Origin of the sequence: Domibacillus sp. (genome assembly GCF_031181085.1) — a bacterium.
In the GTDB taxonomy this organism is placed as follows: Bacteria; Bacillota; Bacilli; order Bacillales; family Domibacillaceae; genus Domibacillus.
This window is the reverse complement of sequence record NZ_JAPSLE010000013.1, coordinates 1-47,445: the sequence shown is the minus strand read 5'-3', so window position 1 is coordinate 47,445 and position 47,445 is coordinate 1. Positions and strand designations below refer to the sequence as shown.

The window sequence follows — 47,445 nt, the reverse complement described above, 5'->3', positions numbered from 1 at the left end:
AACTTCATAGTCAGGTGGCAATAGCGAAGAGGTCACACCCGTTCCCATCCCGAACACGGCCGTTAAGCTCTTCAGCGCCGATGGTAGTTGGGGGTTTCCCCCTGTGAGAGCAGGACGCCGCCTGGCAATACTGAAAAAGAGATGACCTCGTGTCATCTCTTTTTTTATATTCTTTATTCGATAAAGGAGAATTCGTAAATGAATCATTCCCGTATGCCTCTGCTTGAAGCTTTAAAAAAGCATCAGCAGAAAAAGCCTCTTTCTTTTCACGTACCCGGTCATAAAAATGGCTTGCTTGCTTCTTGGATGGAGCTTTCACTGGATGTAACCGAATTAACGGGCTTGGATGACCTTCATGCTCCAGAAGAATGTATTAAAGAAGCAGAAGACCTGCTTTCGGACTTACACAATACGGTGGAAAGCAAGTTTCTTGTGAATGGAAGTACAGTCGGCAACCTTGCCATGATTCTTGGCACCCTTTCCAAAGGCGATATTGTGTTTGTTCAGCGCAATTGCCATAAGTCTGTGTTAAACGCCTTAAAAATGGCTCAGGTCTTCCCCGTTTTTTTAACACCTGATTTTGATGAACATACGCAGACAGCAGCCCAAGTATCAAAGCAAACATTAATGGAGGCATACAAAACATATCCTGAAAGTAAAGCGGTCATTTTTACGTATCCGACGTATTATGGAATAACCGGTTCTTTTCAAGAATTGGCGGATATTGCCAGGTCTCGCGGTTCCTTGGTGCTTGTGGATGAGGCGCATGGAGCCCACTTTGGGGCTGTGGAAGGGGAAGTGCCCATGAGCGCCTTGCAGCTGGGAGGAGATATCGTTGTACAGTCTGCGCATAAAATGCTGCCTGCTATGACGATGGGTGCTTACCTTCATATTAAGTCTTCCCAAATCGATCGCACGCGCCTTCAATTTTATCTGCAGGCTCTGCAGTCAAGCAGTCCATCTTATCCAATTATGACTTCCTTGGATTATGCCCGTTTTTATGCCGCTTCCTATACGAGGATAGATCATACTTACTCTATGGCTCTAAAAAACAGAGTGATTCAGTTTCTCCAATTAAAGGGGTTCGCTTGTATATCTACAGATGATCCGTACAAACTGCTTGTAAGGGCTGAAGGACTGACAGGGTATGAGTTGCAGGCTTTGTTTGAAGAAGCAGGCATCTATATTGAACTCGCCGACCCTTATCAGATACTGCTCGTTTTTCCTCTTTTAAAAGCAGGAGAGAATCTCTTTGAAGCACAAGCCATGCAAAAACTGGGCAGCTTATCGTTTAAAACAGGAAAAACATCTCCTTCTTTTTCAGAAAATTTTCCGTCTGCTCATGTATCCACTCTCGACTTGCCTTATAATGAGCATAGTTGCTTCCAAAAAAAAGCTGTTTCCTTGAAAGACGCAGCCGGCGAAGTGGCAGCTGAAATGATTATTCCGTACCCGCCTGGTATACCGCTTGTGATGGAGGGGGAACAGATTTTAAAGGCTCACGTAGAGCAGATTGAGTGGCTGGTCAGCCAAGGAGCCCGCTTTCATGGGGGAGAAAAATTGAACGAACAGAAGCTTATGGTGTTTCGGAAGGAGAACTAATGTGCCAGGATTATTTATTACAATAGAAGGACCAGAAGGAGCAGGGAAAACGACCGTGCTACAGCGGATTGTTGAAGAGCTTGAAAAAAAGGGGTACCCGATTGTTCAAACGAGAGAACCGGGCGGCATAGCCATTGCGGAGCAAATACGTTCGGTTATTTTAAATAAAGACAATACAAAGATGGATGCACGCACAGAAGCACTTCTTTATGCAGCAGCCCGCCGCCAGCATTTGGCGGAAAAAGTCATGCCGGCCCTTCAACAAGACTTTATTGTCCTTTGTGACCGGTTTGTCGACAGTTCACTTGCGTACCAAGGCTATGCAAGAGGGCTTGGTATGGAGGAAGTGGCCTCTATTAATGCTTTTGCGATTGATGGCATGATGCCTGCCTTGACGTTATTATTTGATGTACAGCCTGAAGTCGGGCTTGCCCGTATTCATCACCATGATGGACGAGAAGTCAACCGGCTTGATCTGGAGGACCTTTCTTTTCACCAGAAAGTACGGGAAGGATATTTGAAATTGGCCGAGGCCAACCGGGAACGCATCGTAGTGATTGATGCCGAGCAGGAGCAGGAGCTCGTGTACCGAGCTGCACTTTTCGAAATTGAAAAAGTGCTTGGCTAAAAGATTTGGTATAATAGAAGAAATCCTGTAAGGGGGAAAAAATATGAAATTGATTACCGCAGTCGTACAGGACCAGGACAGCAATAAATTATCACAGGCGCTGATTAAACATCAATTCCGCGCAACGAAGCTTGCTTCAACTGGTGGCTTTTTAAGAGCAGGCAATACAACATTCATGATCGGCGTAGAAGATGACCGTGTGCAGGAAGCACTAAAGCTCATCAAAAAAAATTGCCAGTCTCGTGAACAGGTTGCTCCTCCCGTATCGCCGATGGGCGGCAATGTTGATGCGTATGTGCCGTATCCAGTAGAGGTGCCAGTAGGCGGTGCGACCGTTTTTGTTCTGCCGGTTGAACAGTTTCATCAATTTTAAAGGGTGTGAAGTTCGTGTCTAACCCGTGGAAGGAAGCAAAAGAGCGCCAGCCGATCGTCATGAGGATGATTGAAAACAGTTTACTTCGTGACCGTGTAGCGCATGCTTATTTGTTTGAAGGCGATCCTGGAACCGGAAAAAAAGAAACAGCCCTGCTGTTTGCAAAAAGTTTGTTTTGCCGGGAACCACTGGATGGGTATCAGCCGTGTGGGGCATGTATTAACTGCCGCCGCATCCAAAATGGGAATCATCCTGACCTTCACATGATTGAGCCGGATGGCTTATCGATTAAAAAAGAGCAAATTCAATTTTTACAGCAGGAATTCAAAAAAACTGCGGTTGAATCCGGCTGGAAAGTATATATTATCAATCAGGCAGACAAAATGACGGCAAGTGCGGCGAACAGCCTGCTCAAGTTTTTAGAAGAGCCTTCCGCCCGCACCGCCGCCTTTTTATTAACAGAGCAAAGCAGTCTTGTGCTGCCGACCATTTTGTCGCGTTGCCAGCAGCTGACGTTTCGTCCTATTAATTCAAGCGAGCTTAAGCAGCGCTTGATCGAAGAAGAAATTAATGTGCCGATGGCTTCCATTGTCTCCAAATTAACCAATCATTTGGATGAAGCGCTCCAGCTTGCACACGATGAGTGGTTTGCACAGGCACGACTAGTAGTGTTAAAATTATACGAAGGTCTGAAAGGCGGCAGGCTCTCGGCTATTGTTTCGCTTTCAGAAGAATTTCACTCTCATTTTAAAGAGAAACAGCAGGTCAGTCTTGCCCTTGATCTTTTTGTTCTAATTCACAGGGATTTGCTTTCCATTATGACCGGGGAAGAAAAAGGTCTTGCATTTCCCGACCGTCTTGCTTCTTTTCAGCAGGATGCCCTGCATTTGTCAGCAGAAGCGCTGGCAGACCGGATGGCATTCATTCTAGAGGCAAAACGAAAGCTCAGCCGCAATATGAACCAGCAGCTGCTAATGGAGCAGCTTTTGTTAAAGTTACAGGGGGGACACGCCTTTGTGTAATGTAGTAGGTGTACGCTTTAAACAAGCGGGTAAAATATATTATTTTGATCCAGGTGACCTCGGGATCCAAAAGGAAGACCACGTTATTGTGGAAACGGTACGCGGAGTTGAATATGGACATGTTGTTGTCGGGCCAAAAGAAATCGATGAAGATGATGTTGTTCTGCCATTGAAAAAAGTGATCCGGGCGGCGGATCAGAAAGATCGTTTGGCTGTACAGGAAAACAGTGAAGCAGCTATACAGGCATTTGAGACTTGTACGAGTAAAATTACCGAGCATAATCTAGATATGAAGCTTGTTGATGTAGAATACACCTTTGACCGTAATAAAGTGATTTTCTATTTCACAGCGGATGGGCGGGTGGATTTCCGAGAGCTCGTAAAAGATTTGGCTTCGATTTTCCGGACGCGCATTGAGCTGCGCCAAATCGGCGTTCGGGATGAAGCAAAAATGCTCGGCGGTATCGGGCCATGTGGACGGATGCTTTGCTGTTCAACATTCCTTGGTGATTTTGAGCCGGTCTCAATCAAGATGGCAAAAGATCAAAACCTCTCCCTGAATCCAGCTAAAATTTCCGGTTTATGCGGCCGATTAATGTGCTGCTTAAAGTACGAAAACGATGAGTATGAGGATGCGCGCCGTGAATTGCCGGATGTGGGCCAAAAAGTAACAACGCCAAGCGGGAACGGGCGTGTGACGGGCTTAAATATTTTAGAACGGCTCGTACAGGTGCATCTTCCGGAACTGGAACGGACGCTTGAATTCTCATCTGATGAGATCGGAAGAGAGGGAGCCGTTTCTGTGAAAGCAGGTGATTGAGACGGTGGAAAAGTTAGATAAAAAAGGTATTTTTGATTCTGTCATCCATATGGAGCTGCAAATTGGTGAATTATATCAGCAGCTTGGCGAAGTAAAGGTACAGCTTGCGGAAATACTAGAAGAAAACAATTCATTACTGATTGAAAATGATCATTTGCGCCGCCGTCTTGAAGAGTTAGATCATCAGGAGCAAAAAGTGTCAGGGCCTGTCAGCGTGCAAGCACGCGGAGCGGATATCGGTGAAGGATATGATAATCTGGCCCGCTTGTACCAAGAAGGCTTTCATATTTGCAGTGTGCATTTCGGGAGCCCGCGTAAAGATGAAGACTGTCTATTTTGCTTGTCTTTTTTAAATAAAAAATAATGTGATCGAAGCCTTCCTTTTCAAAGGAAGGTTCTTTTGTGCAAAAGGAGAAACAAGTATGGTTGAATTAAAACAAGATGAACGGCTTGATTATCTACTGGCGGAAGAGCTGCGGATTATCCAAAGCCCGTCTGTTTTTTCGTTTTCGCTGGATGCCGTCCTGCTGGCACGGTTTGCTTCCGTACCTAAAACACGCGGCGCTATTGTAGATCTTTGTTCCGGCAATGGTGTTGTGCCGCTTTTAATGTCAGCCAGAACAAAGGTGCCGATCATCGGTGTGGAAATACAGGAGCGCCTGTACGATATGGCGGTCCGCAGCGTAGCGTATAATGGCTTGGATGAGCAAATCGGGATGGTGCACGGTGATTTGAAGCAATCACCACAGCAGCTCGGAAAAGAAAAGTACACGCTGGTGACGTGTAACCCGCCTTATTTTTTAACGCCGTCTCAAAATGAAATGAATGCAAATGAGCATTTTGCCATTGCCCGTCATGAAATTATGTGCACACTCGAAGATTGTATCGTATCGGCTTCCCAGCTTTTAAAGCAGGGAGGAAAAGCCGCTTTTGTTCACCGGCCCGGCCGTCTGCTTGATATTGTCACGCTGATGAGAACATACCGGCTTGAGCCGAAGCGGATTCGCTTTGTATACCCGAAAGCAGGAAACAAAGAAGCCAACACCGTTCTTGTGGAAGGGATAAAAGATGGAGCACCGGACTTAAAGATTTTGCCGCCGCTTTTTGTGTATGATGATAAAGGCGAATATACAGATGAAGTGAGGACTCTTCTATATGGAGACGAGCCACCATTTTTACGTCGTTAAATGCAAAGATGATTCTCTGTATGCAGGATATACAAATGATCTAAACAGGCGGATAAGCGTTCATAATTCAGGAAAAGGTGCAAAGTATACGCGAGCCCGCCGGCCTGTTATCCTTATTCACAGTGAATCGTTTGAAACAAAACAAGAAGCGATGCGGGCAGAATATGCGTTTAAGCAGCTATCGCGTCCCCAAAAAATGAATTATTTGCGGAAAAGAGGTGCAAAGGATGAAATCACAGAAAAGTTTTGACCGTGAAGAAGGGCTTCTTTACCTTGTTCCGGTTCCTATTGGCAATTTAGAAGACATGACAATACGGGCTCTGCGTATCTTGAAGGAAGCCGATGTTATTGCAGCAGAAGATACCCGCAATACGAAAAAGCTGTGCAATTATTTCGAGATCGCGACACCTGTTGTCAGCTACCATGAACACAGCAGTGAAGCAGCCGGCCGCAAACTTATTGAACGCGTGCAATCCGGTGAAACCGTTGCGCTTGTGAGTGATGCCGGTACACCTTGTATTTCAGATCCAGGACATGAGCTTGTGCTGCTGGCCCTCCAAAACGAGGTGAATGTGGTGCCGCTCCCAGGAGCAAATGCTGCCATAACGGCCCTGATTGCATCAGGTATTGCGCCGCAGCCTTTTTATTTTTATGGTTTTTTGAATCGAGGAAAAAAAGAAAAAAAGAAAGAGCTTGAGAAACTGTCCGCTTGTCGCGAAACATTTATCTTATATGAATCCCCTCACCGTTTAAAAGAAACGCTGACGCTGATGGGAGAGTTTTTAGGAGCGGAACGGCAGATCGTTTTATGCCGGGAGCTGACGAAAAAGTTTGAAGAATTTTTGCGCGGCACGATCAGTGAGGCACGTGTATGGGCTGAGGAGTCCAAAATAATGGGAGAGTTTTGTCTCATCATAGAAGGAAATCCAGAGGCATCAGACCCTTTGGAAAAAACAGCATGGTGGAGTGACTTGTCCATTGAAGCGCATGTTGAACAGTATGTAACAGAGCAGAAAATGACGCCAAAAGAAGCGGTAAAGCAGGTGGCAAAAGAGCGTGGCCTGCCGAAGCGGGATGTGTACACTGCCTATCATACATAAAGTCTCTTTATTCATTCAAAACGTAAGCTGGCTGCCAAATGCAATAGGCGCCAGTTTTTTTTATTTTGTTTAACACCCTATACAATGCGTTCGATCCAGTCCCTATAAGCATATTGAGAGGCTTCAGGTAATAAGATGAATGGACATTGTGTTGGAAGGCGGGGCTGTAAAGATGAGAATCCATATAGTGAAAAGCGGAGATTTACTCTGGCGTATTGCCCGGCAATATCGAATAGATCCTGCCCTTATCGTTCGGGCTAATGATCTTGAACAGCCGGATCGGCTGGTGATTGGCCAGGCACTGGTGATTCCCGAACCTTATTTTCAGCACCTTGTTCAGCCTGGGGATACGCTTGGAAACATTGGGATTACATACGGCGTAACAGTTCAAGAAATACTGCAGCTAAACCGAATCAACAATCCTTCTGCTATTTATCCAGGACAAATACTTACGATTCCAGTGATTTATCATACCGTGATGGCCGAGGAGAGTCTTTCTGTTATCGCCAGCCGCTATGGAACAACCGTTCAATCAATCGTTCAGGTCAATCGATTAACAGCACCGTCACGTCTTTATATCGGCCAGGTTTTAAGAATTCCAGCCCAAACAAAGCCCGTCATTGATGTAAATGCTTTTACATATGCATTTGGGCAGACAGGAGCCAGAGAAGTACGTGAAGTCGCTTATGATTTAACGTATATTAGTCCGGTTGCGTATAGGATGCAGGAAGACGGCGGTCTCGAACCAATTGATGATACTCCTGCTATAGAAGCTGCCCGCTCAAATGGCGTTGTTCCTATGATGGCTATTACAAATTTTTCAAGTACGGAAGCAGGGACCGAACTTGCCCACACGATCCTTTCAAGCCCGACTTTAGTTGAAACACTGTTAACGAATGTAATAGAGATGATGAGAGAAAAGGGATACAGCGGTGTGAATATCGACTTTGAAAACGTAGCACCGGAGGATCGCCAGTTTTATAACCGATTTCTTGAAAGAGCGGTAGAACGACTGCATGCTGACGGTTATTTTGTTTCTTCTTCTCTCGCTCCAAAAACGAGCGGTGAACAGAGGGGATTGTTAGTTGAAGCGCAGGATTACCCGGCACACGGGCGCATTCTTGATTTTGTTGTGTTGATGACATATGAGTGGGGATATCGTAAAGGGCCTCCGCAGGCTATTTCACCTATTAACCAAATGAAGCGTGTTCTCGATTATGCGGTAACGGTTATTCCAAGAAATAAAATCCTGCTTGGTTTTCAAATCTACGCCCGGGATTGGCTTTTGCCTCACAGAGAAGGACAGGAAGCGGAAACATTCGATATGCAGGAAGCCATCAGGCGTGCGATTCGATATGGAGCAGAGATAAAATATGATCAGGTGAGTCAGTCACCTTATTACCGTTACGCAGACAATAATGGACGGTCTCATGAGGTTTGGTTTGAAGACGCACGCAGTGCAAAAGCAAAATTCGACCTGGTCAACACGTATAACCTTAGAGGACTCAGTTATTGGGTGCTTGGTTATCCATTTCCCCAAAACTGGGAACTTCTTGGAGATACATTTATTGTGCGGAAGAGGTAAAAATCATATATTTTTGACGATACACCATGGCGGCATAAGGGATCCCGTGTTTCTGCCGGTCATATGCGTGGGGAAATGGCTTATAAAAATACCCGGATACAAAAAACACCCGGACTTTTTCATTAGATTTTTTATCTAATGTGAAGTCCGGGTGTTTGTTTTTGCGATAACAGCAGATTACTTACCGCTTTTGAATGCTTCCTGAATTTCTTTCATAAGAATTTCAGCGCCTTCATGGCTAAGGATCAATTTGCCGTCAGCAAGCTTGATGTTATCATCAGATACTTCGCCTGTTACCTGGCAAGTCATGCTTGGCTTGTACTTTTTAAGGATAATTTTATCGTCATCCACGTAAATTTCAAGTGCATCTTTTTCAGCGATGCCCAATGTGCGGCGCAATTCAATTGGAATAACAACTCGACCGAGTTCGTCAACTTTACGTACAATTCCTGTTGATTTCATGTTAAAACTCCTCCCAAATGGATACATTTATTTTAAATAGCTTCATATAAATTTAATTCGTCAATATTCGACAAAAAATTACTGCTTGACGTAATTGTACCAAGAGTTCCCATAGACGTCAACAATAAAATGTAATTTTTCAATTAACTGTAAGAAGAGAAAACGTTAGTATATCAACGTTTTAAACAATACTCTGTAAAAGAGCTGGAAAAATATTTTCTGAATTTGTCGAAGAGTGTCGAATAAGGAAGAATATTCGACAAATAAATCAACAGAAAAAAAGGGGTTCATATTTACATTTATTCTTATATAGGGGACAATAAAAGAAGTGACTAAAAAAGCTTACGCCATATAAGTAGACGCTTTTTAAGGAGGATTTTCGAGTGAGTGAACATAAAAAAACGTTTTATTTAACAACACCTATTTACTACCCGAGCGGCAATTTGCATATCGGGCATGCGTATACAACAGTAGCAGGAGATGCCATGGCGCGCTACAAGCGTCTGCGTGGATTCGATGTTATGTATTTAACGGGAACAGACGAACACGGTCAAAAAATCCAGGAAAAAGCAGATGAAAAAGGCGTTACACCGCAGGAGTATGTCGATGAAATTGTATCCGGCATTCAAAAGCTTTGGAAAACGATGCATATCTCAAACGATGATTTTATCCGTACGACAGAAGAACGTCACAAAAAAGTGGTCGAAAAGATCTTTCAGCACCTGCTTGATCAGGGAGATATTTACCTTGGCGAATATGAAGGGTGGTATTCTGTTCCAGATGAAACTTTTTATACAGAAACACAGCTTGTTGACAAAGAACTGAATGATCAGGGAGAAGTCATCGGCGGGAAAAGCCCGGACAGCGGCCACCCGGTTCAAAAAGTACGAGAAGAGTCTTACTTTTTCAGGATGAGTAAATATGCGGACCGTTTGCTGAAATATTACGAGGAAAACCCGACGTTTATTCAGCCGGAATCACGCAAAAATGAAATGATCAATAACTTCATCAAACCAGGTCTTGAAGATTTGGCGGTATCCCGGACAACGTTTGACTGGGGCATAAAAGTACCAGGTAATCCGAAGCATGTTGTATATGTATGGATTGACGCCCTTTCAAATTATATTACCGCACTTGGCTATGGAACAGAAAACGATACGAAATACAAACAGTACTGGCCGGCTGATGTCCATTTAGTCGGAAAAGAAATTGTCCGCTTCCATACTATTTATTGGCCAATTATGCTTATGGCGCTTGACCTGCCGCTGCCAAAGAAAGTCTTTGCTCACGGCTGGCTGCTGATGAAAGACGGCAAAATGTCTAAATCAAAAGGCAATGTTGTGGATCCTGTTACGCTTATCGACCGTTATGGCCTGGATGCGCTTCGTTACTATTTACTGCGCGAAGTGCCATTTGGCTCTGATGGCGTATTTACACCAGAAGGGTTTGTTGAGCGGATCAATTACGACCTTGCCAATGACCTGGGCAATCTGCTGAACCGGACTGTAGCGATGATCAACAAATACTTTGGCGGAGAGATCCCGGCATACAGCGGCTCAGAAGGTGAGTTTGAAAAAGCGCTTATGGATGCAAACGAAAAAACGGTCCGCGAGTATGAAGAAGCGATGGAAAACATGGAGTTCTCCGTTGCGCTGACATCCCTCTGGCAGCTTATCAGCCGGACAAACAAATATATTGATGAAACACAGCCGTGGGTACTGGCGAAAGAAGAGAAAAAAGGTGAACTCGGTACAGTAATGTATCACTTAGCTGAATCACTGCGCCGTGCTGCTGTTCTGTTAACGCCATTTTTAACCGGAACACCGGAAAAGATTTTCGAACAGCTGGGATTAGCCGATGAAAGCCTTCGAGAGTGGGAAAGTCTTCAAACATTTGGAGCCATTCAAGCCGGCGTTAAAGTAGTGAAAAAAGGAGAGCCGATTTTTCCTCGCCTTGATATAGAAGAAGAAGTGAACTTTATCAAAGAAAAAATGCAAGGGCCTGCTCCTGTTGAGGAAGAAAAACCAGCGGAGGAAGACTATGCTCCTGTTGATGATGAAATCAGCATCGATGATTTTATGAAAGTGGATCTTCGGGCTGCAACAGTCATTGAGGCTTCTCCTGTTAAAAAAGCAGATAAACTGTTAAAATTGCAGCTGGATCTCGGTTTTGAAAAACGCCAGGTTGTTTCCGGAATCGCCCAATACTATAAACCGGAGGAGCTTGTTGGCCGAAAGGTTGTCGTTGTCGCTAACTTAAAGCCGGTAAAACTGCGCGGAGAACTGTCACAGGGAATGATTTTGGCCGGATCAAAAGATGGCATTTTAACCCTGGCCGAGGTGCCGGAAAACTTGCCAAATGGCGCAAAAATCAAATAATTGTTTCACGTGAAACAAAAGACGGGTGATAACATGCTGTTTGATACACACGTTCATTTAAATGCAGATCAGTTTCAAGGAGATATAGAAGAAGTAATCGGGCGCGCTCAGGAAGCGGGCGTTTATCGAATGGTTGTTGTCGGGTTTGACAGGCTGACGATCGAGCGGGCTATGGAGCTTATTGAAAAGTATGATTTTCTTTATGCTGCAGTGGGCTGGCATCCGGTTGATGCGATCGATATGACCGATGAAGACCTGGCTTGGATTGAAGAGCTGGCAGCTCATCCAAAAGTTGTCGCGATAGGAGAAATGGGTCTCGATTATCATTGGGATAAGTCACCGAAAGACATACAGAAGGATGCGTTTCGCCGCCAGATCGCTCTGGCAAAACGAGTGAAGCTGCCAATTGTCATTCATAACCGGGAAGCAACACAGGACATTGTTGATATCTTAAAAGAAGAAGGCGCGGAAGAAGTGGGCGGCATTATGCATTGTTTCAGCGGCAGTGCGGAGACAGCCCTTGAATGTGTTAAAATGAATTTTTACATTTCTCTTGGCGGTCCGGTTACGTTTAAAAATGCAAAAAAGCCGAAAGAAGTAGCCGAAGCCGTGCCGCTTGAGAAGCTGCTTATTGAAACGGACTGTCCGTACTTAGCGCCGCACCCTTACCGTGGAAAACGAAATGAACCTGCTTACGTCAAGCTCGTAGCCCAGGAGATCGCTGCACTAAAGGGAATTACGTACGAGGAAGTAGCAGCTGCAACCACTCAAAACGCCAATACATTGTTTCACCTTAAATAAGCAGGGGGCTCACACAGCCTCCGCTTTTTTACATGTTCGGGTAGCATGGACTAAATGGAAGAATGGGATGATGCGTTTCGATGTAAAGGATATAGTGATAAAAGGGCGGCAGCAAAAAAACGATTTACAGCTTTTTGTCATCATGGAGGAAAAATGAAAATAAAAGAAATTATTGTAGTGGAAGGAAAAGACGATACCGTTAAAATTAAACTGGCGGTAGATGCCGATACGATTGAAACGCGCGGATCGGCTGTGGATGACAGTGTGATCGAGCAAATTCGGCATGCCCAGGAAACACGTGGTGTTATTATTTTAACAGACCCGGATTATCCCGGACAGCGCATTCGCAGTTTAATCGATGAAAAGGTACCGGGCTGCCGTCACGCTTTTCTGCCTAAAAATGAAGCCATTGAAAAGTACGGGCGCGGTGTAGGGATTGAGCATGCGTCGGTTGAATCAATTCGCAGAGCGCTTCGTCATGCGCAGTATACAGACGAAGAAGCAGTGGAAGAAATAACGAGAGAAGATCTGGTCACAGCCGGCCTTATTGGTGGTCCAACGGCAAAATCACGCCGTGAAGCTATTGGACAAAAACTTAAAATCGGCTACGTAAACGGAAAACAGCTGCACAAACGGCTGATGATGTTTCAGATCACAGGCGAGCATTTCGCTAAAGCATTAGCGGAAGTGCTGGAGGAGGAGCAATCATGAAGGATATCGCAACACCCTCGCGGACAAAGGACATTCTGGCCCGTCATGGTTTTTCATTTAAGAAAAGCCTCGGTCAAAATTTCTTGATTGACCCAAACATATTACAGCGAATCACAGAAACAGCCGAGCTGACAAAAGAAACCGGTGTAATTGAAATTGGACCGGGAATCGGGGCCCTCACAGAGCATTTAGCCCGTTCTGCCGGAAAAGTGGTCGCATTTGAAATTGACCAGCGCCTGCTGCCTATTTTGGATGAAACGCTAGCACCGTACGATAATGTCACAGTTATTAATGAAGATGTGTTAAAAGCAGATGTAAAAGGAGTAGTAGAGCGGGAGTTTGCCGGATTTGACCGCTTAATGGTTGTCGCGAACCTTCCTTATTACGTGACAACACCGATTATTATGAAGCTGCTTGAAGATAAAATACCGGTAAACGGATTTGTGGTGATGCTGCAAAAAGAAGTAGGCGACCGTATTTCGGCCCGGCCGTCTTCAAAAGAATATGGATCGCTTTCGATTGCTGTCCAATATTATACAGAAGCCTCCATTGCGTTTATTGTCCCAAAAACAGTGTTTATGCCGCCTCCAAATGTGGATTCTGCCATTATTAAACTTGATGTGCGCAGTAAGCCGGCCGTCTCTGTAGAAGACGAAGACTTCTTTTTCCTTGTCACGCGGACATCGTTTGCCCAGCGCCGGAAAACGATTTTAAACAATCTTGTCAATGGTCTTCCGGAAGGGAAAGAAAAAAAAGAAGCGATTACCGAAGCGCTTGAGGAAGCAGGCATTGAGCCATCGAGGCGCGGTGAAACACTGTCACTGGCTGAATTTGCTGCATTGGCTAAGGCATTAGCAGACAAAGGAATAAGTCAATAAAAAACCGCTCTTTCAAAAAGAGCGGTTTTTTTTAAGAGGTTGGGAAATACTAGCGTTAGCGAAAAAAATCGTTATTTGCCGAATAAAAAATATTGACATTAGATGGACACGCTGATAAAATATTTTGTTTATTTGACTAAAACGAAAGTTTGTGCTACACTAAACATAGTGAGGTGGATGCAGATGCCGAAAACATTAGCTGACATTAAAAAAACGCTTGATTGTCATTTGGGTAAAAGATTATTGCTAAAAGCAAATGGTGGACGTCGGAAGACCGTTGAGCGTTCTGGTATTTTAACGGAGACGTATCCTGCTGTTTTTGTTGTAGAACTTGATCAGGACGAGAATTCATTTGAACGCGTTTCTTACAGTTACGCGGATATACTCACTGAGACAGTGGAACTAACATTTGAAGATACAGCGGCAGGCAGCGCAGTATAAATGACGTGCTTCTCGTAAAACAGCACATCAGAGAGCAGGCTCAAAAGATTCAATTCGAATCTTTTGAGCCTGCTCTTTTTCTTTTGTGATAAAATAAGACAATAATTTATTGTGTATAACGCAAAGTAGGTGGATTGAAATGAAATTAATGATTAAAGCGCCGGCGAAAATTAATTTAACGCTCGATGTGCTGCATAAACGGCCGGACGGTTACCACGAAGTAGAAATGATTATGACGACAGTTGATTTAGCAGACCGGCTTGAGCTGGAAAGCTTAAATAAAAATGAAATCCGAATCATTTCCCACAATCGGTTTGTGCCGGATGACAGCCGAAATCTCGCTTATCAGGCAGCCAGGCTGTTAAAGGATCGATACGGCATTAAAAAAGGTGTATCTATTCAAATCGACAAAATCATTCCGGTTGCCGCAGGGCTGGCAGGCGGCAGCAGTGATGCGGCAGCGGCACTCAAGGGGTTGAACCAGCTGTGGGACCTTGGCCTGTCACTCGATGAGCTTGCGGAGATTGGAGCAGAGATCGGTTCGGATGTTTCCTTTTGCGTCTATGGAGGCACAGCGCTTGCGACAGGGCGCGGTGAAAAAATTGAACATCTGCCGGCTCCGCCCAACTGCTGGGTTGTTTTAGCCAAGCCGACGATTGGCGTTTCAACCGGTGAAGTGTATAAGAATTTAAAATTGGACCGCATGATGCGGCCGGACACACGGGCGATGATCGAAGCCATCAAAGAAAGTAATTATGAGAAAATGTGCCGGAATATGGGTAACGTTCTGGAATCTGTCACCCTTCATGCTCATCCCGAAGTCGCTCTGATTAAAGAGCAGATGATTCGTTTCGGAGCGGATGCTGTACTGATGAGCGGCAGCGGTCCGACGGTGTTTGGCTTGATCCGTCATGATTCCCGCATGCATCGCGTGTATAATTGCCTGCGTGGATTTTGTGACCAGGTATACGCAGTGCGTATGCTTGGGGATACCGACCTGGTTGATTAAAACCGTATATTAAGATATATTGTAATTAAAATATTCGGTTTTACTCCCCAGGAGGTTTAAATAGAACGATGAAGTTTCGTCGAAGTGAACGTATTATTGATATGACATATTATTTGCTCGAACATCCGCACCAGCTTGTGTCACTGACTCTTTTTGCCAATCGGTTTGGTTCTGCCAAGTCTTCGATCAGTGAAGACTTGGCCATTATTAAAGAAACGTTTGAAAAGCGCGGTATCGGTACACTGCAAACGGTTCCGGGAGCAGCAGGCGGTGTAAAATTCTATGCCCGTGTTGATAAGGAAAGCGCAAAGGAATTTATTACCGATTTGTGCCGGCAAATTGAAAACCCGGACCGCCTTCTGCCAGGCGGCTATCTGTACATTATGGATCTGCTTGGAAATCCTGCTGTGATGAATAAGATCGGCAAGCTTCTTGCTTCCGCTTATGCAGACAAAAAAATTGATGCGGTCATGACGGTCGCTACAAAAGGGATCCCGATTGCACATGCCATTGCGGCCCATTTAAATGTGCCGGTTGTTGTCGTGCGCCGTGACAGTAAAGTAACGGAAGGGCCGACGGTCAGCATCAATTATGTCTCTGGCTCTACAAAACGTATTCAGGCGATGGTGCTTTCTAAGCGCAGTTTAAAAGAAGGATCAAAAGTGCTTTTGGTCGACGACTTTATGAAAGGCGGCGGCACCATCAATGGGATGATCAGCCTGCTGGCTGAGTTTAACGCATCTGTCGCGGGTATTGCCGTTTTAGTGGAAGCAGAATATCCGGATTGCTTGATTGAGGATTATATTTCACTCGTGAAGCTGAAGGATGTAGATGAAAAAAGCGCAGCGATCTCTATAGTAGAAGGCAACTATTTTGAAAAAAATACTGAATTTTTACAGGGGGAATCAGAATGAACATTGTAAACACAAAAAAAGCACCGGCTGCTATCGGTCCGTACGTACAAGGCGTTGTGGTTAACAACTTGTTTTACAGCTCTGGCCAAATCCCTTTAACAGCTGAAGGAACACTTGTGGAAGGAACGATTGAAGAACAGACACACCAAGTGGTTGCCAATTTAAAAGCTGTTCTGGAAGAAGCAGGCGCTTCTCTTGAAACGGTTGTGAAAGCGACTGTTTTCTTATCGGATATGAACGAGTTCGTTCCATTCAATGAAGTATATGGTGAATATTTCTCGGCGCATAAACCAGCCCGTTCGTGCGTAGAAGTCGCTCGTCTTCCGAAAGACGTGAAAGTAGAAATTGAAGTAATTGCACTTGTAAGAGCATAAACCGGCCTCGTGCCGGTTTTTCTATTTTATTTTTTTTCAAGAAAAAAGAGGGAATATTGCAACGATTATGGAATAAGTAGTTTAAGCTTTTTTAAATATGGGAAAAGGGGGTGAATATGCGTGGAAATAACAGATATAAGATTACGACGTGTTCAAACGGATGGAAGAATGAGAGCGATCGCATCAATCACATTTGACGGGGAGTTTGTTATTCATGACATTCGGGTGATTGATGGCAACAACGGCCTGTTTGTGGCTATGCCAAGTAAACGAACGCCGGAGGGAGAATTCCGCGATATTGCGCACCCCATCAATTCCGGAACCCGCGGAAAAATTCAAGATACCGTTCTTGGTGAATACCACCGTATCTGCAAATTAGAGCAGGAAGAACTGGTTGTGCTTGAAGAAGCATAAATACAATATGTTTTATCTGCGAGGCGGTCTCCGCCTTTTTCCACAAGAGCCTAGGGAATCCGATAGGCTCTTTTTTTGCGTTGTGAAAAATGTGTCAATTTCGGTCTAGCATTGAAATCAGCTGCTATTTAAGATATATTCAATAGTGGATAATTAGGTGAGGAGGCCTTTTATGACGAATATTTACGCTGTCATTCTGGCTGCAGGACAGGGAACTCGCATGAAATCGAAGTTGTACAAAGTACTGCATCCAGTCTGTGGAAAGCCAATGGTAGAACATGTTATCGATCAAATTTCAGATTTACATACAGAGCAGATTGTAACCATTGTAGGCCACGGGGCTGAGATGGTAAAAGCGCAGCTGGGCGAACGTTCTGCGTACGCACTACAGGCAGAACAGCTTGGAACAGCACATGCTGTGATCCAGGCGGAATCGATTTTAGGGGACAAAAAAGGCTGCACGCTTGTTGTATGTGGAGATACACCGCTTATTCAAACGTCGACAATGGAAGCGCTCGTGAAGCATCATGAAGAAACAGGTGCAAAAGCCACGGTTTTAACGGCTCACGCTGAAAAGCCGGATGGATATGGCCGTATTATTCGCGGTGCAGATGGTTCTGTCAGCCGGATTGTGGAACATAAAGATGCATCGGCAGAAGAACGGGCGGTAAAAGAAATTAATACAGGTACGTACTGCTTTGATAACGAATCGCTGTTTCATGCGTTGAAAAATGTATCAAATGATAACGTACAAGGTGAATACTACTTACCAGACGTGATTGAAATCTTAAAAGAAGCAGGCGAAACGATTTCAGCGTATCAAACTGAAAGCTTTGATGAAACACTAGGTGTAAATGATCGTGTAGCCCTTAGCGAAGCAGAGCGAATTATGCGTGCACGTATCAATGAAAAGCATATGCGTGCAGGTGTGACACTCATTGATCCGCAGAATACTTATATCGGGCCGGATGTTGTAATTGGCTCAGATACGGTAATTCATCCTGGCACGGTTCTTTCCGGCGATACGTCTATCGGGGAAGATTGCGTTATTGGACCAAACAGCGAAATAGCAGCGTGCCAAGTGGGGGACCGGACTATTATTCGTCAGTCAGCGGCTTTTGAAAGCCAAATTGGTTCAGATGTAGCGATTGGGCCATTCGCACATATCCGTCCAAGCTCGGCACTTGCTGATCACGTAAAAATTGGAAACTTCGTCGAAATAAAGAAAGCATCGTTTGGCGAAGGAAGCAAAGCTTCTCATTTAAGTTATATTGGCGATGCGAATGTTGGCAGTGATGTAAACATTGGCTGCGGAACCATTACGGTAAACTACGATGGGAAAAACAAATTTTTAACAACGATTGAAGATGGTGTGTTCATTGGCTGCAATTCGAATTTAATTGCGCCAGTTACAGTAAGAAAAGGCGCTTATGTAGCAGCTGGATCTACGATCACAAGTGAAGTACCAGAAGAAGCGATGGCAATTGCACGGGCCCGTCAAGTGAATAAAGAAAATTACGTTTCAAAAATATTTCCAAAATAATGAGTAAATCAGGACTGTGGAGGTCATCATGAGCAATCAGTATTTAGATCCAAACTTGAAAATCTTTTCGTTAAATTCAAATCCGGCACTTGCTCAGGAGATTGCAGAATTTATCGGAGTTGAACTTGGAAAATGTTCCGTTACCCGTTTCAGTGATGGTGAAGTACAAATTAACATTGAAGAAAGCATTCGCGGCTGCGACGTTTATATCGTTCAATCAACAAGCGGCCCGGTCAATGAACATTTGATGGAATTGCTCATTATGATTGATGCATTAAAAAGAGCGTCTGCCAAAACAATCAATGTTGTACTTCCGTACTACGGCTATGCACGCCAGGATCGTAAAGCACGTGCCCGTGAGCCGATTACAGCCAAGCTTGTGGCAAATCTTCTTGAGACAGCAGGAACAACCCGTTTAATCACATTGGATCTTCATGCGCCTCAAATTCAAGGCTTCTTCGATGTACCAATCGATCACTTAATGGGTGTGCCGATTTTAGGTGATTATTTTAAGAAAAAAGAATTCAACAAAGACGAAGTGGTCATTGTATCGCCAGATCACGGCGGTGTAACACGTGCGCGCAAGCTGGCGGACCGTCTAAAAGCACCAATTGCCATTATTGACAAACGCCGTCCTCGCCCGAACGTTGCTGAAGTGATGAACATTGTCGGAAACGTCGAAGGAAAAATTGCGATTTTAATTGATGATATTATTGATACAGCAGGTACGATTACACTTGCAGCAAACGCTATTTCAGAAAGCGGAGCGAAAGAAGTGTATGCATGCTGTACACATCCAGTGCTTTCAGGTCCGGCAATGGAACGTATTGAGAACTCAAATATTAAAGAGCTTGTTGTGACAAACTCCATTGCACTTGCTTCTGAAAAGAAAACAGACAAGGTTGTTGAATTATCCGTGGCGCCGCTTCTTGGTGAAGCAATTATCCGCGTTCATGAAGAACAATCTGTCAGCACATTATTTGATTAATAACTGCTCGAAGGCCGGTGCTATTTTAAAGCGCCGGCTTTCTTTTTTTGCCGCCATGTTTATAAGTCAGCGATTTAGGGAATAAACAGTGATGTACAGATAAAAGCGTTCGATTTATAAACAGGAGGGTGAAGGAGTTTATGACTACATTACAAGCCAAAAAACGTGAAGGATTTACAAGAGCAGCACTAACGGAGATTCGTACATCCGGTTCTTTTCCCGCTGTTGTATACGGAAAAGGAGTAGAATCAAAACCGGTTTCTGTAGAGGAAGCTGAATTTATTAAAACGATCCGTGAAGTGGGAAGAAACGGATTGATTTCATTACAAGTAGATGGAAGCCAGCATGACGTAATTCTGCAGGAATATCAGCAGGATCCGATCAAAGGATTTATCGTCCATGCAGATTTTCTCGCAGTTGACCGTTCTTCTGAAATTACATCACAAGTACGTGTTGACCTTGAAGGGGAAGCGGCTGGAGCGAAAGAAGGCGGCGTCATTCAGCAGCCATTGTTCGAATTAAACGTGACAGCAAAAGTATCCGAATTCCCTGAGAGCGTAACAGTGGACGTATCAGAACTTTCAATCGGCGATTCGATCTCAGTTGGCGATATTCGCGATAAATACGCCTTCGTCATCGAAAACGAAGATGAAGAAACGATCGTTTCCGTTCTTCCTCCACAAAAAATTGAAGAAGGAACAGAAGAAGGTGCGGATGAAGCTGCAGAAGCAGAAGAAACAGACGTACCTGCTGAAGAGGAAACAAAAGAGGCGTAATTTTTCGGACAAACAAAAACAGGCGGAGCGATCTGCCTGTTTTTTTTGCATGCAGTCATGTATACTAAGAATAACTGTGAAAATTGAGGTGCAAGAAGAATGAAATTAATCGTAGGCCTTGGCAATCCAGGTGCGAAGTATGCTGGGACGCGGCATAATATCGGTTTCGATGTGATTGATGAACTAGCAAAGCAGCTCGGCGCAGAATTAACTGAAGCAAAGCATAAAGGGCTGTATGGCGTTGCCCGTAAAGGATTAGAAAAAGTCATTTTGCTAAAGCCGCTCACTTACATGAATTTGTCGGGTGAAAGCATTGGCGAAGTGATGCGTTATTATAATATTGAAACAGATGATGTGATCGTCGTGTACGATGATCTTGACTTGCCGCAGGGAAAAATAAGGCTGCGCCAAAGAGGCAGTGCGGGCGGTCATAATGGCATCAAATCAACGATTGCTCATTTAGGCACCGATCAATTTAAACGGGTGCGGGTAGGCATTGGCCGGCCGGACGGACCAATTAAAACCGTTGACTATGTGCTGGGCAAATTCAGCAGCGAGGAACAAATCGCGATGAATGAAGCCGTTCAAAAAAGCGCAGATGCGTGCTTGTATGCAATAGATCATTCATTTATTGAAGTTATGAACGAATTTAACCAATAAGAATCAGCATAAAAAGCTTTGGGTGTATGCCCCAAAGCGTTTTTCTGTTTTGGAAAAGGGGGAACAGCAGGGATGAACCATTTACTTGATTTATTTTTAAAAAATGACGAGGCAAAATCGATTATCGATGGAATGGAAGCAGGAATGAAAGAACAGCTGGCTGCAGGCCTGTCCGGCTCATTGCGAGCTGTTTTTGCTGCTGCAGCCCACCGAAAGCTTCAAAAGCCGGTTATGATCGTCACCTATAATATGCTGCAGGCTCAAAAGCTGTATGATGATATGGTACAGTTTGTGTCGGAAGATGAAGTGTATTTATATGCGGCTAACGAGCTGATTGCAGCGGAAATCAGCGTAGCCAGCCCAGAGCTGCGCGCACAGCGTATCGAAATGCTGAATCACCTTGCGCTGAAGGGGACAGGGATTTACATTGTTCCTGTAGCGGGACTGAAAAAATTACTCCCTTCCAAAGAAATATGGAAGCGACTTCAAAAAACATTTACAACGGGAGAAGAAGTCGAGCTGGAGAGCTTGAAGCATGAGCTGGTGGAAATGGGCTATGAGCGGGCTGATATGGTATATGCACCAGGAGAATTCAGCATCCGCGGCGGTATTGTCGACCTGTATCCGCTGACCTCCGAGCATCCGGTTCGGATTGAGCTGTTTGATACAGAGATTGATTCTATTCGGACATTTGCGCCCGATACACAGCGTTCCATTGAAAATATGACCTCTATCTTAGTAGGCCCGGCAGCGGAAATGCCTGCTTCAACAGAAGACCTGGCTGCGCTTGCCGGCCGTCTGCAGGAAGCGCTGGATGCGACCATTCAAAAAATCGGCAGTGCAGAAGTAAAGCAGCAGCTGTCTTCTTATGTAGGAGGAGATATTGAAAAGCTGAAGCAGGGCATTCGGATTGATGAATTGGGTAAGTACACATCGCTTCTTTACGATCAAACGTCGGTCGTAACCTCGTATTTGTCAGAGGGCGGACTTGTTTTTTGGGATGAAATGAGCAGGATCAAAGAAATTAGCGAATCACTTGAGAAAGAAGAAGCAGAATGGTATACCGCTCTTATTGAAGAAGGCAGAGCCGTTCACGGTTTAACGCTTGCTCACACGCTTCAGGAAGCGATGCAGGCGACCGTGCAGCCGTCCGTTTATTTGTCGCTGTTTATGCGTCAGACGGCAGGCGGAAAGCCGGAAAACATCGTGAACTTTTCTGCCCGTCCTATGCAGAGTTTTCACGGGCAGATGAATGTGCTCGAAGGTGAAATGGAGCGGTGGAAAAAGTCTGGAACGACAGTACTGTTCTTAGGTGAAACAGCCGAGCGGGTCGAGAAAATCAAAACGACCCTAAATGACTACGGCATGGAAATTACGATGCTCAAAGATCAAAATGAAGTGATCGAAGGAGTTGTTCAAACGGGTCCAGGTACCCTGACGGCCGGCTTTGAGTTTCCATTGCTGAAAATTGCCGTTGTGACTGAGCAGGAGCTCTTCAACAAGAAAGCGCCAAAAAGCAAGCGGCGCCAGAAGCTTTCGAATGCAGAGCGAATCAAGAGCTATTCCGAGCTGAAGGCCGGGGACTACGTCGTTCACGTAAACCACGGAATCGGTAAGTATCTCGGAATTGAGACACTGCAAATTAATGGGATTCATAAAGATTATTTAAAAATCAAATATCAGGGCACAGATGAACTGTTTGTACCGGTCGATCAAATTGAGCTTGTTCAAAAATATGTAGGCTCGGAAGGAAAAGAGCCGAAAATTTACAAGCTTGGCGGCAGTGACTGGAAACGGGTGAAGCGAAAAGTTGAATCGTCTGTACAAGATATCGCTGATGATTTAATCAAGCTGTATGCCGAAAGGGAAGCGGCGCGTGGTTACGCTTTTTCACCGGACGGAGATATGCAGCGGGAATTTGAAGCCGCCTTTCCTTATGAAGAAACAGAAGATCAGCTGCGTTCGATTCAGGAAATTAAACGGGACATGGAGCGGGAGCAGCCGATGGATCGCCTGCTTTGCGGCGACGTTGGCTACGGCAAAACAGAAGTGGCCATTCGTGCAGCGTTTAAAGCAACCGCGGACGGCAAGCAGGTCGCGATCCTCGTTCCTACGACAATTCTTGCCCAGCAGCACTACGAAACGCTGAAAGAAAGACTTCAGGAATTTCCAGTGAATGTCGGCCTGCTCAGCCGTTTCCGTACGCGCAAGCAGCAAACGGAAACATTAAAAGGCGTCAAGGCCGGCACCGTTGATATTGTCATCGGTACACACCGTCTCCTGTCTAAAGATGTGCAATATCAGGATTTAGGCCTTTTAATTGTCGATGAAGAGCAGCGCTTCGGGGTCACCCATAAAGAAAAAATCAAACAGCTAAAAACGAACGTGGATGTGCTGACGCTGACGGCAACACCTATTCCACGGACTCTTCATATGTCGATGCTTGGTGTACGGGATTTGTCCGTTATTGAAACACCGCCGGAAAACCGTTTTCCTGTGCAAACGTATGTAGTGGAACATAACCTTGGTCTTGTCCGTGAAGCAGTCGAGCGGGAAATTGCCCGCGACGGGCAGGTATTCTATTTATATAACCGGGTGGAAGATATCGAGCGGCGAGCTGAGGAAATTTCGATGCTTGTGCCGGATGCCAAGGTTGCGTATGCTCATGGTCAAATGACAGAAACAGAACTTGAGGCAGTGATTCTTAGCTTTTTAGAAGGGGAATCTGATGTGCTGGTTACAACGACCATTATTGAAACCGGCGTTGATATTCCAAATGTGAATACGCTGATCGTGCACGATGCGGATCGGATGGGGCTGTCACAGCTCTACCAAATCCGTGGACGCGTCGGCCGTTCAAACCGGGTGGCATATTCTTACTTTATGTACCGGAAAGACAAAGTGCTGTCTGAACCGGCGGAAAAGCGCCTGCAGGCAATTAAAGAATTTACCGAACTCGGTTCCGGATTTAAAATTGCGATGCGCGACTTATCAATCCGTGGAGCAGGAAATCTGCTCGGCTCCCAGCAGCACGGATTCATTGATTCAGTCGGCTTCGATTTATATTCACAAATGCTGAAAGAAGCAATTGAACAAAAACAAGGCGGCGACAAGGAAGAAAAAGCGCCGGCCTTTGAAGTGGATGTTACGATTGATGCGTACATTCCGGATGCGTATATTACGGACAGCGCTCAGAAAATTGATATGTACAAACGGTTCCGCTCAGCAGATTCATTTGAGGAAATTGACGAGCTAAAAGAAGAAATGACAGACCGCTTTGGCGACTATCCACAGGAAGTGGCGGACTTGTTCCGGGTAGCAGAAATGAAAATTTACGCAGCCCGGACAAAGCTGGAGTCGATGAAGCAGTCGAAGGACGTTATTACTTTGTTAATGAGCGAAGAAGGTACAAGAGAAATAGATGGGTCCAAAGTATTTGCGGTTTGCAACAAATTTGGCAATATGTGTGGAATCGGCATGGAAGAACAGCGGCTAAAGATCACGATTGACCAAAGAAAAGCACCGGAGCAAGGCTGGTTTGCAGCTGTATTTGAATTGATAAAAGAACTTGAAGGCGCAAAAAAACAAATGTAATTTCATGTATAGAATGTTTCCTCTTGAAAGATAATAACGCCAAGAAATGGTTTCGATATTTTGATGGTGAAAGAGAGGCATTCGATGATGAAAGCTACAGGTATTGTTCGACGCATTGATGATCTTGGCCGTGTGGTCATTCCGAAAGAAATCCGCCGTACCCTTCGTATTCGCGAAGGAGACCCGCTTGAAATATTTGTGGATCGTGACGGCGAAGTGATTTTGAAAAAATATTCACCTTTTACCGAACTCGGTGACTTTTCCCAGGAGTATGCAGAAGCACTGCATGACAGTTTAAACTATTCAGTGCTGATCTGTGACCGTGATACAGTCATTTCGGCTGCCGGTGTTAAAAAGAAAGACTTCGTAGAACGAAAAATCGGCCCGGTAGTCGAATCGGTTATTCAGGAAAGACGCTCAGCTGAGAGCAGTGAGCAGCGCAGCGTAGAATTCGCGGATGGCCGCACGGTAGAAGCTCAATCGTATTTTATTACGCCGATTATTGCGGCTGGTGATACAATCGGAGCAGTTGCCCTGTTTTCAGAAGACCGCACGGCAGGTGAAGCGGAACAAAAAGCCGCTTTTGTCGCAGCTTCTTTTTTTGGGAAACAAATGGAACATTAACCCGGACTCCCGCCTTGGGAGGCCGGGTTTTTCTTTTCAAAGCAGAAAAAAATCAGTAAAGTAGTCACTGAGGTGGTTGCGTGAATTGGGAAAAATCATTTTTAAAAGGGGCTTTTTTATTAACAGCCGCCGCATTGTTTGTGAAAGTATTAAGCGCGGTGTACCGGGTTCCTTTTCAAAATATTGTTGGAGACACCGGCTTTTATATTTACCAGCAGGTTTATCCATTTTATGGGATTGCAGCGGGGCTTGCAGTATCTGGATTTCCAGTGGTACTATCCCGGCTGACATCAAGTACGGATGAACGAAGAGAGAGGGTCATCGTCCATACGGCCTTTATAACGATTGGGGCGATGGGCTTCGCTGCTTTTTTGCTGCTTTTTTTGGGTGCCGGCTGGATCGCCCAAGCGATGGCAGATGAAGCGTTGAAGCCGCTTATCCAGTGCAGCGCCCTGTTTTTTTTAGTTGTTCCGTATATTGCGGTTCAGCGGGGTGCATTCCAGGGAGCGGGGAACATGGTGCCGACCGCTTCTTCTCAAATGATTGAACAGTCGGTACGGGTTGCAGGAATTTTGTTCTTTTCTTTTTTTATTGTGTTTTCGGGCAGGTCGCTTTATGATGCGGGTCTTGGTGCCGTTTTTGCATCGCTTTTAGGAATGGCCGCTTCTGCCGTTGTATTGTGGAAACACAGCAGAAAGGGACAGCAGGCGATTTTATTTTTGCTTGACCGCCGGACGGCTGTTCAAGTAGCACTACATGGGACGGCTGTTTGTGTGTCTGCCCTAACGCTCGTTTTGCTTCAGCTGGCCGACTCGTTTCAAGTATACAGCGGTCTTCTTGCTGCTGACATGATAGAAACAAGCGCTAAAGCGTGGAAAGGTATTTTTGACCGCGGCCAGCCTATGCTTCAGCTCGGTGTAACCGCAGCCGTTTCTATTTCTCTTACGATTGTGCCGCTTATTTCAAGAGCGCGTAAGGAGCAAAACAAACAAGCGGAGGCTACTTTCAGCCAGCTGGCACTTCGGGTGAGTTTTGCGCTGGGGCTGGCTGCTTCAACTGGCTTAGCGGCTGTTATGGTTCCTCTTAATGTAATGCTGTTTAAAACGGCTGATGGATCAGGCTTTCTGGCCGTTTTCGGTTTATCGATCTTTTTTTATTCGATCATGGCAACGATGAACGCCGTTTTTCAAGGGAAGGGAAATGACTGGGTGCCGGCCGCTGGAACGGTGTTAACTGTTGTTGTGAAGTGGGGGGGCAATGCGCTGTTGATTCCGCTCTGTGGCCTTTACGGTGCAGCCCTTGCGACAGCAGGCTCTCTTTTAGCCGGTGTTTGCTTTTTAATCATCATGTGGAAAAGAAAGCGTGAGCCGTTTTTACCTTTCGTGTTTATGTGGAAAACCACAGCAGCGGCTTCTTTAATGGCAGGTCTTGTTTTTCTTTTTGTACATGGCATGGTTACGCCCGAATCAGGAAGACTCTGGAGTGGCGTGGCGGCTGTAAGCGGAGCACTGCTCGGCGCCTGTTTGTTTTTGGTTTTCATGGTAAAATGGAGAATATGGAATGATGACGATTTGCGTATCCTGCCGTTCGGCGAAAAATGGATCAAACGAGCAGGAATGCGGATAAGAAGGAAGTGATAGACAGTGACGAACCAAATTACGATTGTCGGTCTTGGCGCGGCGGATTTGAACCAGATGCCGCTTGGCGTTTACCGGCTTCTTAAAGAAGCAGAGGTCGTTTGGCTGCGAACGAAGGAGCACCCGGCTGTAGCAGCGTTAGAGAAAGAAGGCGTCCGCTTTCAAAGCTTTGATGCCATTTATGAAAAGCACGGCCGGTTTGAAGAAGTATACGAGGAAATCGTAGCAGCACTGCTTCAAAAAGCAGAGCAGGGACCCGTCCTTTATGCAGTTCCGGGTCACCCAATGGCCGCGGAAAGAACGGTGCAGCTTTTATTAGAACGAAAGCAGAAAGGTGAAGCAGAGGTCGTGATTGGGGGAGGACAGAGCTTTCTCGATGCTTTATTTACAAGCGTTGGAATCGATCCAGCAGATGGCTTTCAGCTGCTCGATGGGACGGCTCTAAACCGTGACGACATCCGAATTGCCGGCCACTTGATTATTGCCCAGGTATACGACGCTTTTGTTGCCTCTGATGTGAAGCTGACACTGATGGAGAAGTATCCGGATGAGCATGAAGTAACGGTCGTGACAGCGGCGGGAAGCGAGCAGGAAACGGTGCGCAAGGTGCCGCTTTACGAGCTGGATCACGGTATGGAATTAAATAACCTGACGAGCGTTTATGTACCGCCTGTCCAAAGAGAAGAAGATACGTACCGGGAATTTTCTGTCCTGCGCGGGATTATTGCGCGCCTCCGGGACCCAGAAGGCGGATGCCCTTGGGATATCAAACAGACACACGCCTCGCTGAAAAAGTACCTGCTTGAGGAAACATATGAATTGTTTGAGGCAATCGACAACGAAGATGATGAAGAAATGGCAGCTGAGCTCGGTGATGTTCTGCTTCAAGTACTTCTTCATGCACAAATCGGGGAAGACGAAGGCATGTTTACGATTGAAGACGTGATTGCATCCACATCTGCCAAAATGATTCGCCGGCACCCTCACGTGTTTGGTGATGCAACAGCTGAAACAGCTGAAGAAGTCAAAGTAAACTGGCAGGAAATCAAAGCCGCTGAAAAAGGGAACAAAGAAGAACGAATCCTGGCCGGCATTCCAAAAGGGCAGCCGGCATTGATGGAAGCATATGATCTTCAGAAAAAAGCGGCGAAAACAGGCTTTGACTGGCCGGACGCAGAAGGCGTCATTGAAAAAGTAAAAGAAGAATGGGCTGAATTTTTAGCAGAAACCAAAACAGGTCAGCCAGACCGTCTTCGGGAAGAATTTGGCGATGTTTTATTCACGTTGATCAACGCAGCGCGGTTTTGGGATATTCATCCGGAAGAAGCCCTTCAAGCAGTTAACCGTAAATTCCGGCGCCGCTTCGGGTTTGTGGAAGACAGGGTGAAAGAAAGCGGACGTCCATTTTCTGATTTTACCTTAAAAGAATTAGATGAATTTTGGGATTTGGCCAAAGGAGAGGAACGAGCATGAGACTTGATAAATTTTTAAAAGTATCCCGCATTATTAAACGGCGCACACTGGCAAAAGAAGTAGCTGACCAGGGGCGTATTCTCATTAATGGCACGGAAGGAAAAGCAAGTTCCAACGTAAGAGTGGGAGATGAGCTGACAGTTCGGCTCGGCCGCCGTGTCATGACTGTAAAAATCGAAAAGCTGCTCGATACAACGAAAAAAGAAGAAGCAGCCGGCATGTACACCGTATTAAAAGAAGAACACATTGGCGAATAAGAAAAAGCACCCGTTTCAGGCGGGTGTTTTTTTCATGAAAGCCCCTTGCTGTGCATAGGATGTCCATAAAGGGGATGGATGCAATGGATATGAAACAAGGCCATACCGTAAAAATGGACGGGCGTAAAATGATTGAGATGACAGGCGTCATTCAGGTGGAGCGATTTGACAGCACAGAATTTGTGCTTGAGACCATTATGGGAAAGCTGAAGATCCGCGGCACTGGTTTAAAAATGAAATATTTTGACACAGTGAATAAATCAGCAGCCATTGAAGGGCGCATTACTGCTTTTATGTATGTGGAAGGCGGTATGGGCAAATCATTTTTTAGACGGTCGACATGAATATTCACGTACAATTTGATACAGCTCTCACGATGGTCAGCATGGGCATTTGTTTTGGGCTGCTGCTTGAATGCTACCGCCGTATTCGTCCCAAAAAAACCGGTCTGGTATTTGTAACAGATGTATTGTTTTGGATTTTGTATGCGATCTTGCTGTTCACTTCCCTGTACAAAGTAAATGATGGTATTGTTCGGCCGTCTTTTTTCCTTTTTTGGACGGCCGGCTGCCTGATGTATGGCACATTCCTGCGACGGATTTTTCTCCCGCTCGTAGATGGTCTTTTTTTCTCGATTCGTTTTTTGTATCGAATGATTTCAGGAATCATCCGTATCTTTCTTGTTGCTCCGCTTCTTTTTGCCGTAAAATGTATCCTTTCTCTTGCCAGAATGAGTAAGTTTCTATTATCATGGTTGGTAAAGGTAGTGATCGTGCGGCCATGGACGGCTATACACCGTCCGAAAAAATAAAAGCGGAGGAACATTGATGCGCGGATTCAATAAAGAAAAAGTAGCTTCCTTAAAAAACGCCTTTGTCCTAAGTGAAGAAAGAAAATCAATGTTTAAGATGAAGCACAAACAGAAACTAATGCGCAGACTGGCAGCTTTTGGTGTAGTGGCATTGATCATTTTAGGTACGGTGTCATCTGCTTTGTTTTCACAAATGGGCAATCTAAATGAGAAGAAGGAAGAGCTAGCAAAAGCAAAACAGTCACTGGCTGAACTAAAGCAGCAGCAAAAAGAGTCGGAGGAAGAGCTAGTCCGGCTGCAGGATGATGAGTATATTGCGAAGCTTGCCAGGAAAGAATATTTTTATTCAGAAGATGGAGAAATTCTCTTTAATATTCCGGAAGATGAAGAAAAAGCCAAAGATACAGAATAGTAAAGAAAGCATGTCATGTTGACACGCTTTTTTTACGTACTATAATAATAAGTAAAGTTCGAACAATTTTAAGGAGGAACAATTTTTTTATGTCAATCGAAGTGGGCAGCAAGTTACAGGGTAAAGTAACCGGCATTACAAAATTTGGCGCATTCGTACAATTGCCGGAAGGTTCGACGGGTCTTGTTCATATTAGTGAAGTGGCGGATAATTACGTCAAGGACATCAACGACCATCTAACTGTTGGCGATGAAGTGGAAGTAAAAGTTTTGAATGTGGAGAAAGACGGTAAGATCGGCTTATCGATTCGTAAAGCAAAAGATAACCCGCCACCGCAAACGCAATATCGTCCGCGTCCACAGCGCCAGGGTGATTTCCGTCAAAAAGGACCGCGCGGCGGCCAGCCGCCTGTCGAGAACTTTGAATCGAAAATGGCCCGTTTCTTGAAAGATAGCGAAGAACGCATTTCAACGTTGAAGCGTCAAACAGACTCACGCCGAGGCGGAAGAGGCGGAAGACGCGGATAACGCTTGCTCCCTGTCGATCTCAATAAATGTGTACTAAGCATAAGCACTTATTTTTAAAGTCCCGAATACTATAATTCGGGGCTTTTTTATTTTTTATTGGGGAAAAGAGGGATTGCGTTTTGCTTATTCAACATTTATACGTTGAGCGTCGTTCTGCGGCATTAATAAAACCGTTTATTACGGCATTAAGAACGGCTACCTCCATTGAGTTTATAGTGGTTCGCCTTTTGCTGGAGGATGGGACAGAAGGCATTGGGTCTGCTGCACCAACGATGGTGATTACGGGAGACTCAATTCAAAGTATGGAAGCGGCTGTTCAAACGATCATCTCTCCCCTCCTGATAGGCAAAGAAGTGAATGATATCAGGGCGCTCTCGCAAGCGGTTCAGCAATCCTGTGTAGGAAACACGAGTGCCAAAGCAGCTGTAGAAATCGCTTTGTTTGATGCTTATGCTAAAGGAATGAACATACCGCTTTATCAAGTGTTTGGCGGTAAAACCAACGTCCTTCAAAACGATCTGACCATCAGTATCAATCAAACCAGCATGATGGTGAAGGATGCAGTCGATGCTGTTCAAGACGGGTTTACTGCATTGAAAGTAAAAGCCGGGCTGAATGCAGACGAAGATCTTAAAAGGATTACGGCTATTCGTGAAGCCGTTGGAGAAGCCATTGAAATCCGCGTGGATGCCAATCAAGGCTGGACAAAAAAAGAAGCAGTGCGCATCATTCATCGATGGCAGCATGAGGGACTGAATATTGCAGTGGTTGAGCAGCCCGTAGCAGCAGGAGATTTGGAGGCTTTAAAATATGTAACAGACCGTGTTGAAACGCCGATTATGGCAGATGAAAGTGTTTTTTCGCCTGAGCAGGCAATGGAGCTCGTGCAAAGAAAAGCGGTAGATTGGCTGAATATTAAGCTGATGAAAACAGGAGGTATTGTAAGAGCTTTGCAAATCGCAGACATTGCACAGGCAGGCGGAGTTCCCTGTATGATCGGAAGCATGATGGAAAGCAGTATTAGCGTGATGGCTGCTGCTCACTTGGCCGCTGCCCATCCAAATATTAAAAAAATCGATCTGGATGCGCCGCTGTGGCTTGAGGAAAGCCGCGTAAAAGGTTTTCCTTTTAACGGACCGGCGATTATGCTGGGTGAACAGCCGGGCATTGGCTATCACCTTTTAAAAGATGGTAAAGAAAAAGGGACATAGTATCCTCTTTAAATATCCGAAAAAAAGCAAAAAAAGACCGGCAAGCTTTTGCATGCCGATCTTTTTGCTGTATGACCCCTACGGGATTCGAACCCGTGTTACCGCCGTGAAAGGGCGGTGTCTTAACCGCTTGACCAAGGGGCCGTTATAGAAATAAAGTGTGTCTGGCTTTAACGGCCAGCTCCTCAAGTTGTAAGCAGTGAAATCTTACGTCTGTTGGAGCTGGACAATCGTTTCAGCTCTTCTTTTATAGCGGCGGAGGGGATCGAACCCCCGACCTCACGGGTATGAACCGTACGCTCTAGCCAGCTGAGCTACACCGCCAAGTTGTGGTTGTCTGTAACAGCACAAAATCTATAATAATGGCGGGGCGGAAAAAAGTCAATAATATTTCCGAAATTTTTTCATTCTAATTTTGTCGAACGATTTTTCTTGCCTATTTCCTTCGTTTGACAAAGTTTTGACAATCAATCTTTTATACTTCTCGATAACGATTAAAAGGGAGTGGTATTGTGCAAAGAGCGGAGCTGGGAATGACAGGAGAAGCGGTTCTAGGCCATGGATGGGGAAAAGGGTTTGCAGGAAAAACGGCCTTTGTTTTGCTGGATCGTGGATGGATTTTAGTGCCGGCCGGCTTTTTGTTTGGACGGGCACTGCTGCTTTCGCAGCTGTCGCCATTCGCGCTTGCCTTTTTTGCGGCCGTCTTTATGTTGAAGAAAGAAGTCGCCCCTCGGGTATTTTTAGCTATACTAGCCGGAGCACTTACGATTTCGCCTATTCAAGCATCAGTGGCTTTCACTTTATTATTTTGCTTTCTGATCGTTCATCGGGTGTTTCGATCCCTTCATAAGGGAGAAATAGCGCCTGTTCCATTCTTTGTTTTTTTTACAACACTCGCTGTGAAAAGTGTTTTTTCTTATATTATAAACGGATCCCAGTTCGTGCCTGCATATGATCTGGTGCTGGCCGCTGTAGAGGCCTCACTTGCGTTTGTGCTGTCGCTTATCTTTATGCAGTGTATGCCGTTTTTATCCCTTTCCGGACGAATTCGGACATTGAAAACGGAAGAATGGATCAGCTTGTTAATTGTTTTCGCTTCTGCCGCGACCGGTATGGCCGGCTGGGTGGTTGGGGGGCTGGAAGCCGATCATATTGCTGCCCGCTATTTAGTTACAGTGGTTTCTTTCTTATCTGGTGCCGCATTTGGATCGGCAGCGGGTGTAGTCAGCGGACTGGTCTTAAGCCTTTCGGGCGTAAATGATTTTCATGAAATGAGCATCCTGGCTTTTGCGGGTCTGCTCGGGGGGCTGTTTAAAGAGTGGAGGAGGGGCGGTGCGATTGCGGGCTTGATGACAGCTACTGTCCTTGCTGGTTTTTATGGAGAAGGCAGCCTGACCAATATGGATGCCTTATACGAATCAGCCATTGCGGCTGTCCTATTATGCTTAACGCCAAAAGCCTGGACAGACCACCTGTCAAAATTAATACCAGGCACAACCGAACATTCGATTGAGCAGCAGCGCTACCTGCGGAAAGTACGGGATGTGACAGCCAATCGGATGGAACAGTTCTCGGATTTATTTGATGCGCTTTCAAAAAGCTTTTCTCAGTCGGGCCATTTTCATGAAACCGCTGAACGGGAAGTGGACCTGTTCCTAAGCGGAATCACAGAGAAAACGTGTCAGACCTGCTTTAAGAAAGAGCAGTGCTGGGCCTATCAGTTTGATGAAACGTACAAGCTGATGAAAGATATATTGGAAGACGCCGACCAAGGGGCTGACGCGCTTTCTCCTCATTTAGCAAAAGAGCTGGAGCAATACTGCTTCCGTCCAGCCAGGGTTGAAGCAGAGATTCGCTCGCAGCTGACCTATTACCGGGCAAACAAAAAGCTGAAGCAGCAAATGAGAGAGAGCCGGACAATTGTCGCTGATCAGCTTGAAGGCGTTTCAAAAGTGATGCAGGATTTTGCCGCTGAAATGAAACGGGAAGAAGAAACACATATTTCTCAGGAAGAAAAAATCACAACAGCCATTGAATCATTTGGAATGGAAATCACGGATATCAGTGTTTTTAGTGTTCAAAAAGGTGCGATCGATATTGAGATGACACTTCCTCATTCAAAAGTGCACGGAGAGAGCGAGAAAATCATCGCACCCATTCTTTCTGACCTGCTGAACGAATATATCATTGTGGTGGACGAGCAGCAGGATGGCTCTGGTGTTCGGAGCGTGTTTCGTTCGGCTAAAGCTTTTCGCGTTGTAACAGGCCTTGCTCATGCAGCAAAAGGCGGCGGCTTAATTTCAGGGGACTCCTTTTCTGCTATTGAAATCGGGACAGGAAAATTTGCTCTGGCGATCAGCGATGGAATGGGAAATGGAGGACGGGCCCATGACGAGAGCAGCGCAACGATCAGCCTGCTGAAGCAAATTCTTCAGTCAGGTATTGAAGAAACAGTAGCTGTAAAGTCGATTAATTCCATTCTTTCTCTTCGGACGAATGATGAGGTGTTTTCAACGCTTGATTTGGCGATTATTGATTTGCAGGATGCCCGCACGGTCTTCTTGAAAGTCGGTTCCTCACCAAGCTTTATTAAACGGGGCAGCCAGGTCATCAAAGTAGAAGCCGGCAATGTGCCGATCGGTATTTTACAGCAGCTTGAAGTGGAGACGGTCCATGAACAACTGAAGTCAGGAGATTTACTGATTACGATGAGTGATGGTGTGTTTGAAGGACCTGAATTTATCGAAAACGCCGACGTATGGATGAAGAGAAAAATCAAATCTATTGAAACCAATGATCCACAGGCGTTTGCTGATTTATTAATGGATGAAGTAATGCGGGCGCAGTCCAATGAAATCCGGGATGATATGACGCTTTGTGTAGCACGTGTTGAACACAATGTACCGGAATGGGCGGCTATTCCTATTTATGACATTGAGCCGTCTGCAAAAACAAAAAAACGGTCTGGAAGACGCCGGGCTGTATAAAATTTCCCTTTTCAGTCGAATATGAAGAAAACGAGTGAAAGGCGGGCGTAATCATGAAGATGGGCACGATGAAGCAATTGCTTTTACTGACGGACGGCTGTTCGAATACAGGGGAAGATCCAGCGATGATGGCCGCTTTTGCCCGGCGGCGTGGTATTACCGTCAATGTGATTGGGATTGTCGATAGAAACGGAACGGATCCAGGACTTGCTGAGATTGAAGCGATCGCCAAAGCAGGAGGAGGAGAAAGCCGGATTGTGCAGGCATCGGCCCTGTCGGAGACCGTGGTAAATGTGACAAGGCAGGCGATGACAGGCACTATTTACAGCATTATTAACGAAGAACTGCGCGGTATTTTAAACAAAGAAGCGAACGTTGAGTCTCTGCCACCGGCTACAAGAAGCGAGATTGCCGAAAAGGTGGAGGACATTAGCGAAGAAGCGGCGCTTGAGCTGCTCGTTCTGACAGATATGAGTGCCAGTATGAAGTTAAAGCTGCCGGCAGTAAAAGAAGCGCTGTATGACCTTTCTATGTCAATGCAGTCGCGTATCGGCCCATCTTCTTTTTCGCTTTGGACATTTCCAGGGAAATATAGTGCAGCAGAAGAGCGGATTGGCTGGACCAACGATGCCGGTAAATTAGCAGAGTCATTTCCGCAGCTTCTGTCTGGAGGTATCACACCGACTGGACCGGCTATTCGCCAGGCGCTGTCTTCCTTTATGGAAATGAGCGAATACGATGAAAAATCGATATGAAGCAAGCCCTGGTGAACAGATTAAGGGAAAATGGACGGGGCATGTATGGCGAGTCGAGCGGGAAATTGGCCGCGGAGCGAATGGAATTGTTTATCTTGTAAGAGGGTCGGCTGGACGAGCTGCACTCAAATTTGCAGATTCCGCTTCTGTTGCGTCTGAGACAAATGCTTTAACAGCACTTGAGCGGGTCAGGGGAGCATCTCCCGGCCCTTTTTTCATTGAAGCGGACGATCTGGAAAAAGAGGGTGCTGTGTATCCATTTTTTTTAATGGAGTTCATTGATGGACCGATGCTTCATACATTTATAAAAGGCAAAAAAGAAGAATGGACCATTATTTTATTAATCTGGCTTCTTACCTTTTTGGAGTCCCTTCATCGGCTGGGGCATGTAATGGGTGATTTGAAGCCGGAAAATTTCATTGTTGTCAGCCAAAAAGCGATTCGGGCTGTTGATGTAGGAGGCATGACAAAGTTTGGGCGGTCTATCAAAGAGTACACAGTGCTTTATGACCGGGCGGCATGGCAGGCCGGAACAAGAAGAGCTGAACCCGCGTATGACTTGTTTGGAGCGGCAGTGCTCACGGTTTCCCTCCTTCATAACCAGGCTGTACAAAGGGCACTCGGGCATATCGACGATCTAAAAAGCATCGTTCAATCGTCTCCAGCCCTGCAGCTGATTGAGCCTGTTTTATTCAATGCGTTTGCAGGCAAATACGAGAGTGCCTCCGCTATGAAAAGAGACTTGCTTCTCTGCTTTGCGAAAACAAAAACAAGGACAAGAACAGGAAGGCAAAAAAGAAAAACCTTTTGGGCAGGAAAATGGTTCGTACTGGCAGGCGCTTTGGCCGCCATCTTGATGCTGTTTTTGTTACACTAAAAGAAAACGCAGAGAGGCGGCGCAGGAGCTGTGCATTTTTTTGAAGAAAGTATTAAGCGGTTTATCGAGAAAAAAGAAATGATAAAAAAGGGAGATCATGTAGCTGTGGCCGTTTCAGGCGGAGTGGATTCAATGGTACTTCTTTCTGTTTTGCATAAGCAGCGGAACCGGCTTGGCATTACGGTGAGTGCTATCCATGTAGATCATATGCTTCGGGGGGAGGAATCGCATGAGGATTTCCGTTTTGTAGAATCTTTTTGCCAGAAGCATGCTATTTCTTTTTTTGGCCGCCAGGCAGATGCCGGACGGAAAGCGAGTGAAAGCGGTATGGGTATTCAAGTCGCAGCCAGAGAAGTGCGTTATGCCCTTTTTCGAGAAGGAATGGAGAAGCTTGGGGCGAATAAACTGGCGACGGCCCATCACGCAGATGATCAAGCGGAAACGGTGCTTATGCAGCTGTCGCGGGGCGGCCACACACACTCTGGCATCCCGGCTGTTCGGCTTTTTGCGAGCGGCATGCTAATCCGTCCTTTGTTATGTGTAGAAAAGGAGGAAATTGCCGCCTACGCGGCGAAGCATTCTATTTCATATAGGGAAGATCCGAGCAACGCAAAAAGTACGTATACGAGAAATCGATATCGTCATCAGCTTCTTTCGTTTTTAAAAAATGAAAACCCAAAAGCTGCGGTGCACATTGGCTATTTTGCCCAAGATCAGCAGGAAGACGAACTTTTTTTACAGGCGATGGCCAAGGAAAAAATAAAGAATATGGCGGTCTGGAAACAGGAATCGGTTTCACTGCAAATTGAACCGTTTCGCGAGGTGCCTTTGCCTTTACAAAGAAGGGCGATTCATCTAATATTAAACTATCTTTATCATGGAAAAACAGCGTTTTCTTTCCTACATATTCACCATATTTTACAACTGCTTCAATCAACTGCCCCATCAGGGAAACTAAACCTTCCATCACGCCTTTCCGTACGCAAACTAAACGAACAGTGTGTCTTTGCTTACGAAGCGGATGACAGGCCGAATAACAGAACTGATTTGTTATTTGCCGAAGATCGGCTGTACAGGCAGGATGCCGGCACATTTAAGCTGGAGGAAGCCAGTGAGTGCCCGGACGGAGCAGAGTGTTTTCGTTTGAAGCCCAACACGCCTCTTCCGCTTTCGATTCGGATGCGGCAGGATGGAGATCGAATTCAGTTAAAAGGAATGAGTGGTTCGAAAAAGCTTGCACGGCTTTTAATCGATGAAAAGATTCCCCTTGCCTTTCGTGACCGCGTTCCAGTGGTAACGGATGCAGATGGTACGGTTCTTTGGATACCGGGAATCCGCAAGTCAGTTCATGAAGGTGAGGGGCCGCTGCTGTTGATTTATGAAAAGGAATGAACCAACTTTGGGAGGAAAATCTATTGCTACGTAACGATATTGAAGAAATATTAATTTCGGAAGAAGAAATACAAGAAAAAGTGAAAGAGCTCGGAGCGCAGCTCACTGAAGAGTATAACGACCGCTTTCCACTTTTCGTTTGTGTGTTAAAAGGCGCTATGCCGTTTATGTCTGATTTGGTTAAGCGGGTCGATACGCACCTTGAAATGGATTTTATGGACGTGTCAAGCTACGGATCTTCAACCGTATCGTCTGGGGAAGTGAAAATTGTTAAAGATTTAAACACTTCCGTAGAAGGCCGTGATGTCTTGATTATTGAAGACATTATCGACAGCGGATTAACATTAAGCTATCTGGCGGAGCTGTTTCATTACCGGAAAGCAAAATCTGTGAAGATTGTCACGCTTCTGGATAAACCAACCGGCCGAAAAGCGAAAATTAAAGCAGATATGATCGGCTTTACGGTACCGGATGCATTCGTTGTCGGCTACGGTCTTGATTACGCTGAACGCTACCGGAACCTGCCGTATATCGGTGTTTTAAAGCCATCTGTTTACACGGCAGCCGAAGAGGAATAAGGGAGCCGGATGAATAGGCTAAAAGAAGGTTCAAATAGTTGTAAGGCCAACTTTTTGTGTGATAACATTGCATATAGTCAGTTTTTCTCGGGAGGAGGTAAGGGATGAACAGAATTTTTCGCTACACCATATTTTACCTATTGGTTTTTCTTGTTATTATCGGCGTTGTGAGTTATTTCAATAACAACAACGCGCCAACAAACAATGTCACATACAATGAATTCCTGACATATCTTGAGCAGGATGACGTTGAAAAATTTACCATTCAGCCTGAGCGCGGTGTTTATGAAATACGCGGCCAATTAAAAGGGGCAGAGGACAATGAAATGTTTGTTGCGTATGCAACAGGCAATGACTCTACTTTAAACCGTATTAACGAAGCGTCTCAAAACACACAGGCAGAAGTTCTTCCAGCGAAAGAAACAAGCGGATGGGTGCAGTTCTTCACAACCATCATCCCATTCCTTATCATTTTTATTTTCTTTTTCTTCTTACTGAACCAAGCGCAGGGCGGCGGTGGCGGCCGTGTGATGAACTTCGGTAAAAGTAAAGCTCGTCTTTACAACGATGAAAAGAAAAAAGTCCGGTTTAACGATGTAGCCGGCGCAGATGAAGAAAAGCAGGAGCTTGTCGAGGTTGTAGAATTTTTAAAAGACCCGCGTAAGTTTTCTGAGCTTGGCGCCCGTATTCCAAAAGGGGTTCTATTAGTTGGACCTCCAGGTACCGGTAAAACTTTGCTTGCTAAAGCGGTAGCCGGAGAAGCAGGCGTACCATTCTTCTCCATCAGTGGTTCCGACTTCGTTGAAATGTTTGTCGGTGTCGGGGCTTCCCGTGTTCGTGATTTGTTTGAAAACGCGAAAAAGAATTCCCCTTGTATCATCTTTATCGATGAGATTGATGCGGTGGGACGTCAGCGTGGTGCTGGTCTTGGCGGCGGTCACGATGAGCGCGAACAAACGCTGAACCAGTTGCTTGTAGAAATGGATGGCTTCAGTGCCAACGAAGGAATCATTATGATTGCTGCAACAAACCGCGCAGACATTTTGGATCCAGCCCTTCTTCGTCCAGGCCGTTTCGACCGTCAAATTACGGTTGACCGTCCAGACGTAAACGGCCGTGAAGCAGTTCTGCGTGTACATGCGCGTAACAAACCTCTTCACGAATCAGTAGATTTAAAAGCGATTGCTCAGCGGACGCCTGGATTCTCCGGTGCGGACCTTGAAAACTTATTGAACGAAGCAGCACTTGTGGCTGCCCGTGCCGATAAAAAGAAAATTGACATGAGTGATGTGGATGAAGCGACGGATCGTGTAATTGCCGGTCCGGCGAAAAAGAGCCGTGTGATTTCCAAGAAAGAACGGAAAATCGTGGCATTCCACGAAGCTGGTCATACTGTAATCGGACTTGTTCTTGATGATGCCGATATCGTGCATAAAGTAACCATTGTCCCTCGTGGCCAGGCAGGCGGCTATGCCGTAATGCTTCCAAGAGAAGACCGCTACTTTATGACAAAACCGGAACTTTTGGATAAAATCACGGGCCTTCTTGGCGGCCGTGTAGCCGAAGATATTATTTTCGGGGAAGTGTCAACAGGAGCGCATAACGACTTCCAGCGTGCGACAGGTATTGCCCGCCGTATGGTGACGGAATTTGGTATGAGTGACAAGCTTGGACCGCTTCAGTTCGGACAGTCACAGGGACAGGTGTTCCTTGGCCGTGACTTTAACAGTGAGCAAAATTATTCTGATCGGATTGCCTATGAGATTGATACGGAAATCCAGACGATCATTAAAGAGTGTTATGAGAGAGCGAAACAAATTCTAACAGAGAACCGTGATAAGCTCGAACTTATTGCGAATACACTTTTAGAAGTTGAAACGCTTGATGCAGCACAAATTAAGCATTTATCAGATCACGGAACGCTGCCGGATCGCAATTACAGCGATAACCAAAGCAAAACCGTGAAAGACAATGCAGGCCAAGCGGGTGAAACAGCGCAAACAGCGCAAACACCGGCAACTGAAACAACTAGTCTGCCGGCTGAGCCAGCTGATCAACCAGAAGTGCGCGACGATCTTCAAAATCCACCGAACAATGGTGGACCGAAAGCATAATCATAAAGACGCCTGAAAAGCATTTCTTTCAGGCGTCTTTTCTCTTCTTTTCGGGAAGTGTATGTTATGATAAAACACGAAAATTAGACGGACAGGTGTGGTGAAGGTGATTTTTGTACTGGATGTAGGGAATACCAATACTGTGCTCGGTGTATACAAAGGGGAAACGTTAAAACATCACTGGCGCATTGAAACGAACCGGAATAAAACCGAAGATGAATACGGCATGATGATTAAAAGCCTGTTTCAGCATGATGGCCTGCAGTTTGAACAAATTGAGGGCGTGATTATTTCTTCTGTTGTTCCGCCAATTATGGCAGCACTCGAGCGCATGTGTGAAAAGTATTTCCACACAAAGCCGCTTGTCGTCGGACCAGGTGTGAAGACCGGTTTGAATATTAAATATGAAAATCCACGTGAAGTTGGAGCCGACCGGATTGTAAATGCAGTGGCCGGCATCCATGAATATGGCACGCCGATCATTATTGTTGATTTTGGAACAGCGACGACCTATTGTTATATCGATGAAAGCAGCCATTATATGGGCGGTTTGATTGCACCGGGCATTGGCATTTCTACAGAAGCCCTTTATACAAGAGCTTCTAAGCTGCCGCGTATTGAAATTGCCCGTCCGGAAACTGTAGTCGGGAAAAATACGGTTTCGGCTATGCAAGCCGGCATTTTATACGGATATGTAGGCCAGGTTGAAGGAATTGTCAGCCGAATTAAAAAGGAATATAACGCGGACCCTACTGTTATTGCCACAGGCGGTCTTGCTGGGCTGATTGCAAAGGAATGCAGCATGATTGATGTAGTGGATCCTGATTTAACGTTAAAGGGCCTTCGGTTAATTTATAAGCGAAATACCCAATAAGAGAGGAAGAGGACTGTGAGCGATTATTTAGTAAAAGCATTGGCTTTTAATGGACAGGTTCGTGCGTATGCAGTGGATACAACGAAATTGGTCGGGGAAGCGCAAAGAAGACATGCTTCATGGCCAACTGCTTCTGCAGCGCTTGGACGTACAATGACAGCAGGCGTCATGATGGGTGCGATGATGAAAGGTGAAGAAAAAATCACCTTAAAAGTTGAAGGGAATGGTGAAGCTGGCCCTATTCTTGTAGACAGCGATGCGAAAGGCAATGTACGCGGCTATATTACGCGCCCGCAAACGCATTTTGATTTAAATGAACAAGGGAAGCTGGATGTGCGCCGGGCGGTCGGCACAGAAGGAATGCTGACTGTCGTCAAAGACTTGGGCCTGCGTGAAAATTTCAGCGGCCAGACGCCAATCGTCTCTGGAGAATTGGGCGAAGATTTTACGTACTATTTCGCTGTTTCTGAACAGGTTCCTTCCTCTGTGGGGGTAGGTGTGCTTGTGAATCCAGATAATACAATTTTAGCTGCTGGCGGATTTATCGTGCAGCTGCTGCCGAATACAGATGATGCAACGGTTACGATTTTAGAGGAGCGTATCACAACGATGGAGCCGATCTCAAAACTGATCGAACGTGGATTAACGCCCGAGCAAATTTTGATTTATATCCTCGGTGAAGAAAACGTTAAGTTTTTAGAAACGATGCCAGTCCAGTTTAACTGCAAGTGTTCAAAAGAACGCTTCGGAAACGCAATCATCAGTTTGGGACGCGAGGAAATCCAGGAAATGATCAATGAAGACCATGGAGCAGAAGCACAATGCCATTTCTGTAATGAGAAATACCAATTCTCCGAAGAAGAGCTGGAGCAATTAAAGCAAGAAGTGTAAAAGTAAAAAAAACCTGCCTATAAAGGCAGGTTTTTTTATAGCTGCCCCGAACTTAAATTAAAGTAATTGACTTTTCGCTAAAAAGCTGGTAAATTCTATATAACCAATAAAAATACTCGGCATTTAACTGGAGGTAACAAATTCATGGTACGTGTGGCGAATTCAGTAGCAGATTTAGTTGGGCAAACACCTGTTGTAAAACTAAACAGTGTGGTGGGCGAAAACAGTGCAGATGTTTACGTAAAACTTGAATATATGAACCCGGGCAGCAGTGTAAAAGATCGTATTGCGCTTGCGATGATCGAATCAGCTGAGAAAAAAGGCAGCCTGCAGCCGGGCGGTACACTTATTGAACCGACAAGCGGAAACACAGGAATCGGTCTTGCAATGATCGCAGCTGCAAAGGGCTATAAAGCGATTTTAGTTATGCCTGAAACAATGAGCATGGAGCGCCGCAACCTTCTTCGCGCTTACGGTGCAGAGCTTGTGCTTACACCAGGTCCTGAAGGCATGGGCGGCGCGATCCGCAAAGCAAAAGAGCTTGCAGAAGAGCACGGATACTTCCTGCCTCAGCAATTTGAAAACGAAGCAAACCCTGAGGTTCACCGCTTAACAACAGGAAAAGAAATCACAGAGCAGTTTGATCAGCTTGACGCCTTTGTATCGGGTATCGGTACAGGCGGTACCATTACAGGAGCAGGACAAGTGATCAAAGAAAAATGGGAAAATGCCAAGGTTTTTGCAGTAGAGCCGAAAGATTCACCGGTTCTTTCAGGCGGAAAGCCAGGTCCGCATAAAATTCAAGGAATCGGTGCAGGCTTTGTACCAGCGATCCTTGATACAGAAATTTATGATGAAGTCATTCAAATTGATAACGACACAGCATTTGAAACAGCGCGCCGTGTTGCGCGCGAAGAAGGAATTCTTGGCGGGATTTCATCTGGTGCCGCCATTGCAGCTGCGATTCAAGTCGCTGAAAAGCTTGGCAAAGGCAAAAAAGTATTGGCGATTCTTCCATCAAACGGGGAGCGCTACTTGAGCACACCGCTTTATCAATTCGATTAATCGAGCTTCGGCCAGACTGCTAAACGCAGTCTGGCTTTTTTTCGTGTTAAAATAAGAAATGGAAAAGGAGCGGTGCAAAAATGAAGGCAGGAAAGTTCATTCTTAATTTTGAAGAAGCGATTCACGTAATGGGAATTTTAAATATTACACCCGATTCGTTTTCGGATGGAGGCCGTTACAGCGAGAAGGAAGCAGCCGTACAACGTGCCGTGCAAATGGTTGCAGACGGTGCACACATCATCGATATCGGCGGTGAATCCACACGTCCGGGCTATACACCGGTTTCTGTTGAAGAAGAAATCAGCAGAACGGTCCCTGTTATTGAAGCTGTATCTCGGGAAGTGGACGTCCCTATTTCTATAGATACATTTAAAGCGCGTACAGCCGAAAAAGCAGTAGAAGCAGGTGCGTCCATTATTAATGACATTTGGGGAGCGAAAAAGGAGCCGGATATTGCCGCGGTGGCGGCCCAAAAGCAGGTGCCGATTATTTTAATGCACAATCGTGAAGAAAAGAATTACACCAGCTTTATGAAGGACTGCTTAAACGACCTGGATGAAAGTATTACAGTTGCCAAAAAAGCGGGAGTAGCCGATGACCAAATTATCGTCGATCCGGGCATTGGGTTTGCCAAAACAATGGAGCAAAACATTGAAATGATGCAAAACCTTGATCAGATTGCTGCTCTTGGTTATCCCGTTTTGCTCGGCACCTCGCGTAAACGGGTAATCGACTATGTTCTGAATGTGCCTGTAGAAGAACGGATGGAAGGAACAGGCGCTACCTGCTGCTTCGGAGCGCAAAAAGGCTGCCGCATTATGCGGGTTCATGACGTTAAGCCAATTGCCAGAATGATGAAGATGATGGATGCTTTAATCGGAAAGGAGCCGGATCGTGGATAAGATATATGTTACAGGAATGGAGTTTTGGGGCTACCATGGTGTATTTCCGGAGGAAAACAGGCTTGGCCAGCGGTTTGGTGCTGATGTAACCCTGCACATTTCTTTGAAGAAAGCAGGTCAAACCGATAACCTGGAGTATTCCGTTAATTATGCAGACGTTTACCATGCATGTAAAAAAGTCATTGAAGGCGAGCCGGTCAAACTTGTTGAAACATTGGCGGAGCGAATCGCTGCCAGCATTTTAGGAGATTTTTCAGCTGTGGAGTCCTGCACGGTGAAAATTATAAAGCCGGATCCTCCTATTCCAGGTCATTACGACTTTGTTGCTGTTGAAATTACACGGGGGCGCGAAGAATGATCCACGAAGCCTATTTATCACTCGGCACCAATATGGGAAACAGAGAAGACCAGTTGAGGGAAGCTATTCGTCAGCTGCAGAACCAAAAAAGCCTGCGGCTGCTGGCAGTCTCTTCTATTTATGAAACAGATCCTGTCGGCTTTACGGACCAGCCGTCTTTTTTAAATATCGTAATTAAGCTGAAAACGTCCATGACACCAGATGAACTGCTTGCAGCCTGCCAGGAAGTCGAAAATAAACTAGGTCGTGAGCGGGTCGTTCGATGGGGTCCCCGTACAATAGACCTTGACATTTTACTGTATAATCACGACAATATTAAATCAGATAGTCTTATTATTCCTCACCCGCGAATGACAGAACGTGCTTTTGTGCTCATTCCGCTGGCAGAAATAGATACAGCAATAACGTTTCCAGTTACAAACTTGCCGCTGGAGCAATACGTAAAAAGTGTGCAAGGGAAAGAAGGCGTCAAGCTATGGAAAACAGCAGACGCCTTTTACCGCTTGTGAAAATAGAAAGGTGATTATACATGTTCAATATCGGACCGGTTGAAATTCAAAACCGGGTAGTGCTTGCGCCGATGGCTGGCGTATGTAACTCTGCTTTCCGTCTTACAGTCAAAGAATTTGGCGCCGGCATGGTGTGCGCTGAAATGGTTAGTGACAAAGGCATTATTCTCCAAAACCAAAAGACAATGAATATGCTTTATATCGATGAGCGTGAAAACCCGCTTAGCCTGCAGATTTTTGGCGGCGAAAAAGAATCGCTCGTTCAAGCGGCAAGCTTTGTTGATAAAAATACAAACGCAGATATTATTGATATCAATATGGGCTGCCCGGTTCCAAAAATCACAAAATGTGATGCTGGAGCTAAATGGCTGCTTGACCCTAATAAAATTTACGAAATGGTTTCCGCAGTCGTAGATGCGGTAGACAAGCCGGTTACGGTAAAAATGCGCATGGGCTGGGATGAAGATCATATTTATGCAGTTGAAAATGCCCGTGCAGTAGAGCGTGCCGGCGGCCAGGCTGTTGCGCTTCATGGACGTACGCGTGTGCAAATGTATGAAGGCCATGCAAACTGGGATATTATTAAAGAGGTAAAACAGGCCATTAATATTCCGCTGATCGGAAATGGCGATGTTCAAACACCGCAGGATGCTAAACGTATGCTTGAAGAGACAGGCGTTGATGGCGTTATGATCGGCCGGGCAGCGCTTGGAAACCCGTGGATGATTTATCAAACAGTTCATTACCTTGAAACAGGTGAACTGATTGGGGAACCAACACCCCGCGAAAAAATTGACGTATGCCTGCTTCATTTAGATCGCCTGATCGGCTTGAAAAATGAAAATGTAGCTGTACGTGAAATGAGAAAGCATGCGGCTTGGTACTTAAAAGGAATTCGTGGAAACGGTACAGTGCGTAAAGAAGTTAATAAGTGTGAAACGCGTGACCAGCTTGCAACATTATTAACCACATTTGTAAATGAAGTAGAAGAAAAAGAAGCGTCCAATCAGGCGGTTTAATTAGGAGTGAACGGAATGAGTGAAGAATTAAACGACCAGTTGTTAGTCAGAAGAGAGAAAATGCGGGCATTGCAGGAAAAAGGCTTAGACCCGTTTGGTGGCCGTTTTGAGCGGAGCCACACAGCGGAAAGCGTTGCTGCTGAATTCGAATCTTTTTCGAAGGAAGAGCTTGAAGAAAAAGGAGCGGAAGTAGTCGTTGCTGGCCGTATTATGACCAAACGCGGTAAAGGAAAAGCTGGATTCGCTCACGTACAGGACTTAACTGGGCAAATTCAAATTTATGTACGAAAAGATGCAGTAGGTGAAGAAGAATACGATTTGTTTACTTCAACAGACCTTGGCGACATTGTGGGCGTGAGAGGGAAAGTGTTTAAAACAAACGTAGGTGAGCTGTCTGTTAAAGCAACGGAATATGTGTTTTTAACAAAAGCGCTTCGTCCGCTTCCAGACAAGCACCATGGGCTGAAGGATGTTGAACAGCGTTACCGTCAGCGTTACTTGGACTTAATCACTAATCAAGAAAGCCAAAAAACATTTATCACACGCAGCCGTATTATTCAGTCAATGCGCCGCTATCTTGATAACAACGGCTATTTAGAAGTGGAAACACCAATGATGCATGCGATCGCTGGTGGAGCTGCAGCTCGTCCGTTCGTCACTCATCATAATGCACTTGATATGGAACTATATATGCGGATTGCGATTGAGCTGCACTTAAAGCGTCTAATCGTAGGCGGTATGGAAAAAGTGTATGAAATTGGCCGCGTATTCCGTAACGAAGGTGTATCGACACGCCACAATCCTGAATTTACAATGATTGAGCTGTATGAAGCATATGCAGATTATAAAGATATCATGAGCTTAACTGAGAATTTAATTGCTCATGTGGCGCAGGAAGTGCTCGGTACGACAACGATTCAATATGGAGAAGATACGGTAGAATTAAAACCAGAATGGCGCCGTCTTCATATGGTGGATGCAGTAAAAGAATATACAGGCGTTGATTTCTGGAAAGAAATGAGCGATGAAGAAGCACGGGCACTTGCGAAAGAACACGGCATTGATTACAAAGAAACGATGCAATATGGACATATTGTCAACGAGTTCTTTGAGCAGAAAGTAGAAGAAGAGCTTGTTCAGCCTACGTTCATTTATGGACATCCGGTTGAGATTTCACCACTGGCGAAAAAGAATCCGGAAGATCCTCGTTTCACGGATCGTTTTGAGCTGTTTATCGTTCGTCGTGAACACGCTAATGCCTTCACAGAGCTCAATGATCCAATTGATCAGCGTGAACGGTTTGAAGCGCAATTAAAAGAGCGTGAGCAAGGAAATGATGAAGCGCATGAAATGGATGATGATTTCGTCGAAGCGCTGGAATACGGTATGCCTCCAACAGGCGGTTTAGGTATCGGTATCGACCGTTTGGTTATGCTTTTAACGAACGCTCCATCTATTCGTGACGTTCTTCTATTCCCGCATATGAGACATAAAGATTAATAAACAAATCTCCGGTGAAAACACCGGAGATTTTATTTTGAAAAAAATTTTAAAAAAAAGCTTGCGTCGCATGAATCACGGTGGTATATTTATATTCGTTGTCAGCAACATAGAACAACAAACTTAAAAAATATTTCAAAAAAGTGATTGACATCATTTAAGAGAAATGTTAAGATATTAAAGTCGCAAATGACACATTGAACATTGAAAACTGAACAAAATCAATAAAAACGTCAACGTTTTAAATTTTTATCTTCCATTAAAAACACCCCGTGTTTTAATGGAAACAAATGAGCAAGTCAAACACTTTTTGGAGAGTTTGATCCTGGCTCAGGACGAACGCTGGCGGCGTGCCTAATACATGCAAGTCGAGCGGACTTGACAGAGCTTGCTCTGTTCAAGTCAGCGGCGG

47 protein-coding genes, 2 tRNA genes, 2 rRNA genes and 1 pseudogene are annotated in these 47,445 nt (G+C 45.4%); 49 read left to right on the top strand and 3 right to left on the bottom strand.

Translation table 11 applies throughout. The features are described from left to right. The first annotated feature begins 10 nt into the window (after positions 1–10). The 11 genes from rrf to RIN81_RS14995 all read left to right on the top strand — a co-directional run bounded on the left by rrf (position 11) and on the right by RIN81_RS14995 (position 8,317). A 5S ribosomal RNA gene (gene rrf / locus RIN81_RS15045) occupies positions 11–126 on the top strand. Between the two features lie 72 nt (positions 127–198). Continuing rightward, on the top strand, positions 199–1,602 hold the full coding sequence (locus RIN81_RS15040; RefSeq protein ID WP_309091550.1) for an aminotransferase class I/II-fold pyridoxal phosphate-dependent enzyme: 1,404 nt from the start codon (positions 199–201) through the stop codon (positions 1,600–1,602). A 1-nt stretch (position 1,603) separates the two neighbouring features. Beyond that, positions 1,604–2,230: a dTMP kinase gene (gene tmk, locus RIN81_RS15035; RefSeq protein WP_309091548.1), complete on the top strand. Its 627-nt coding sequence runs from the start codon at positions 1,604–1,606 to the stop codon at positions 2,228–2,230. Positions 2,231–2,273: 43 nt separating this feature from the next. After that, positions 2,274–2,603 carry a cyclic-di-AMP receptor gene (locus RIN81_RS15030; protein ID WP_309091545.1) on the top strand — a complete coding sequence of 110 codons (330 nt, stop codon included), beginning with the start codon at positions 2,274–2,276 and terminating at the stop codon, positions 2,601–2,603. Positions 2,604–2,617: 14 nt separating this feature from the next. Beyond that, positions 2,618–3,625 carry a DNA polymerase III subunit delta' gene (gene holB, locus RIN81_RS15025; RefSeq protein WP_309091543.1) on the top strand — a complete coding sequence of 336 codons (1,008 nt, stop codon included), beginning with the start codon at positions 2,618–2,620 and terminating at the stop codon, positions 3,623–3,625. Then, on the top strand, positions 3,618–4,445 hold the full coding sequence (locus RIN81_RS15020) for a PSP1 domain-containing protein (RefSeq protein ID WP_309091540.1): 828 nt from the start codon (positions 3,618–3,620) through the stop codon (positions 4,443–4,445). Before holB ends, RIN81_RS15020 begins: the two co-directional genes overlap by 8 nt. A gap of 49 nt (positions 4,446–4,494) precedes the next feature. Beyond that, on the top strand, positions 4,495–4,809 hold the full coding sequence (gene yabA / locus RIN81_RS15015) for a DNA replication initiation control protein YabA (RefSeq protein ID WP_242237068.1): 315 nt from the start codon (positions 4,495–4,497) through the stop codon (positions 4,807–4,809). Positions 4,810–4,867: 58 nt separating this feature from the next. Beyond that, on the top strand, positions 4,868–5,632 hold the full coding sequence (locus RIN81_RS15010; RefSeq protein WP_309091536.1) for a tRNA1(Val) (adenine(37)-N6)-methyltransferase: 765 nt from the start codon (positions 4,868–4,870) through the stop codon (positions 5,630–5,632). Beyond that, entirely contained in the window at positions 5,601–5,882 is a 282-nt protein-coding gene (locus RIN81_RS15005) for a GIY-YIG nuclease family protein (protein ID WP_309091534.1), read from the top strand. The genes RIN81_RS15010 and RIN81_RS15005 overlap by 32 nt, the downstream gene beginning before the upstream one ends. Next, a complete protein-coding gene (gene rsmI, locus RIN81_RS15000) occupies positions 5,860–6,732 on the top strand; it encodes a 16S rRNA (cytidine(1402)-2'-O)-methyltransferase (protein WP_309091532.1) in 873 nt (290 codons plus the stop codon). The genes RIN81_RS15005 and rsmI overlap by 23 nt, the downstream gene beginning before the upstream one ends. Positions 6,733–6,904: 172 nt before the next feature. Next, positions 6,905–8,317: a glycoside hydrolase family 18 protein gene (locus RIN81_RS14995; protein WP_309091530.1), complete on the top strand. Its 1,413-nt coding sequence runs from the start codon at positions 6,905–6,907 to the stop codon at positions 8,315–8,317. A gap of 177 nt (positions 8,318–8,494) precedes the next feature. Here RIN81_RS14995 and RIN81_RS14990 read toward each other — a convergent pair whose 3' ends face one another. Further along, positions 8,495–8,779: a transition state genes transcriptional regulator AbrB gene (locus tag RIN81_RS14990; RefSeq protein WP_242236988.1), complete on the bottom strand. Its 285-nt coding sequence runs from the start codon at positions 8,777–8,779 to the stop codon at positions 8,495–8,497. A 374-nt stretch (positions 8,780–9,153) separates the two neighbouring features. Between RIN81_RS14990 and metG the strand changes: the two are divergent. The 23 genes and pseudogenes from metG to RIN81_RS14875 all read left to right on the top strand — a co-directional run. Further along, positions 9,154–11,157, top strand: a pseudogene (metG, locus tag RIN81_RS14985) (methionine--tRNA ligase); the annotation flags it as partial. A gap of 33 nt (positions 11,158–11,190) precedes the next feature. Further along, on the top strand, positions 11,191–11,958 hold the full coding sequence (locus RIN81_RS14980) for a TatD family hydrolase (RefSeq protein WP_309091527.1): 768 nt from the start codon (positions 11,191–11,193) through the stop codon (positions 11,956–11,958). A gap of 153 nt (positions 11,959–12,111) precedes the next feature. Further along, complete coding sequence (gene rnmV / locus RIN81_RS14975) at positions 12,112–12,669, top strand: ribonuclease M5 (protein WP_309091525.1); 558 nt, start codon at positions 12,112–12,114, stop codon at positions 12,667–12,669. Then, a complete protein-coding gene (gene rsmA / locus RIN81_RS14970; protein ID WP_309091553.1) occupies positions 12,663–13,547 on the top strand; it encodes a 16S rRNA (adenine(1518)-N(6)/adenine(1519)-N(6))-dimethyltransferase RsmA in 885 nt (294 codons plus the stop codon). Before rnmV ends, rsmA begins: the two co-directional genes overlap by 7 nt. A 183-nt stretch (positions 13,548–13,730) precedes the next feature. Beyond that, entirely contained in the window at positions 13,731–13,988 is a 258-nt protein-coding gene (gene veg / locus RIN81_RS14965; RefSeq protein WP_242237000.1) for a biofilm formation stimulator Veg, read from the top strand. Positions 13,989–14,127: 139 nt separating this feature from the next. Continuing rightward, positions 14,128–14,997 carry a 4-(cytidine 5'-diphospho)-2-C-methyl-D-erythritol kinase gene (gene ispE / locus RIN81_RS14960; protein ID WP_309091523.1) on the top strand — a complete coding sequence of 290 codons (870 nt, stop codon included), beginning with the start codon at positions 14,128–14,130 and terminating at the stop codon, positions 14,995–14,997. Between the two features lie 68 nt (positions 14,998–15,065). After that, the gene (purR, locus tag RIN81_RS14955) at positions 15,066–15,911 is read left to right on the top strand and encodes a pur operon repressor (protein WP_309091521.1); all 846 of its coding nucleotides are present in this window, start codon (positions 15,066–15,068) and stop codon (positions 15,909–15,911) included. After that, on the top strand, positions 15,908–16,285 hold the full coding sequence (locus RIN81_RS14950) for a RidA family protein (RefSeq protein WP_309091519.1): 378 nt from the start codon (positions 15,908–15,910) through the stop codon (positions 16,283–16,285). Before purR ends, RIN81_RS14950 begins: the two co-directional genes overlap by 4 nt. 120 nt (positions 16,286–16,405) lie before the next feature. Further along, positions 16,406–16,699, top strand: coding sequence for a septation regulator SpoVG (gene spoVG, locus RIN81_RS14945; RefSeq protein WP_242237009.1), 294 nt, complete (start codon positions 16,406–16,408; stop codon positions 16,697–16,699). Between the two features lie 172 nt (positions 16,700–16,871). Then, positions 16,872–18,242, top strand: a complete 1,371-nt coding sequence (gene glmU / locus RIN81_RS14940) for a bifunctional UDP-N-acetylglucosamine diphosphorylase/glucosamine-1-phosphate N-acetyltransferase GlmU (RefSeq protein WP_309091517.1) — start codon at positions 16,872–16,874, stop codon at positions 18,240–18,242. Between the two features lie 28 nt (positions 18,243–18,270). Further along, positions 18,271–19,230 carry a ribose-phosphate diphosphokinase gene (locus RIN81_RS14935; RefSeq protein WP_251274064.1) on the top strand — a complete coding sequence of 320 codons (960 nt, stop codon included), beginning with the start codon at positions 18,271–18,273 and terminating at the stop codon, positions 19,228–19,230. 140 nt (positions 19,231–19,370) lie between these two features. After that, positions 19,371–20,006 carry a 50S ribosomal protein L25/general stress protein Ctc gene (locus tag RIN81_RS14930; RefSeq protein WP_309091514.1) on the top strand — a complete coding sequence of 212 codons (636 nt, stop codon included), beginning with the start codon at positions 19,371–19,373 and terminating at the stop codon, positions 20,004–20,006. Positions 20,007–20,105: 99 nt separating this feature from the next. Next, positions 20,106–20,666: an aminoacyl-tRNA hydrolase gene (gene pth / locus RIN81_RS14925; RefSeq protein ID WP_309091512.1), complete on the top strand. Its 561-nt coding sequence runs from the start codon at positions 20,106–20,108 to the stop codon at positions 20,664–20,666. A 72-nt stretch (positions 20,667–20,738) separates the two neighbouring features. Then, positions 20,739–24,260 carry a transcription-repair coupling factor gene (gene mfd, locus RIN81_RS14920; RefSeq protein WP_309091510.1) on the top strand — a complete coding sequence of 1,174 codons (3,522 nt, stop codon included), beginning with the start codon at positions 20,739–20,741 and terminating at the stop codon, positions 24,258–24,260. An 87-nt stretch (positions 24,261–24,347) separates the two neighbouring features. Further along, positions 24,348–24,884, top strand: coding sequence for a stage V sporulation protein T (gene spoVT, locus RIN81_RS14915; protein ID WP_242237073.1), 537 nt, complete (start codon positions 24,348–24,350; stop codon positions 24,882–24,884). Positions 24,885–24,964: 80 nt separating this feature from the next. Continuing rightward, complete coding sequence (locus RIN81_RS14910) at positions 24,965–26,521, top strand: putative polysaccharide biosynthesis protein (RefSeq protein WP_309091508.1); 1,557 nt, start codon at positions 24,965–24,967, stop codon at positions 26,519–26,521. Positions 26,522–26,527: 6 nt separating this feature from the next. Continuing rightward, positions 26,528–27,994: a bifunctional methyltransferase/pyrophosphohydrolase YabN gene (gene yabN / locus RIN81_RS14905; RefSeq protein ID WP_309091506.1), complete on the top strand. Its 1,467-nt coding sequence runs from the start codon at positions 26,528–26,530 to the stop codon at positions 27,992–27,994. Further along, complete coding sequence (locus tag RIN81_RS14900; protein WP_309091504.1) at positions 27,991–28,251, top strand: RNA-binding S4 domain-containing protein; 261 nt, start codon at positions 27,991–27,993, stop codon at positions 28,249–28,251. The genes yabN and RIN81_RS14900 overlap by 4 nt, the downstream gene beginning before the upstream one ends. Positions 28,252–28,334: 83 nt before the next feature. After that, entirely contained in the window at positions 28,335–28,595 is a 261-nt protein-coding gene (locus RIN81_RS14895; protein WP_242237028.1) for a YabP/YqfC family sporulation protein, read from the top strand. Beyond that, positions 28,592–29,062, top strand: a complete 471-nt coding sequence (gene yabQ, locus RIN81_RS14890; RefSeq protein ID WP_309091502.1) for a spore cortex biosynthesis protein YabQ — start codon at positions 28,592–28,594, stop codon at positions 29,060–29,062. The genes RIN81_RS14895 and yabQ overlap by 4 nt, the downstream gene beginning before the upstream one ends. Positions 29,063–29,078: 16 nt before the next feature. Next, the gene (locus RIN81_RS14885; protein ID WP_242237034.1) at positions 29,079–29,474 is read left to right on the top strand and encodes an FtsB family cell division protein; all 396 of its coding nucleotides are present in this window, start codon (positions 29,079–29,081) and stop codon (positions 29,472–29,474) included. Positions 29,475–29,563: 89 nt separating this feature from the next. Next, positions 29,564–30,001, top strand: coding sequence for a S1 domain-containing RNA-binding protein (locus RIN81_RS14880; protein ID WP_050183679.1), 438 nt, complete (start codon positions 29,564–29,566; stop codon positions 29,999–30,001). Positions 30,002–30,120: 119 nt separating this feature from the next. Beyond that, positions 30,121–31,212 (top strand): dipeptide epimerase, encoded by a 1,092-nt coding sequence (locus RIN81_RS14875; RefSeq protein WP_309091499.1) that lies wholly within the window; start codon positions 30,121–30,123, stop codon positions 31,210–31,212. A 72-nt stretch (positions 31,213–31,284) separates the two neighbouring features. Here the strand turns inward: RIN81_RS14875 and RIN81_RS14870 are convergent. Both RIN81_RS14870 and RIN81_RS14865 read right to left on the bottom strand, forming a co-directional pair. Beyond that, positions 31,285–31,356 (bottom strand) — tRNA-Glu (locus tag RIN81_RS14870). Between the two features lie 106 nt (positions 31,357–31,462). Beyond that, positions 31,463–31,536, bottom strand: a tRNA-Met gene (locus RIN81_RS14865). Between the two features lie 188 nt (positions 31,537–31,724). Between RIN81_RS14865 and spoIIE the strand changes: the two genes are divergently transcribed. The 15 genes from spoIIE to RIN81_RS14790 form a co-directional block, all read left to right on the top strand. Then, complete coding sequence (gene spoIIE / locus RIN81_RS14860) at positions 31,725–34,199, top strand: stage II sporulation protein E (RefSeq protein ID WP_309091497.1); 2,475 nt, start codon at positions 31,725–31,727, stop codon at positions 34,197–34,199. 53 nt (positions 34,200–34,252) lie between these two features. Continuing rightward, on the top strand, positions 34,253–34,954 hold the full coding sequence (locus tag RIN81_RS14855) for a vWA domain-containing protein (protein WP_309091495.1): 702 nt from the start codon (positions 34,253–34,255) through the stop codon (positions 34,952–34,954). Further along, positions 34,938–35,831: a protein kinase domain-containing protein gene (locus tag RIN81_RS14850; protein WP_309091493.1), complete on the top strand. Its 894-nt coding sequence runs from the start codon at positions 34,938–34,940 to the stop codon at positions 35,829–35,831. The genes RIN81_RS14855 and RIN81_RS14850 overlap by 17 nt, the downstream gene beginning before the upstream one ends. A 30-nt stretch (positions 35,832–35,861) precedes the next feature. After that, positions 35,862–37,223, top strand: coding sequence for a tRNA lysidine(34) synthetase TilS (gene tilS, locus RIN81_RS14845; protein WP_309091491.1), 1,362 nt, complete (start codon positions 35,862–35,864; stop codon positions 37,221–37,223). Positions 37,224–37,246: 23 nt separating this feature from the next. Then, positions 37,247–37,801: a hypoxanthine phosphoribosyltransferase gene (gene hpt, locus RIN81_RS14840; protein WP_309091489.1), complete on the top strand. Its 555-nt coding sequence runs from the start codon at positions 37,247–37,249 to the stop codon at positions 37,799–37,801. A 104-nt stretch (positions 37,802–37,905) separates the two neighbouring features. Continuing rightward, positions 37,906–39,915, top strand: coding sequence for an ATP-dependent zinc metalloprotease FtsH (gene ftsH, locus RIN81_RS14835; RefSeq protein ID WP_309091487.1), 2,010 nt, complete (start codon positions 37,906–37,908; stop codon positions 39,913–39,915). Between the two features lie 106 nt (positions 39,916–40,021). Beyond that, on the top strand, positions 40,022–40,789 hold the full coding sequence (locus RIN81_RS14830; RefSeq protein WP_251274019.1) for a type III pantothenate kinase: 768 nt from the start codon (positions 40,022–40,024) through the stop codon (positions 40,787–40,789). Between the two features lie 15 nt (positions 40,790–40,804). Beyond that, positions 40,805–41,680, top strand: a complete 876-nt coding sequence (gene hslO / locus RIN81_RS14825) for an Hsp33 family molecular chaperone HslO (protein WP_309091484.1) — start codon at positions 40,805–40,807, stop codon at positions 41,678–41,680. A 144-nt stretch (positions 41,681–41,824) separates the two neighbouring features. Further along, on the top strand, positions 41,825–42,745 hold the full coding sequence (gene cysK / locus RIN81_RS14820) for a cysteine synthase A (RefSeq protein WP_309091481.1): 921 nt from the start codon (positions 41,825–41,827) through the stop codon (positions 42,743–42,745). Between the two features lie 80 nt (positions 42,746–42,825). Continuing rightward, complete coding sequence (gene folP / locus RIN81_RS14815) at positions 42,826–43,647, top strand: dihydropteroate synthase (protein WP_309091479.1); 822 nt, start codon at positions 42,826–42,828, stop codon at positions 43,645–43,647. Continuing rightward, the gene (gene folB / locus RIN81_RS14810; protein WP_309091477.1) at positions 43,640–44,005 is read left to right on the top strand and encodes a dihydroneopterin aldolase; all 366 of its coding nucleotides are present in this window, start codon (positions 43,640–43,642) and stop codon (positions 44,003–44,005) included. The genes folP and folB overlap by 8 nt, the downstream gene beginning before the upstream one ends. Then, entirely contained in the window at positions 44,002–44,514 is a 513-nt protein-coding gene (gene folK, locus RIN81_RS14805) for a 2-amino-4-hydroxy-6-hydroxymethyldihydropteridine diphosphokinase (protein WP_309091475.1), read from the top strand. Before folB ends, folK begins: the two co-directional genes overlap by 4 nt. Before the next feature lie 20 nt (positions 44,515–44,534). Continuing rightward, positions 44,535–45,533 carry a tRNA dihydrouridine synthase DusB gene (gene dusB / locus RIN81_RS14800; RefSeq protein ID WP_309091473.1) on the top strand — a complete coding sequence of 333 codons (999 nt, stop codon included), beginning with the start codon at positions 44,535–44,537 and terminating at the stop codon, positions 45,531–45,533. Between the two features lie 15 nt (positions 45,534–45,548). After that, a complete protein-coding gene (lysS, locus tag RIN81_RS14795) occupies positions 45,549–47,033 on the top strand; it encodes a lysine--tRNA ligase (RefSeq protein WP_309091471.1) in 1,485 nt (494 codons plus the stop codon). A 307-nt stretch (positions 47,034–47,340) separates the two neighbouring features. Continuing rightward, positions 47,341–47,445 (top strand): 16S ribosomal RNA (locus tag RIN81_RS14790); the annotation flags it as partial.

Coding starts and splice junctions, on each gene's coding strand:
- yabQ (WP_309091502.1), top strand. CDS start 28,592: ATGAATATTCACGTACAATTTGATACAGCTCTCACGATGGTCAGCATG.
- RIN81_RS14950 (WP_309091519.1), top strand. CDS start 15,908: ATGAACATTGTAAACACAAAAAAAGCACCGGCTGCTATCGGTCCGTAC.
- RIN81_RS14880 (WP_050183679.1), top strand. CDS start 29,564: ATGTCAATCGAAGTGGGCAGCAAGTTACAGGGTAAAGTAACCGGCATT.
- RIN81_RS15040 (WP_309091550.1), top strand. CDS start 199: ATGAATCATTCCCGTATGCCTCTGCTTGAAGCTTTAAAAAAGCATCAG.
- RIN81_RS14980 (WP_309091527.1), top strand. CDS start 11,191: ATGCTGTTTGATACACACGTTCATTTAAATGCAGATCAGTTTCAAGGA.
- purR (WP_309091521.1), top strand. CDS start 15,066: ATGAAGTTTCGTCGAAGTGAACGTATTATTGATATGACATATTATTTG.
- lysS (WP_309091471.1), top strand. CDS start 45,549: ATGAGTGAAGAATTAAACGACCAGTTGTTAGTCAGAAGAGAGAAAATG.
- RIN81_RS15005 (WP_309091534.1), top strand. CDS start 5,601: ATGGAGACGAGCCACCATTTTTACGTCGTTAAATGCAAAGATGATTCT.
- rnmV (WP_309091525.1), top strand. CDS start 12,112: ATGAAAATAAAAGAAATTATTGTAGTGGAAGGAAAAGACGATACCGTT.
- ispE (WP_309091523.1), top strand. CDS start 14,128: ATGAAATTAATGATTAAAGCGCCGGCGAAAATTAATTTAACGCTCGAT.
- pth (WP_309091512.1), top strand. CDS start 20,106: ATGAAATTAATCGTAGGCCTTGGCAATCCAGGTGCGAAGTATGCTGGG.
- RIN81_RS15010 (WP_309091536.1), top strand. CDS start 4,868: ATGGTTGAATTAAAACAAGATGAACGGCTTGATTATCTACTGGCGGAA.
- spoVT (WP_242237073.1), top strand. CDS start 24,348: ATGAAAGCTACAGGTATTGTTCGACGCATTGATGATCTTGGCCGTGTG.
- RIN81_RS14895 (WP_242237028.1), top strand. CDS start 28,335: ATGGATATGAAACAAGGCCATACCGTAAAAATGGACGGGCGTAAAATG.
- glmU (WP_309091517.1), top strand. CDS start 16,872: ATGACGAATATTTACGCTGTCATTCTGGCTGCAGGACAGGGAACTCGC.
- rsmI (WP_309091532.1), top strand. CDS start 5,860: ATGAAATCACAGAAAAGTTTTGACCGTGAAGAAGGGCTTCTTTACCTT.
- folP (WP_309091479.1), top strand. CDS start 42,826: ATGAAGGCAGGAAAGTTCATTCTTAATTTTGAAGAAGCGATTCACGTA.
- RIN81_RS14990 (WP_242236988.1), bottom strand. CDS start 8,779: ATGAAATCAACAGGAATTGTACGTAAAGTTGACGAACTCGGTCGAGTT.
- RIN81_RS14855 (WP_309091495.1), top strand. CDS start 34,253: ATGAAGATGGGCACGATGAAGCAATTGCTTTTACTGACGGACGGCTGT.
- veg (WP_242237000.1), top strand. CDS start 13,731: ATGCCGAAAACATTAGCTGACATTAAAAAAACGCTTGATTGTCATTTG.
- ftsH (WP_309091487.1), top strand. CDS start 37,906: ATGAACAGAATTTTTCGCTACACCATATTTTACCTATTGGTTTTTCTT.
- RIN81_RS15030 (WP_309091545.1), top strand. CDS start 2,274: ATGAAATTGATTACCGCAGTCGTACAGGACCAGGACAGCAATAAATTA.
- RIN81_RS14900 (WP_309091504.1), top strand. CDS start 27,991: ATGAGACTTGATAAATTTTTAAAAGTATCCCGCATTATTAAACGGCGC.
- RIN81_RS14935 (WP_251274064.1), top strand. CDS start 18,271: ATGAGCAATCAGTATTTAGATCCAAACTTGAAAATCTTTTCGTTAAAT.
- yabA (WP_242237068.1), top strand. CDS start 4,495: ATGGAGCTGCAAATTGGTGAATTATATCAGCAGCTTGGCGAAGTAAAG.
- cysK (WP_309091481.1), top strand. CDS start 41,825: ATGGTACGTGTGGCGAATTCAGTAGCAGATTTAGTTGGGCAAACACCT.
- mfd (WP_309091510.1), top strand. CDS start 20,739: ATGAACCATTTACTTGATTTATTTTTAAAAAATGACGAGGCAAAATCG.
- folK (WP_309091475.1), top strand. CDS start 44,002: ATGATCCACGAAGCCTATTTATCACTCGGCACCAATATGGGAAACAGA.
- RIN81_RS14995 (WP_309091530.1), top strand. CDS start 6,905: ATGAGAATCCATATAGTGAAAAGCGGAGATTTACTCTGGCGTATTGCC.
- RIN81_RS14930 (WP_309091514.1), top strand. CDS start 19,371: ATGACTACATTACAAGCCAAAAAACGTGAAGGATTTACAAGAGCAGCA.
- dusB (WP_309091473.1), top strand. CDS start 44,535: ATGTTCAATATCGGACCGGTTGAAATTCAAAACCGGGTAGTGCTTGCG.
- RIN81_RS14850 (WP_309091493.1), top strand. CDS start 34,938: ATGAAAAATCGATATGAAGCAAGCCCTGGTGAACAGATTAAGGGAAAA.
- RIN81_RS14885 (WP_242237034.1), top strand. CDS start 29,079: ATGCGCGGATTCAATAAAGAAAAAGTAGCTTCCTTAAAAAACGCCTTT.